Source organism: Pseudomonas putida (assembly GCF_001636055.1).
Taxonomy (GTDB): Bacteria; Pseudomonadota; Gammaproteobacteria; order Pseudomonadales; family Pseudomonadaceae; genus Aquipseudomonas; species Aquipseudomonas machongensis.
This window is the reverse complement of record NZ_CP011789.1, coordinates 2,397,500-2,454,751: the sequence shown is the minus strand read 5'-3', so window position 1 is coordinate 2,454,751 and position 57,252 is coordinate 2,397,500. Positions and strand designations below refer to the sequence as shown.

The following is a 57,252-nucleotide window of genomic DNA, read 5'->3' as shown; positions in this document are numbered from 1 at the left end:
AGCGTGTAGCCCATGACATTGCCAAGCCGCATCAGCCTGCTGACCCTGAGCCTCTGCCTCGCCGCCTGCAACAGCACACCGCCGCCGCAGGCCGACATCACGCCACCGCCCTCCTGGCAAGGCACCACCGACACCCATCAGGCGCTGCCGGACAGCGCCTGGTGGCAGGCGTTCGCCAGCCGCGAACTGGATCGCCTGATCGAGCGCGCCCGCAGCAACAGCCACGACCTGGCGGCCGCTGCCGCACGGGTGCGCCAGGCCCAGGCGCGCGCCGTGATCGCCGGAGCGCCGTTGTTGCCCGAACTGCAGTTCGGGGTGGACGGCAGCCGCCAACGCCTGCTGCGCGGCGACGGTAACGACCAGCTCGACGCCACCAGCAGCGAACGCACCAGTACCGCCTTCGCCACGCGCCTGAGCGCCAGTTACGAAATCGATTTCTGGGGCGGCCTGCGCGCCGCCCGCGACAGTGCATTGCGCAACCTCGACGCCAGCCGATTCGACCGCCAGACGGTCGAGCTCACCTTGTTCAGCGCTGTCGCCGACAGCTACCTGCAAGGGCTGGCATTGCAAGAGCAACGGCGTATCGCCCGGCTCAACCTGGACAACGCGCGCAATGTCCTGCGCCTGGTCGAAGCCCGTGAACGCTCCGGTTCGGCGACCCGCCTGGAACTGGCCCAGCAACGCGGCCTGGTCGCCGCCCAGGAGCGCCAGGTGCCGTTGCTGGAGCAACAGTGGCAGGACAACCGCGTCACACTCGCCACCCTGCTCGGTGATCCGGTGCAGAGCTTGGGTACCAGCCAGGAGTCGATCAGTGCACTGAACTGGCCAGGCATCGGCAGCGGCGTACCCAGCGCACTGCTCAGTCGCCGCCCGGACATCGCCGCCGCCGAGGCACGTCTGGCGGCGGCCAGCGCCGACGTGCAGGTCGCCAGGGCTGCCATGCTGCCGCGCGTGGTACTGGGCGCCGACCTGGGCAGTGGCGCCCGGACCTTCGCCAACGTGCTCGACAGCCCCTTCTATACCCTCACCACCGCCCTCACCGCGCCCATCTTCGACCGAGGCCGACGCGGCGCCGAACGCGACCAGGCCAAGGCGCGCCAGGAAGAATTGCTGGAAAATTATCGCGCCCAGATCGTGGCGGGATTTGCCGACGTGGAGAAGGCGCTCAATGCGATCGACGGCGTCGACCGGCAACGCCAGTGGCAGGATCAGGAAGTGGAACAGGCGCGCATCGCCTTCAGCCTGGCCGAACAGCGCTATGCCTCGGGGGCCGAGACCTTGCTGACGGTACTGGAAACCCAGCGCACCCTGTACCTGGCTGAAGACCAGCAGGCGCAACTGCGCCTGGCCAGGTTGCAGGGGAGCGTGGCGCTGTACAAGGCGTTGGGCGGAGGGTGGAGGCTTTGAGAAGGCGCGGGTTGTCTTCTTCGCGGGCAAGTCGCAGCGGCGAACCGCCGCTGCGACTTGCCCGCGAAAAGCACGACTCGGTGTTACTCAGGAAAGAATATTTTTCATCGACAGGTTACGCGCATACCAAGGCCGACGCGGCACCCGCCGCAGCAGGTCGGCGATGCCGTCCTCTTCGCCGAAGGTGATACGCAGCGCAAGCTTCATCACCTCGACATCCATCTCCACCGTCTTGCCCGGACGAATCCCCGGCGTGGTGCTGCACCCATGCGTGTCCGGCCCCAGCCAAGGGTCTGCGACTTCCACCCAAGGGCCCGGCGCGAACCACTTCACGCCATTGACCTTCAGACGCCGCACCTGGCCCGGGTGATAGCGCTCATGGGCGCGATACCAGTCTTCGATCCGGTCGTCGATCCAGCCGTGGAAACCCCAGAACACCGGGTGTACGTGGGAGGAAAACGGATCGCCCAGGAAGTCGTTCTCGCGGCCGAACCAGCGACCGGCGAAATCCGACGGGTCGCGCGCAAAGGGCACCGGTGCACTGTTGGACGGGTCCCGGGGGACCGAGGCCCAGCACATGTGCAGCCAGTCGTGCAGGTTCATCTCCACTTCCGAGCCGAAGGTGCCCAGGCTCAGCTTCGACAGGTACTGCGGGTCCTGGTATTGCGATTCCCAGACCTGGAAATTGCTGCAGAAGGTCTCCCCGGCCTTGATCGCCGACACCCACTGACCATACTCGTCGTCGCCCGGCGCTTGCCAGGGCGGCGGCACGCAGCAGCCGTCGTGATTGTCGTAATAGCGGGCAAAACCCTGCCGGTCGAACTCGACATTGGGCTGTGGCAGCGGAAAGCGCTGCCAGGAGGGCAGGTCCTGCAGGGCGCGTGCAGCATCGAGCATGTGCCGGTGCATGAACAGAAAGTCCACGCCCGAACCATTGCGGTGCTTGCGCGGCCCGCGGGCATCGCGTTCGCGGTCCCGCGGCCCTGGCTGCCAGCCCAGGCCGCGCAACGCATTGCGCTTGTCTTCGGGAATCTTGTGCCACTGATCGCGGGTCGCATGCCAGAGCTGGTGGAAAAGACGGTGCTCGGGGCTGATGACCCAGGCCTGCATGGCCGGGGTATAGGGCAGGCGCTCACGCGCCTCTGGGAACAGGCGCTTGACGGCAACGAAACGGCTGTCCGCCACCGGCAAGGTCAAGGGCCGATCCAGGCGCTGCAAGCGGCCGCTGAGGGTGCCGCTGCCGGCGTTGGCGAACTCGCCCCACACCTCGTCGAGGCTGGCCACGCACTCATAGCCCGGCCCGCCTTTCTCACTGAGCAGGCGCCAACGCACCTGGGCAGACGACGCGCCGACCAGATCGCCCAGCACCCGGTAGGCGGCGGGCCCATCAGCCCGCAGGCGCTCGCCGGTATCGACGAAACCGCGCAGGCCACGGCCTTTGGTGGCGACGTCGAAGAACACTTCGACCCCCTCACGCGGCAGGCCTTCAAGGCCACCATCGGCGCCTTCGAAACGGATATCCCAGACACCGCGCAAATGGTCGGCCAGCAGTTGCCCGGCAAGGTCGGCAAGCTCGACGCTGGCCTCGCCCGGGGTGACGATGTCGTCTTCAGGGTCGTGGGTCAGCTCCTTGTGCGCATAGTAGGCGGCGGTACCCGCGGCCCCCGCCACTGCCAGGCCTGCGATGAATCCTCGTCGGGAAATGGTCATTGCGCCTCTATCCGTTCCAGCCATGCTGCGGCTTCTATCCAAGCTAGAACGTACGCTGGCGGGCAAAATTTACCGGGTCTAATTCACCGCCGCTGGCGCTCGTTCCTTCAGAAGACTCCTTGCCAGCAGAGGCTGCCGATGACCTCCTTCCTGTCGCGCCTGATACGCCCGAATCGCGCCAGCGCCTACCGGATCTTCGATGTCGAACTCAAGACCATCGTGCCTTTGAGCCCTTCGCTGTGTCGCTTCGTCTTCACCGGCGAAGACATCGGGCAGATGACCACCCTGGCGCCGGACCAGCGCATCAAGCTGTTCTTCCCCTCCCCTGACGGCCAGCCGCCACGACTCCCCCAGCACGAGAAATGGCAGCAGGCACGCCGCGACCTGCCACCGGAGCAGACGCCCCCCATGCGCACCTACACGCTGCGCGCCCTGCGAAGCGCGCAGCGGGAGGTGGAGGTGGATTTCGTCCTGCATGGGATCAATGGCCCCGCCTCGGCCTGGGCGACCCATGCGCGTCCCGGTGATCGGCTGCAGATGGTTGCACCGAACCTCGCCTATGACGGCGACCCCGGCGGTTATGAGTGGAAGCCCCCACGCGAGGCACGGCAAATTCTGCTGGTAGGCGACGAGACCGCGCTGCCGGCGATCGCCGGGGCGCTCGAACAGTTGGCCGACAACCGCCCGCACCTGGCGGTCGAAGCCTTTATCGAGGTTCCCCTGGAACTCGACTGCCTTGATCTGCGCCATGGCCCGGCCACCCGGGTGCACTGGCTGCCCCGCGACGTGCTGGCCTGCGATCACGGCCAAGGCATGCTGCACGCGATACACGAACTTGCCACGCTGCCGAACGCGACAGCGCCCCGCAACGCCGAGCTCGAGGAGGTCGACATCGACCAGCGCCTCTGGGAGCTGGCCAGCGACCAGGCCGCCGCCTTTCACGCCTGGATCGCCGGCGAGTCAGCGACGGTGATGGAGATCCGCCGCTACCTGATCAAAGAGCGTGGCCTGGCACGCGACAGCCTGACGCTGATGGGCTACTGGCGGGCCGGACGCACCCTGGAATAGCGGCGACCGAATAGCGACGACCAGGATCGCACCCGCCCTATTTCCGGGCCCACCCACCAAAACCGCTGTCGCACATCTGTAAATCGATGTCATGACAGCGGATTCCGCCGTCGCTCCGCCGTTAACGACCGAATCCGGTCTCCAGCACCCGCACAAACGACACAAAAAACCCCTCTGCCTCGCGCATCCTGACCCCGACCCCAGAGTCACGGACAGACCTACGCACTTGCGCCGCCCTACAACCAATAACAACACCCAGGGACCACACCTATGCTCTCCATGCGAAAACGCTTCGGCGTCCTGCTGTTCTCGCTGTGTGCCACTGCCGTCCAGGCCAAGGAATGGACCGAAATCCGCTTCGGCGTCTTCCCCGAATACCCACCCTTCGAATCCGTCGCCGCCGATGGCAGCCTGCAAGGCTTCGACATCGAGCTGGGCAATGCCATCTGCGCCAAGCTGCAGGTCAAGTGCACCTGGGTGCACAACGAGTTCGACGGCATGATCCCGGCGCTGCGTGCGCGCAAGTTCGACGCCATCATGTCATCGATGGCGGTCACGCCCGCGCGCCTGAAGCAGATCGATTTCACCGACCGTCTGTTCCTCAGCCCCACTTCGGTGGTGGTGCGTAAGTCCGCCACCTTCGGCGACACCCCCGAGTCGCTCAAGGGCAAGCAGGTCGGCGTACTGCAAGGTTCGCTGCAGGAAGCCTACGCCCGCGCCGTGCTGACCCCGCTCGGCGCGCAGGTCAAGGCCTACCAGTCCCAGGACCAGAACTACGCCGACCTGCAGAACGGTCGTCTCGACGCTACCGTCACCGACCGCCTCGAAGCCCAGCTGAATTTCCTCTCCAAGCCTGAGGGCGCCGATTTCAAGAGCGGCCCGGCGATCAAGGACCCAAGCCTGCCGCTGGACATCGCCATGGGCCTGCGCAAGACCGATCCAGAGCTCAAGGCCCTGCTCGACAAGGGTATCGCGGCGATCCACGCCGATGGCACCTACGCCGAAATCCAGAAGAAGTACGTGGGCGACCTGGACATCTACAACGAGTGATCGTCGCTGCCAGCGCTGGCCCCGACTTGCCCGCGAAGCGGCCAGCGCAGACAGCTTCGATCCCCAAGCCATCCCGTCGCACGAGACCCCTCTCATGAACGACTTGCTTTCTCTGCAAGGCTTCGGCCCGTTGCTGGCCCAAGGCACCTGGATGACCCTGAAGCTGGCATTCCTGTCGTTGCTGCTCAGCCTGCTGCTCGGCCTGGTCGGCGCCAGCGCCAAGCTGTCGCACTCCAAGCTGCTGCGTATCCCGGCCACCCTCTACACCACACTGATCCGCAGCGTCCCGGACCTGGTGCTGATCCTGTTGCTGTTCTACAGCATGCAGATCTGGCTCAACGACCTCACCGAAGCACTGGGTTGGGACTACGTGGAGATCGACCCCTTCGGCGCCGGCGTGCTGACCCTGGGCTTCATCTACGGCGCCTACTTCACCGAGAACTTTCGCGGCGCGATCCTCAGCGTGCCAGCGGGTCAACTGGAGGCAGCCACCGCCTACGGCCTGAGCCGTGCCCAGCGCTTTCGCCTGGTGCTGTTCCCACAACTGATGCGTTTCGCCCTGCCAGGCCTTGGCAACAACTGGCTGGTGTTGCTCAAGTCCACTGCACTGGTGTCGATCATCGGCCTGGCCGACCTGGTCAAGGCCGCGCAGAACGCCGGCAAGACCACCAATGACATGCTGTTCTTCCTGTGCCTGGCCGGGTTGGTCTACCTGCTGATCACCACCCTTTCCAATCGTCTGTTCAAGCACCTTGAGCGGCGCTACAACACCGGCGTGCGGGGGCTGGCACGATGATCGAACTCCTTCAGCAATACGGCATCGCCTATCTGTACAACGATGGCAGTGGTCTGTCGGGCCTGGCCATGACGCTGTGGCTGTTCCTGGCGAGCATGGTCCTGGGGTTCGTACTTTCGCTACCCCTGGCGCTGGCGCGGGTGTCGCGCCACAGCTGGCTGCGCGTGCCGGTGCAGGTGTACACCTTCGTGTTCCGCGGCACACCGCTCTATATCCAGTTGCTGATCTGCTACACAGGCCTCTACAGCCTGGAGGTGGTGCGCGAACACGCGCTGCTCGACCAGTTCTTGCGCAACGCACTCAACTGCACCCTGCTGGCGTTCGTGCTCAACACCTGCGCCTACACCGTGGAGATTTTCGCCGGGGCGATCCGCAACCTGCCCGCTGGCGAACTGGAGGCGGCTCAGGCCTATGGCCTGCGCGGCTGGAAGCTGAACCTGTTCCTGGTACTGCCGGCGGCCCTGCGCCGCTCGCTGCCGGCCTACAGCAACGAGCTGATCCTCATGCTGCATGCCACCTCGCTGGCCTTCACCGCCACCGTCGCCGACATCCTCAAGGTGGCGCGCGACGCCAACGCCGCGACCTTCCTGACCTTCCAGGCTTTCGGCGTGGCTGCGCTGCTGTACATGTTGCTGTCCTTCGCCCTGGTCGGCTTGTTCCGACTCGCCGAGCGCCGCTGGATGCGCTTCCTTGATCCCGTACGAGGCTGACCCCATGACCGCCACCGCACTGCCTTTGAACTTCGAACACGCGCCCTCCACCCAGGCCCATGCGAGCGCGATCAAGCTCAGCGTCGACGGCCTGCACAAGCATTACGGCGAGCACCAGGTGCTCAAGGGCGTATCGCTGCAAGCCCGCAAGGGCGACGTGATCAGCCTGATCGGCGCCAGTGGCTCGGGCAAGAGCACCTTCCTGCGCTGCATCAACTTCCTCGAACAGCCCGATGCCGGCAGCATCACCCTCGACGGCCAGACCCTGCAGATCCGCCCCGGCACCCGCACGCCGCCACCTGCACAACTGCAAAACCTGCGCACACGCCTGGCGATGGTGTTCCAGCATTTCAACCTGTGGAGCCACCTGACCGTGCTGGAAAACATCTGCCTGGCGCCGCGCAAGGTACTGGGCATCAGTGCCGCCGAGGCCCAGGCGCGAGCGCGCACCTATCTGGACAAGGTCGGCCTGCCCGCGCGCGCCGCTGAGCAATACCCTGCCTTCCTCTCCGGCGGCCAACAGCAGCGGGTGGCGATCGCCCGCGCACTGGCCATGGAGCCGGAGATCATCCTGTTCGACGAACCGACCTCGGCACTCGACCCCGAGCTGGTCGGCGAAGTGCTCAAGGTGATACAGACGCTCGCCGAGGAAGGACGTACCATGCTCATGGTCACCCACGAGATGGGCTTTGCCCGCCAGGTGTCCAGCCAGGTGCTGTTCCTGCACCAGGGACTGGTGGAGGAGCACGGCAGTGCCGACATCCTGGACCACCCGCAGAGCCCACGCCTGCAACAGTTTCTCTCAAACCGTTTGAAGTGAAGTCACGCCGTATGGATAGCAAGGCCACCCGCTCCCCCGCCAATCCGCCGCTGGACCGCATCGATGAAGCGATCATCGATGTGCTGCGCCACCACGGCAGGATCACCTACGAGAAGCTCTCGACCCTCGTGCACCTGACGCCCAGGCCTTGCCTTGAGCGGGTGCGCAAGCTGGAGCGCCGAGGTGTGATCCGCGGCTACGGTGCGATCATCGACCTGCAGCAGGTGTCGCCTGGCCTGTCGCTGCTGGTCCTGGTGGCCTTGTCCAACCAGAGCGGACGTTCCGCCCAGCGCGCCTTCGAGGCCACCGTGCGGGCCTGCCCGCAGGTCTATGAATGCCAACTGATCAGCGGCCATTTCGACTACAGCCTGCGCATGCGCTGCCGCGACATGGAGCACTACCGGGTGCTGACCGAAGCCTGGATGAACGACGACGAACTGCATATCGACAAGCTGGTCGCCCACCCGGAACTGGCGTCGGTCAAGAGCCTCGCACCACAAGCTTGACCCCTTCAAAATCCCCATTCGCTGATATCGGGCCGCCCGTCGGCCCGGTATCCAGCGACGCCGCCCCGTCAAAATTTATTTTTCCCCTCCAACACCCTGCGCAGAGCGCCTGCAGTGCACTCGCCTGCAACTGGTCAGACCGGTAAGTCCAAAAGCCCTTGCCAAGCTCGGAAATTCGCGCTTACATTTACCCCGCACTGGACAAACCGGTAAGACCACAATAATTAAGTCCTGCGCTCTTTCGCCCGCCATCCCCTGGCGTGCATCGAAGCAGGGACACCGAATCAGAGATCCCTCCCATGCTCAAATGGTGCTCGCGTTCGATCTTCCTCCAAGTTGTCCTGGGCCTCGCCCTGGGCGTTATCTGCGGTCTCAGCTTTCCCGAAGTTTCCCTGCAGCTCAAACCCCTCGGTGACGGCTTCATCAAGCTGATCAAGATGCTCATCGGCATCATCGTGTTCTGCGTGGTGGTCAGCGGCATCTCCGGCGCGGGCGACCTGAAGAAGGTCGGACGCATCGGCCTGAAGTCGGTGATCTACTTCGAAATCCTCACCACCATCGCCCTGGTCATCGGCCTGGTGCTGGCCTTCTCCACCGGCATTGGTCAAGGTGCCAACATCCACCTCGACCAGCTCTCCAGCGCCGATGCCGGCGCCCTGGCCGATCGCGGTGCGCACATCCACGGCGCCACGGCGTTCTTCATGGAGCTGATCCCGACCTCGGTGATCGGTGCCTTCGCCGACAACAACATCCTCCAGGTCCTGCTGTTCGCCGTGCTGTTCGGCAGTGCACTGAACCTGGTCGGCGAATCGGCCTCGGGCATCTCGCGCCTGATCAACGAACTCAGCCATGTGATCTTCCGCATCATGGGCATGATCGTGCGCCTGGCGCCGATCGGCGTGTTCGGCGCCATCGCCTTCACCACCAGCAAGTACGGCCTGGAATCGCTGCAGCATCTGGGCGGGCTGGTGGCGCTGTTCTACATCACCTGTGCAGGCTTCGTGCTGCTGATCCTGGGCACGGTAATGCGCGTGTCGGGCCTGAAGCTGATCCCGTTCATCAAGTACCTGCGCGAGGAACTGACCATCGTCCTCGGCACCGCCTCCTCCGACGCCGTACTGCCACAGGTGATGCGCAAGCTCGAACACCTGGGGATCGGCAGTTCCACCGTGGGACTGGTGATTCCGACCGGCTACTCGTTCAACCTGGACGGTTTCTCGATCTACCTCACCCTGGCCATCGTGTTCATCGCCAACGCCACCGGCACGCCACTGGCCATGACCGACCTGCTGACCATCCTGCTGGTGTCGCTGGTCACCTCCAAGGGCGCCCACGGCATCCCGGGCTCGGCGCTGGTGATCCTGGCCGCCACCCTGACCGCCGTGCCGGCGATCCCGGTGGTCGGCCTGGTGCTGGTGCTGGCCGTGGACTGGTTCATGGGCATCGGCCGGGCACTGACCAACCTGATCGGCAACTGTGTCGCCACCGTGGCCATCGCCCGTTGGGAGAAGGACATCGACATGGAGCGCGCCAACAACGTGCTGGCCGGCAAGCCCGGCTTCGCACCGGTAGCGCGCAAACCGGGCCAGGCCCATCAGCAGGAATTCTGACCGTGCCAGGGCCGGCGTTCAGCGCCGGCCCACAGGCGCCAAGACTCAGGTTTCAATCAGGGAGCGAACCGTGATCAGCTCATCGACCGTCGTCAACTCCGTGGTGGAAAAGCTGCGCAAGGCCCTGGCCCGCGGCCAGTGGCGCAGCGGCGAAATGCTGCCAGGCCAGCGCGAGCTGGCCGAACAATTGGGCATCAGCCGCCCCAGCCTGCGTGAAGCGGTGACCGTACTGGAAACCCTCGGACTGGTGCGTTCGATGCCTGGCAAAGGTGTGCTGGTGCTGGAGGCCGACGCCACGCTGGTACAAAGCACCGATGGCGTCGGCGCTGCCAGCCTGGCCGATGTGCTGGAGCTGCGCTACACCCTCGAGCCCTTCATCGCCGGGCTGGTCGCGCAATCGGCGGGCAACCAGGACATCGGCCAGCTGCGCCTGACCCTGATGGACCTGCGCGAAGCCGTTGACGCCTGCGACAGCGAGGCAGGCGTAGCCGCCTACATCGCCTTCCACGAGGCGCTGTTCGCGCTGACCACCAACCCGATCTTCCAGAGCGTGGTGCAGCAGACCAGCAACGCGCTCAAGCAGAGCGCGGCCATGCTGCGCGACTCCCCTGAACACCTGGCCGCACGGCTCGACGAGAACGAGGCGGTGGTGCGCGCCATCCGCGCACGCAACAGCGCCCAGGCCAGCGCCCAGATGCGCCGGCACATCCTCGCCGAGGGCCAGCGCATGGGCATCGAACTGAACATCCCGGACGACCATCCGGACCCGCATCTTTGACGTCAGGAGAGCGATCATGACCGCCTTCGCCCACGCCGACCCGTGCCTGCCCCAGTTGATCAAGACCGGCGAAGGCCGCCTGGGAGCCGAACAGATCTACCCGCGCCTGTTCGACGCCATCCTCGAACAGCGCCTGCCACCTGGCAGCGCCCTGCCCGAGCAAGCGCTGGGCAATGCCTTCGGCGTCAGCCGCACAGTGATCCGCCGGGTGCTCGGGCGCCTGGCCGACCAGCAGGTAGTGGTGCAACGCCCCAGCCACACCGCACACCTGGCCGCGCCCGATCCACAGCAGGCGCGCCAGGTGCTCAGTGCACGGCGCCTGGCTGAAACCACACTGATCGGCCTGGCCACCCAGCGCGCGCGTCCGGGGCAGATCCGGCAACTGCGCCAACTGGTCGAGCGCGAGCGCCTGCACCACGAACGCGGCGAGCGCTGCACGGCCATCCGTCTGGGCGGCGAATTCCACCTCAAGCTTGCGCAGATGGCCAATAACGCCCCCTTGGCGCGCTTTCTCAATGGCCTGGTGCCGATGACCTCGCTGATCATCGCCCGCTACGAGTCGCCCTGCTGCGAGCACTGCGCCTGGCAAGAGCACGCGGCAATCATCGACGCGGTGGAAGATGGCGACAGCACCGCGGCGCTGGCGTTGATGCACCAGCACCTGGATCGCCTCGAAGCCAAGCTCGACCTCGATCAGAGCGTGCGCGCGTAACGTTTGCGGTAGTCCGCCGGGGTGACCCCAACATGCCGCACGAAGGCACGGCGCAGGGTGTCGACATTGGCGAAGCCACACAAGGCGGCCACCTGCTTGGGCGGCTCGCGTCCGCCCTCGAGGCGCTCACGGGCGGCATTGACCCGTGCCAGTTCCACCCAGGCCGCCGGGGTCATGCCCACATCGGCCTGGAACAGCCGGGCGAAGTGCCGCGGGCTGAGACCCGCCCGCTGCGCCAGGCTGGCGATGCTGTGATCCTCGGCCGGATTGGCGGCCACATAGCGCTGCAACCCCTGAAGCACCGAGCGCCCGACCGGCGACGAGGCGCCCTGGCGACTGAACTGCAATTGCCCGCCCGGACGCTTGAAGTACATCACCAACTGCCCTGCCACCTGCTTGGCGAGCTCTCGCCCCAGGTCCTCCTCCACCAGGCTCAACGCCAGGTCCAGCCCGGACGTCACCCCCGCCGCAGTGCGCACCTTGCCGTCATGGACCTGGATCGCATCGGCGTCCACCTGCACCTCGGGATAGCGCTCGGCCAAGGCCTCGGCGACCGCCCAGTGCGTGGTGATGCGTCGGCCATCGAGCAGGCCGGCAGCCGCCAGGGCGAAGGCGCCAGTACAGACTGATCCGTAGCGTCGACAACTGGCGGCGCGCCCACGCAGCCAGTCGAGGATGCCGCTGCGCAGGTGCTGGCTGGCCGCCTGCGGCGTACCGGCGATCAGCAGGGTGTCGATGGGCTCGTGGGTGTCGCCGATCCAGCCATCGGGCAGCAGGCGTGCGCCGGACGAACTGACCAGTGGGCCGGGTTCGCAGGCCAGCAGGCGCAGGCGATAGACCTCGCGACCGGCCTGGCGGTTGGCCTCGGCGAAGACATCGAGCGGGCCGCTGGCATCGAGCAACTGGACGCCGGGCATGGCAAGGATGGCGAGGGTCAGCGAGGGCATCTGGAGATCCTGTAGGCGCGCAAAAGGGTGGGTAGCGACAGCATAAAACCCCGGCCGACCCCATGCGCAGGCCATGTCTGTCGCAGACCGACAATGGCAGGATATGGCGCATAACGTCAATTGAGGACAGCCACCCGCCCCGCCACACTGACTCCACCACCACACCACCCCAGGAGTCACCCATGTCCACCTCCATCGCCGGTATCCAGGTGCCTGACAGCGCCATGGCCCGTGAAATCACCGAACTGGTCCGCGACACCGCCTCGCCGCTGCTGTTCCACCACTCCAGCCGGGTGTTCTACTTCGCCGCCCTGGCCGGCAAGCGCCTGGGTCTGAAGTTCGACAGCGAACTGCTGTACTGCGGCTGCATGTTCCACGATATGGGCCTGACCCATCAGCACAGCAGCGACTGCTGCCGCTTCGAGGTCGACGGCGCCAACGCCGCCCGCGACTTCCTCAAGGGCCATGGCATCGCCGAACGCGACATCGAGCGGGTCTGGACCGCCATCGCCCTGCACACCACACCGGGTATTCCCGAGTTCATGCACCCGCTGATCGCACTGGTGACCGCCGGTGTCGAGACCGACGTCCTCGGCCTGCACCACGAGGGGCTGAGCACTACCGAGCGCGACGCCGTGGTCCAGGCCCACCCTCGCGGCGAGCAGTTCAAGGAAGCGATCATCCAGGCCTTCTACGATGGCATCCGCCACAAGCCGCAGACCACCTTCGGCAACGTCAAGGGCGATGTCATCGCCGACAAGGAACCGGGTTTCCATCCCGGCAACTTCTGCAGCGTGATCCGCCAGTCCTGCTGGCCGAGCTGAGGCCTCGCTGGCCAAGGCTTGCCGGGCGCCTTACCATGCGCCCGGCAATTACACGCCAGGAGGTCTTATGCAACACACCATCGCGCCAGTCGGCGCAGAGCAGTTCGAGCGACTGACCGAACTGTGGGAAGCCTCGGTGCGGGCCACGCACGATTTTCTTCCCGAAGGCTACATCGAACGCCTGCGCCCGCTGGTACGCGACCAGTACCTGGGCTTCGTCCAGCTGCGCGCCGCGTATGATGAACAGGGGCAGATCCTCGGCTTCGCCGGGATACACGAGGGCAAGCTGGAGATGCTCTTCGTCGATCCGATCTACCGCGGCCAGGGCATCGGCAAGACGCTGTTGGCTGACGTCGTCGCCGAACTGGGCGTACGCGAGGTCGATGTCAACGAACAGAACCCGCAGGCCGTGGGTTTCTACCTCAGCCAGGGCTTCGTCCAGACCGGACGCAGCGAAGTCGATGGGCAGGGCGATCCGTATCCGCTGCTGCATCTGAAACGCGAGGGCTGAACATGGCTTTCGCACTGCAAAAAGGGGCCGCTCTGCGGCCCTTCCCGCTCCTATAATCAGAAGACCTCATCCAGCCTCTACCCAGGGAGGCTACCCGCGTGAACCCGCGCATTCCCCTCTTGCTGCTGTGCCTGCTGCTGGCCCTGGCTGGCTGTGCCGGCAAACGCTCCCCACCCGCCCCGCCCCCGGCCACGCTCACCCCCGCCCTCTGGCAACAGATCGACCAGGACCTGATTAGCGCCTCGGTTGCCGCCACCGGCTCGGCCAGCGACTATGCCCGTCGCTCGATGCGGGTCTGGCGCGAACAGGTGCAGCAACGCACCGAAAGCGACTTCATCCCCTGGTTCACCGGCTACTGGACCCAGCAGTGGCTGACCCTCAAGGTTGCCTGGTACAAGATGAACAGCGGCAACGGCAGTGACCCGCCAGAAAAACGCCTGGCGCTGTACCTGCAGGCGCAGTACCACGACCGGGTGATCGAACCGGTCGCCGAGCAGATCAACCCCGAAGGCATCCGCGACCGCGCCAGCGCGCTGTACCTGGAACTGTTCGCCAAGCAGTTGCCGACAATCATCCAACGCTACAACGCCCCGCCCGATCAGGTCAGCCAGCGTCTGAATCAGCTTGCGGCCATCGCCCTGGGCCCGCCCGCGGCCAGGGATGCGACGCTCTACCAACTGCTGCGCGCCCAGTCACTGGACCAGCAGCCCGCCTGGCAGGCGCTGCGCCAGCACCTGCACGACCAGGCTGCCAAGGCTCCCGGGCAAACCGAGGTGGGGCTGTCGTCGGTAGCCACCCGCGCCAGCGAAAAACTCGGCGCCACCCTGGCCCCGCGCGGCATCGCCAGCGCAGTGGCAGCCGCAGTAGGCAAGGCCGCCGGGGCGATGATCTCGGTGACGGTGGCCGGTTTCGGCATGATGACCCATGACCGCGAACAGCCGCAGATGGTCGAGCAACTGCGGGTGATCCTCAACGTGGCGCTGAACGAGGAATGGCGCGAGCTGATGGAAAACCGCCAGAGCGGTGCCCTTTCGGGGGTGTACTACCTGTCGGGGCAGATCGAGGATGGCCTGTTGTCGGGTGCTGGCCGGCCCTGACGCCTCAGGCCACTGCCATGGCCGAGGTCGGCAGGCCGAATATGCGGTCGAACGCCCAGTTGTAGGCGAAGGTGTAGCACGGCACCAGCACGATGAACGCCAGGTCCACCACGAATGCCTCGACCAGGCTCATGTCCAGCCACCAGGCAATCAGCGGAATCAGGTACAGCACCAGCGTCAGCTGGAAGCCCACCGCGTGCGCCACACGACGTGCCAGGCTGCGCCCACGCTTGGCCTGACGGCTCTCCCAGTGTTCGAACAGGCTGTTGTAGACCAGATTCCAGAACATGGCGATGGTGGTGATCATTACCGCCAGGGGGCCGGTATGCGAGGCCGGGGTATCGGAGAGATAGGCCAGCCCCAGAGTCGACATGCCCAGGCCGGTCAGTTCATAGAAGGTCACGTAGACCAGTTTGCGCTTGACGCCTTGCACCGTGATTACCTCGGAATGCAGGAAATGAAGGCGACGAGAATGAGTCAATATTCTTGACAGAAAAAGTCAGCACCTTTCAGATTGACTGAAAGGAGAATCGCATGAATTTTTCCAGCGACAACATCCAACTGTTCCTCGCCGTGCTCGACCGCGGCTCGTTCTCCGCTGCCGCACGGGTGCTGGGGCGGGTGCCGTCGGCGGTGAGCATGGCCATCGGCAATCTCGAGGCCGAACTCGGCTACGCGCTGTTCGAGCGCGGAGCACGCGAGGTCCGCGCCACAGACCGCGCCCGCGCTCTGGAGCCGCACGCACGGCTGATCGCCGAGCAACTGGGGTTACTGCAAGTGCATGCGCTTGAACTGTCGCGAGGGCTCGAAAGCAGCCTGGCGATCGCCGTGGTGCCGGACATCGACCCGCGTCCGCTGCTGGCCGCCATTGCGCGGCTGGGCGAACGCTATCCGTTGCTGGACATCGAGCTGCTCAGCGCACCGCAGGAGGACGCCCTGCACCTGCTGGACAGCGGCCGCGTCGGGCTGTGCCTGGCCTTTGCCGGGTTGCAGGTCGATCCGCAGCGCAGCTTCCAGCACCTGGGCAGCGAGTCGCTGGTGGCAGCCTTGTCGCCCAACCATCCAGCACTGCGCCAGGGGCGCATCCGCGACCTCGAAGACCTGGTCAGCCTCCGTCAGATCCTGGTACACAGCCGCGACCTGCCGCTGCGCGACACCCGCTCGCTGATCGGCACCACGCACTGGCGTACCGACAGCGTCGACCTGGCCCTGCAGATGGTCGAAGCAGGCCTCGGCTGGGGCGACCTGCCGGCAACGCGGGTCGCCCCCTTGGTGGAAGCCGGGCGGCTGGTGCGCCTGGCGTTTCGCAACACCCGCAACGAACTGCAGTTGCCGGTGCATGCGCTGTGGCTCAAGCAACAGCCCCTCGGGCAGGCCGCGCGGGCGCTGGTGGAGCTGCTGGCTGGCGGTTGACCGCACATGGCCGCTCGTCGGCCAGAACAACGTCTAACTCAACCTTTTGACCGGCAGGCCGATACCGATCCCGACAGGCGCCGCTACGCGCCAAAAGTGCATGGCGGCCTCCCCAGCATCGGCTCAAGGTCTCGAAACATGAACCTGAAGTTCCGCCACAAGATCCTCCTCAGCGCCTGCGGTGTCGTGGTACTGGCATTCGCATTGTTCACCCTCTACAACGACTACCTGCAACGCAACACCATCCGCCAGAACATCGAATCCTCGGTCCAGCAGGCCGGCGCGCTCACCGCCAGCAGCGTGCAGAACTGGATGGGCGGACGCATCCTGATCCTGGAGAACCTCGCCCAGGACATCGCCCAGCAAGGCACCGGCAATCAGGTCGCCGGGCTGGTCGACCAACCCTCTTACACCAGCAACTTCCAGTTCACCTACTTCGGCCAGAACACCGGGCTGTTCACCCAGCGCCCCGACGCACAGATGCCCGAAGGCTACGACCCGCGCAAACGCCCTTGGTACACCGCTGCGGTGAGCGCCAACCAGACCCTGCTGACACCGCCCTACCAGGCATCGGTGGGCGGCCTGGTGGTGACCATCGCCATACCGGTCAAGGCCCGCAACAATGGTGAGCTGCTCGGGGTTGTCGGTGGTGACCTGAGCCTGGACAGCCTGGTCGACATCATCAACGCGGTGGACTTCGGCGGTATCGGCCACGCCTTCCTGGTCGACCGTGAAGGCCAGGTAATCGTCAGCCCCGACAAGGACCAGCTGATGAAGAACCTCAAGGACATCTACCCCGGCAGCGGCCTGCGGGTCGAGCCGGGCATGCAGGACGTGACCCTCGGCGGCGAAGAGCGGATCGTCTCCTTCACCCAGGTCAAGGGGCTACCCTCGGCGCAGTGGTACATCGGCCTGTCCATCGACAAAGACAAGGCCTACGCCGCCCTCGGCCAGTTCCGCAGTTCGGCCATCATCGCCATGATCATTGCCGTGGCCGCCATCGCTGCCGTGCTCGGCCTGCTGATCCCCCTGCTGATGCGCCCGCTGACCACCATGGGCCGCGCCATGCACGATATCGCCGAAGGCGAAGGCGACCTCACCCGTCGCTTGCAGGTGCAGCACAAGGACGAGTTCGGCGAGCTGGCCATGGCCTTCAACCGCTTCGTCGAGCGTATCCACGCCTCGATCAGTGAAGTGGCCTCGGCCACGCGGCAGGTGCACGACCTGTCCGAACAGGTGATGAGTGCTTCCAACGCCTCGATCAACGGCTCCGAGGAACAAAGCCTGCGTACCAACAGCGTGGCGGCAGCGATCAATCAGCTCGGCGCCGCCACCCAGGAAATCGCACGCAATGCCGCCGATGCCTCGCAGCACGCCAGCGGCGCCAGCGATCAGGCCAACGACGGGCGCCAGGTGGTGGAGGATGCGATCAACGCCATGACCGCGCTGTCGCACAAGATCAGCGAGTCGTGCGAGCAGATCGAAACCCTCAACGCCAGCACCGACGAGATCGGCAAGATCCTCGACGTGATCAAGGGCATCTCCCAGCAGACCAACCTGCTGGCGCTCAACGCCGCCATCGAAGCCGCGCGCGCCGGGGAAGCGGGCCGAGGCTTCGCCGTGGTCGCCGACGAGGTGCGCAACCTGGCACACCGCACCCAGGAGTCGGCCGAAGAGATCCACCGCATGATCACCAGCCTGCAGGTTGGCTCGCGCGAGGCGGTGCACACCATGAACGCCAGCCAGGTCTCCAGCGAGCAGACCGTGCAGGTGGCCAACCAGGCGGGCGAGCGCCTGGCCAGCGTGACCCTGCGCATCGGCGAGATCGATGGCATGAACCAGTCGGTGGCCACAGCGACCGAGGAGCAGAGCGCGGTGGTCGAGAGCTTGAACCTGGATATCACCCAGATCAACGCACTCAACCAGCAAGGGGTGCAGAACCTCAACGAAACCCTGCGCCACTGCGATGCGCTGACCCAGCAGGCGGGACGCTTGAAGCAGTTGGTGGGCAGTTTCAGGATCTGAAACTGCTTCACTGCACTTGGAGGAGCAGCTGTCTTATTCAAAATCTGACAGCCAGCTCAATCCCTGTGGGAGTCACTGTCTTACTCAAAATCTAAAGGTCAGCCCAATCCCCTGTGGGAGCGGGCTTGCCCCGCGATCACCGGCGCAGCCGGTGCCATGCTCCGCGGTGTTCTTTTCGCGGGCAAGCCCGCTCCTACAGGAGACCTGTGGCGCTGCCGCGTTATAACCTAATAACGAACAATTCTATTTGGCTATAAAGAACAATCTATATCCTTCTGCCATCCGACAACGGGCTAGCGGGCAGATTGAGTAGCGTATGGATGTAGGTTCTTTCGGTTTCACCATTGCCGGGCTGGTCGTGGGTTTCATCGTTGGCATGACCGGCGTCGGCGGCGGATCGCTGATGACGCCGATCCTGCTGTGGTTCGGTATCAATCCCGCCACCGCCGTGGGCACCGACCTGCTCTACGCGGCAATCACCAAGGCCAGTGGCGTCTGGGTGCATGCACGCAACAAGAACATCGACTGGAAGATCACCGGCTGGCTGAGCCTGGGCAGCGTGCCCGCGGCAGCGCTGACCCTGTGGTTCCTCAGCACCCTGCATGCCGATACCTCGGCACTCAACGCCATCATCAAGCAGGGCCTGGCGGTGGTGCTGATCCTTACCGCCCTGGCGATCCTGTTCAAGTCGCGCCTGCAGGCCTTCGCCAGCAAGCATGCAGGCGATCACTACCATCTCAGCGACCGCAGCCTGAACCTCCTCACCGTGATCACCGGTGTAGTGCTCGGGGTCATGGTCACCCTGACCTCGATCGGTGCCGGCGCCCTGGGCACCGTGGCGCTGTTCCTGCTCTACCCGTTCCTGGTGACACGGCGCCTGGTCGGCACCGAAATCGCCCACGCCGTGCCACTGACCCTGGTCGCGGGGCTGGGCCATGCCGGCATGGGCAATATGGACTGGTCGCTGCTCGGCTACCTGCTGCTCGGCTCGCTGCCGGGCATCTACCTGGGCAGCCACCTCACAGGCCGCATCTCCGATCGTGTGCTGCGTCCCTGCCTGGCGGGCATGCTGCTGCTGATCGGCTACAAGCTGGCCTTCTGATCCCGCCCCTCAGGCCGGGCCCAGGCGCATGCGCCAGACCTCGGTTCGGCTGAGTTCGAGCCGTGAGCACGGCGGGATATCGATACGCTGGTAGGCCCCGAGCGAACTGCCGAGCACTTCGACCATCGCGGCGCGCATCACCATCGGGTGCGTGACCGCCCACCAGTCGCCCGGCGTGTCGAATGCCTCCAGCCACTGCGCCACGCGCTTGTGCAACGCGGCGAAGGACTCTCCACCATGGGGCGCCGCGTCCACGTCGACCTGCCACCACGCCAGGGCTTCGCTCTGCTCGCGCTGCAACTGCTTGAGCGCAACGCCCTGCCAATGCCCCATGCCACAGTCGGCCAGCGCCGTCTCGATACGCACCTCGGGGCCGAGCCAGGCGGCGGTTTCTCGGGCGCGCAGTTCGGGTGCGCTGAGTACTTGCACTCCGTCGGGCACAGCCTTCAACAGCGGGGCATCGCCCAGTACGGGATCGTCGGCCAGCGCAAATCGCCCGGTTTTCTGGGCGTGGGTCAGGGCATGGCAGACCAGGGTCAGACGGACGGCTTTCACCTTGGAGTTTCTCTGGCAAATGAGGATTAGGGCATCGAGGAACGCTGCGCTAGGATCGTCAGTCTAACCCAGGCAATTAGCCATCAGAGTCGATTCGATGACCATCACCTCCCGCCCCCCTCCCGGTCCTGTCCTGCTCGCTCTGCGTGAAGGTACGCAGGCCTGTCACAAGGCCCTGGAGGCGCGCCTGCCGTTTTTCAGCGAAGGTTTCGACCACGACGCTTATCGCCGCCTCATCGAGGCGTACTACGGCTTTCACGCACCGCTCGAAGCATTGCTGGCAACGCACCAGGGCAGTGAGCGCAACAAGGCTGGGGCGCTGTGCCGCGACCTGCAGGCGCTCAAGCTGAGCGCCGAGCAGATAGACGCGCTGCCGCTGTGCCGGGACTTGCCAGCCATCACCGATGAGGCCAGCGCGCTGGGTGTGATGTACGTAGTGGAGGGCTCCACCCTCGGTGGTCAGGTGCTCAGGCGTGCCATGGCGCAGCGCCTGGGTATCGACGCCGACAGCGGCGGTGGTTTTCTCGATGTGTATGGCAGCGCCACCGCCAGCCACTGGCGCGGCTTTCTCGAACGCCTGGATCGGCACCCCCTGTCACCCGAAAACCAGGCCCGCACCGTGGCTGCGGCGGTCGCGACCTTCACCTGCTTCGAGCGCTGGCTGGAGCAGCGCGCGGTGTTGTTGCACCCAATTGAGTGCTAAGCGCCACCGTTGATCGACCTGAAAAACTTCACATACCCTGTAGGAGCGGGCTCGTCCCGCGATCGGGCGCGAAGCGGCCTTAAAACCGGGCTTCGAGGTGTTTCAGGAATACCCCGGTTGCCTGATCTACGGCCGCTACGCGCCCGATCGCGGGACGAGCCCGCTCCTACAGGGGGGCGCCTGTGTTTTGATATCAGAACGAAATATTCAACGCCGCAAACAGCGCCCGGCCCGGCTGGTTGTAGGTGTTGGCACCGGCGCTGCTCGCGTTGCCGCCGCGCAGGATCTGCTTGTCGAACACGTTGTTTAGCCCCACCCGCACATCGTAGTTGGCGTTGAACTTGTACCCGGCACTCACATCCACCAGCCCATAGGCTTCGACATCCTTCTGCGCCGACTCGTCATAGCGCTCCTGGGTGCGGTAGTTCCAGGTCGGCGACTTCTGCTTGCCGAACCAGGTACCGGCCAGCTGCAGCGACAACTTGTCGGTCGCACGCCAATCCAGGGTGGTGTTGACCGTGTACTCGGGGATCACCGACAGCGGCTCGCCGGTCTCGCGGTTGTCGTTGTCGAGCATCCAGGTCAGGTTGGTGTTCCAGTCCAGGCTCGGGGTGAGCTCGACGAACAGGTTGCCCTCGAGGCCCTCTACCCGTGCCTTGCCGGCGTTTTCCCACTGGGTCACACGACTGCCGCCATTGATCGCGTAGACCACGTCGGTGCCGCCAATGATCTTGTTCTGGTAGTCGTTGCGGAAATAGGTCGCACTGGTGCGCCAGGTGCCGCGGTCATACAGCAGGCCGATCTCCTTATTGACGCTGATCTCAGGCTTGAGGTCGGCGTTGCCCTGCAGGTAGCAGCCGCCGGAGTTGGTCTGCTGCACGCTGCAGCCATTGCCGCGGCTGTAGAGCAGGTAGCTGGGGTTGGACTGGTACAGGTTTGGCGTCTTGTAGGCACGGGCGATGCCGCCCTTGAAGGTCAGTTCGTCGGTGATCTTGTGCGACAGGTTCAAGCTAGGGCTGAAGTTGTCGCCGAAGGTCTCGTGGTGATCGAAACGCAGGCCCGGCGTGACGGTGGTCGCGCCGATGATGATGTTGTCCTCGACGAACAAGGCATGGCTGCGCGCCTGCATCTTCGAATCGCTACGGTCGAAGCCTGCGATCACGTCGTTGCCAACGCCTGTCGGGTCGGAGCTTTGCGGACGGAACGAGCCCTGGTCGTTGAGGGTTTCATAGAGGTACTCGCCGCCAACGGTCAGCACGTGCTCCGTGGCGCCCACGGCGAACGGCAAGTTGACCTCGCTCGACAGGCGCGTGTTGCGCAAGCGCGAGAATGCCGCATCGTTGCCGTCGATCGCCCCTTCGGTACGCCCGGCCATGCCCTCGTTCAAGCGCCAGTTGCGCACGTACTCATAAGCCAGCACGGTCTTGCTGGTGCCCCAGGTGAAGTCGCCCAGGTGCGTCAGGTCGTAGGTGTTGCGTTGCATCACGTTGGTCTCGTGGCCATACAGGCTGGAGATCAGCTGCGCGTTGCCACCGCCGTTGCTGTTCATGGTGTCGCCAGCGTAGATATTGCCCTGGCGGCTGTAGCCTGCGCTCATCTCCAGGCGATGCTCGTCGTTGAGCTTCCAGCTCAGCAGGCCGTTGATATCCTTGTTGCGCACACCCTCGCGCCCGGCCACGGTCGAGCTGCCAGCGTGTGCGGCGTTGATGTCCAGGTCGTCGGCGTCGGTCTTGGCCAGGCCGCCATACAGACGGAACCCCAGGGTGTCGGTCAGGCCACCACCGAGGTTGAAGTTGGTCCGGTGGCTGGCGCCCTCGGCGCTGTCCTCCGGCATCAGGGTGTACAGGCTGACGCTGCCCTTGAGTGCGTCGCTGGGGCGCTTGGTGATGATGTTGACCACCCCGCCCATGGCGCCCGAGCCATAGCGCGCGGCTGCGGGGCCACGCAGGATTTCGATGCGCTCGACCGCTTCGGCCGGCACCCAGTTGGTCTCGCCGCGGGTATCGCGGTCGCCGTTCCAGCCATAGCGCACCGAGTTGCGTGCACTCGATGGCTTGCCATCGATCAGGATCAGGGTGTTTTCCGGGCCCATGCCGCGCAGGTCGATCTGCCGGTTGTTGCCACGGGCGCCGCTGGCACTGTTGCCGGTGAGGTTGACCCCGGGTTCGCGGCGGATGATGTCGGACAGGTCATTGGCCGGCGGGCGGCGCTTGATGTCCTCTTCGGTGATGACCGACGATCCCAGCGCCTGGCGCGCCTCACGCTCGGCGGTCACCAGCGTGTCTTCGATGACCAGCGCCTGCTCGGCGAATGCTGAAGTCGTTGCCACGGGCGCGGCCAGGGCAACGATGGCCAGCGCCAGGCGGTGCGGGGAAGGTCGGGTGTGCATCGGTACATCTCCTGAAATCGTGTGCGAGAAGCAAGCCGCGCCCCGGTCGGCAGGCCCCTCGCCCACCGGCCCGGCAAAAAGGCGGGTCCGTCAGGGATGGCGAATATAACGATTCTCAAATAGGTTTAAATCTTATTTACGAAATTTACAGATTGCCCGTAAACCCGCCTGGCAGACACCCGCACCCGACGCGGGCTAGACCAGCACCGCGCCCAGAGCATTGATGGCCTGCACCAGCTGTGGCGCGTCACCCTGTACCCGTACCGCCAGCCCTTCGATCTCGCGACGGACCGGATACTGCTTGCGCAGCAGGTCGAATGCCGCACGTTGCTCGGTAGGATCCTCGCTCAGGCTGCGACGAAAATCCGCATCGTCGCGACGCGGGTCGTAGACCGCACGGCACAGGGTTGCCAGCGCCCAGGCCGGGTCGGCGTTGGCATCGAAGTCCAGGCGTGCCAGCGCTGGCGACGGCAGCAAGTCGGCCAGGTGCACCTGCTCCGGCAAACCTTGCGAACGGCAGAAGGCCTGGTAGATCTGCGCGGTCCCGCGCTGCTTGCCATCGAGGCTGTAGCCGGCGATATGCGGCGTGGCCAGGGTGCACAGGTCGGCCAGCGCCAGGTCGACCTGCGGCTCGCCCTCCCAGACATCCAGCACCGCGTGGACATCCTCGCGGTCCAGCAGCAGCTCGCGCAGGGCGTCGTTGTCCACTACCGGCCCGCGGCTGGCATTGATCAGCCAGGCCCCTGGGCGCAGGCGGGCCAGTTGCCGCGCACCGAGCAGATGCCAGGTCGGATGTTCGCCGCCGCGTTGCAGCGGGGTATGCAGGCTGATGGTGTCACATTGCTCAAGCAACGTGTCCAGGCTGACGAAATCGCCCTCTTCGCTGGCCGCGCGCAGCGGATCGCACACCAGCACCCGCCAGCCCAGGCCTCGCAGTACACGGACCAGACGCCCGCCCACCTCACCGGCTCCGACCACGCCATACACCCGCTTGGGCAGCTCCACGCCATCGAGCTCGGCCAGGGTCAGCAGGCTGCCCAGCACGTAGTCCACCACGCCGCGGGCGTTGCAGCCAGGCGCGCTGCTCCAGTGGATGTCGGCCTGAGCGAAGTATTCGAGATCAAGGTGGTCGGTGCCGATGGTGCAGGTGCCGACGAAGCGCACCTTGCTGCCTTCGAGCAGTTGCCGGTCGACGCGGGTGACCGAGCGCACCAGCAGCAGATCGGCATCCCTGACACAGGCTGCATCGATGGCCCGGCCAGGGTAACGGCGGATTTCGCCGAATCCGGCGAAGAAGGCATCGAGCAGCGGGATATTTTCGTCGGCAACGATCAGCATGGGCGCTCTCCTTTCAGGGGAGCGCAGTGTAGGCGCTGTGGCCTGTGCGATCCAGCTCAGTCGGCCTTCTTGCGAATCCAGTACAGGTAGGTGCCGGCGTCTTCCTGCTGTTGCACCAGCTCATGGCCGAGGAAGGTGCAGAACTTGGGGATGTCGCGACGGGTCGAGGGGTCGGTGGCGATGACCTTGAGCAGGCCGCCGGCAGCGAGGTTGCGCACGTGTTGGTGCAGCATCATCACCGGCTCCGGACAGTTCAGGCCGGTGGCGTCGAGGGTCGCGTCTGGAGTGAAGTCGGTCATGGTGGGCTCCGCAAATTGTGGGGTATTGTCGCGCAAACCGCGTGCAGGTCAAACAGGGGCCGCAGCACGGCCCCGATCGTCTCAGCGCGGCTTGAGGTCGAGCCGGCGAAGGTGGCAAGTGACCTCTTCGCGGTCGTGGTACAGCTGTTTGCAGGCTATCGACACCTTGACCTTGCGCGCCTTGAACGAGGCCTCGATGCGATCGAGCAGCTTGCGCACCTCGGCGTGACGCTGCTTCATCGGCAGCTTGAGGTTGACCACGGCCTCGCGGCACAACCCCTCGCCCAGCCAGGTTTCGATCAGCGAGGCCGTGCGTGCGGGCTTCTCGACGATGTCGCAGACCATCCAGTCAACGGTCTGCTTGGGCTTCCAGGTAAAGCCGTCGGCCATCAAATGCTGCACCAGCCCCGTATCCATCAGGCTTTCAGCCATCGGGCCGTTGTCGATGGCGGTGACCAGCATGCCACGCTTGACCAGCTGGTAGGTCCAGCCGCCCGGTGAAGCGCCCAGGTCGACGCCGGTCATGTCGTCGTTCAGGCGTTGGTCCCATTGATCGCGCGGGATGAACTGGTGCCAGGCTTCCTCAAGCTTGAGGGTCGAGCGGCTCGGCGCCTCGCGCGGGAACTTCAGGCGCGGGATGCCCATCGGCCACAGTGCCGAATTGCCCGCTTCGGCCAGGCCGAGAAACACCCGTCGGCCACTGATGAACGTCAGCAGCAGGCGTGGCTTGCTGGCATCCTCGACCAGACGCCCGGCCTTCTCCAGCGCCTTGCGCAGCGGCACCTCGAATTTGCGGCAGAAGGTCGACAGCTCCTTGCCTTCGTTGCTGTCGAGCACCTCCAGCCACAGGCTGCCACACACCGGCAGGCCCGCCAGGTGCTCGAGCAGCACACTGATCCGGTCAGTCTCCGGCAGCTCGACGAAGTCGCCGCGCGCCCATTGGCGCGGGAAGATCAGCCGGTCGAAGCGCAGCTCACGCATCAGGCGTTCGGCACCGCCTTCGTCGAGGCAAACGAATTCGGCGCTGGCGCTCTGCGGCTTGCCCTTGGCATAGCCGGCCACGCCCAGGTGCGCGGCGTGTTCGCTGATTTCGGCGCAGACCTCGCCCTCGAAGCCGGGCCGGCAATGCATGAACAGGGTATTCATCTCTTACTCCACATCACTGGCGCAGACAGCGCCAGGGCGGCGAATGATAAAGGAAGTTCGGAACCTGCGACATGCCCCGCAGGTCCAGAACAACGTCAGGCCCGCCAAAGCGGTCTAACCTGATTGTTCAGCCTGGCCCGTGCCGTGCGGGCCGATACAGAGCGGTGATACCGGTAACCACGACTGCCGGGCACCGGAGCACAAGGAGTTGGCAATGCCCTCGCTCGATAGCCTGAAAACCCTCAAGACCCTCCAGGTGGCCGACCGCGCCTACCACTATTTCAGCCTCACCGAGGCCGCCAGCCAGTTGGGCGACCTGCAACGCCTGCCCATGTCGCTCAAGGTCCTGCTGGAAAACCTGCTGCGCTGGGAGGACGGTGAAACCGTCACCGGCGACGACTTGCGAGCCCTGGCCGGCTGGCTGCAAGAGCGACGCTCCGACCGCGAGATCCAGTATCGACCTGCGCGGGTACTGATGCAGGACTTCACCGGCGTGCCCGCCGTGGTCGACCTCGCCGCCATGCGCGCGGCCATGGCCAAGGCGGGCGGCGATCCCCAGCGGATCAACCCGCTGTCGCCGGTTGACCTGGTGATCGACCACTCGGTGATGGTCGACCGCTACGCCACCGCCGAAGCCTTCGAACAGAACGTCGACATCGAGATGCAGCGCAACGGCGAACGCTACGCCTTCCTGCGCTGGGGCCAGAGTGCCTTCGACAACTTCCGGGTGGTGCCACCGGGCACGGGGATCTGCCACCAGGTCAACCTGGAATACCTTGGCCGCACCGTGTGGACCCGCGAGGAAGACGGGCGCACCTACGCCTTCCCCGACACCCTGGTCGGCACCGACTCGCACACCACCATGATCAACGGCCTGGGCGTGCTCGGCTGGGGTGTCGGTGGCATCGAGGCGGAGGCGGCGATGCTAGGCCAGCCGGTGTCGATGCTGATCCCAGAGGTGATCGGTTTCAAGCTCACCGGCAAGCTGCGCGAAGGCATCACCGCCACCGACCTGGTGCTGACGGTCACGCAGATGCTGCGCAAGAAGGGCGTGGTCGGCAAGTTCGTCGAATTCTATGGCGACGGCCTGGCCGACCTGCCGCTGGCCGACCGCGCCACCATCGCCAACATGGCGCCGGAATATGGCGCCACCTGCGGCTTCTTCCCGGTCGATGACGTCACCCTCGACTACCTGCGCTTGTCCGGTCGCCCCGACGAGACCGTGCAACTGGTCGAGGCCTACTGCAAGGCCCAGGGCCTGTGGCGCCTGCCTGGCCAGGAACCGCTGTTCAGCGACAGCCTGGCGCTGGACATGCATGAGGTCGAAGCCAGCCTCGCCGGGCCCAAGCGCCCGCAGGACCGAGTGGCGCTGTCCAAGGTCAGCCAGGCCTTCGACGGCTTCATCGAACTGCAGCCCAAGCCCTTGGCCAAGGAGGTCGGACGCCTGGAAAGCGAAGGGGGTGGCGGTGTTGCCGTGGGTAACGCCGACCAGGCCGGCGAGATCGACTACACGCACAACGGCCAGACCCACAAGCTGCGCGACGGCGCCGTGGTGATCGCGGCCATCACCTCCTGTACCAACACCTCCAACCCCAGCGTGATGATGGCCGCCGGGCTGGTCGCCAAGAAAGCCATCGAGAAAGGCCTGGCTCGCAAACCCTGGGTCAAGAGTTCACTGGCCCCAGGTTCGAAAGTGGTCACTGACTACTTCAAGGCGGCCGGCCTTACCCCCTACCTCGATCAGTTGGGCTTCGACCTGGTCGGCTATGGCTGCACCACCTGCATCGGCAACTCGGGGCCGCTGGACGAGGCCATCGAGAAAGCGATCGGCAGTGCCGACCTGACCGTGGCGTCGGTGCTGTCGGGTAACCGCAACTTCGAAGGCCGGGTGCACCCGCTGGTCAAGACCAACTGGCTGGCCTCGCCACCGCTGGTGGTGGCCTATGCCCTGGCCGGCAGCGTGCGCGTGGATCTCACCCAGGATGCCCTGGGCACTGGCAAGGACGGCCAGCCGGTATACCTGCGCGATATCTGGCCCAGCCAACAGGAAATCGCCGACGCAGTGGCCAAGGTCGATACCGCCATGTTCCACAAGGAGTATGCCGAGGTGTTTGCCGGTGACGCCCAATGGCAGGCCATCGAAGTACCCCAGGCCGCTACCTATGTCTGGCAGGACGACTCCACCTACATCCAGCACCCGCCGTTCTTCGACGATATCGGCGGCCCGCTGCCGGAAATAGCCGACGTGCACGGGGCGCGCATTCTCGCGCTGCTCGGCGACTCGGTGACCACCGACCACATCTCTCCAGCCGGCAACATCAAGGCCGACAGCCCTGCCGGTCGCTACCTGCGCGACAAGGGCGTGGAGCCGCGCGACTTCAACTCCTATGGTTCACGTCGCGGCAACCACGAAGTGATGATGCGCGGCACCTTTGCCAATATCCGCATACGCAACGAAATGCTCGGCGGCGAGGAAGGCGGCAATACGCTGCATGTGCCCAGCGGCGAAAAACTGTCGATCTACGATGCCGCCATGCGCTATCAGGCGGAAGGCACGCCGCTGGTGGTGATCGCCGGGCAGGAATACGGCACCGGCTCCAGCCGCGACTGGGCCGCCAAGGGCACCAACCTGCTGGGGGTCAAGGCAGTGTTGGCCGAGAGCTTCGAGCGTATCCACCGCTCCAACCTGGTAGGCATGGGCGTTCTGCCCCTGCAGTTCAAGGCTGGCGACGATCGCAAGCGCCTGGGCCTGACCGGCAAGGAGCGCATCGATGTGCTGGGGCTCAGTGGCGCGCAGATCCGCCCGGGCATGAACCTGCAGTTGCGCATCCTGCGCGAGGATGGCCAGCAACAGGAGATCGAGGTGCTGTGCCGGATCGACACACTCAATGAAGTCGAGTACTTCAAGTCGGGCGGGATTCTGCACTACGTGCTGCGACAACTGATCGCCGGTTGAAGGGAAGGCATCGCGGGTTCGCCCGCGATGCCTCCGCGACGTGTCCTGGCGCCTTCGGGGTGAGTCAAAGCATCATATCGATTTGCCACCCACCGGATTTCCGATGTCGCCTGCCCACTGGATCGTCCTCGCCCTGCTTGGTCTGGGCTATGCCCTGGCCCTGTTCCACGGCCACCTGGGACTCGCCGCCCTGCCCGCCTTGCTCGCCCTGTGTTGTACCGCACTGCTGGTGCGACGACCCGCAGGTTGGCAAAGAGTGCTCGGGCATGGCTTGTTCATCGTCCTGGCCCTTGCCCTGGCGCTGCACTGGTTGCCCGGTTTCCAGGGGGCAAAGGTCATCGACAAGGTGGTGTTCAGCGAGGGCGCGCTGCCGTTCTCCATGTACCTGAACCTGGACAAGCCGCTGATCGGCCTCTGGATTCTGCTGGCTTGCCCCTGGATCCTGAGCCTGCGCGGGCACGGTCTACTGCCAAGCCTCGGGCTGGTCTTGCCGCTGACACTGCTGGCTTGCCTGGGTGGCGCCTGGTTGCTTGGAATGGTGGGTTGGGCACCGAAATGGCCGGAACAGACCTGGATCTGGGCCCTGAACAACCTGCTGCTGGTCAGCCTGACCGAAGAGCTGCTGTTCCGCGGCTATATCCAAGGTGGGCTGCAACGCCTGTTCAGGCACCAGGGGCTTGCATTGATCGTGGCCGCGCTGTTGTTCGGCCTGGCGCATCTGGGGAGCGGATGGCAGTGGTTCTACCTGGCAAGCCTTGCGGGTATCGGCTACGGCCTGGCGTATCGACTCGGCGGCTTGAGCGCTGCGGTCGTGTGCCATTTCGCTGTCAACCTGACACATTTCGCCCTGTTTACCTATCCGATGCTGGCCCCAGGCTGAACACCGAGTCATGATCGGACCATAACGTCATAAATCGTTAAAAATGCTGACATCTTGAGTGCAAATGCAACCAACGAGCCGCTTCCCTAGCTGATGGCTCATGGCCACTTATTGCTCCAGATCAAGCAAGTTAAATATTCATTCAATAAAACCATGGGCTTGCCGATACCTGTCGAAAGCCTTGCGGATTGAACAGCCAATGCGTAACAACCAGCCGATTACCCAGAGAGAACGGACTTTCCCTGCCCAGCAGCGGTTGATTTCCACCACCAACGCCAAAGGCGTGATCACCTACTGCAACGATGCTTTCATCGAAATCAGCGGTTTCTCACGCGAAGAGCTCACGGGAGCGCCACACAATCTGGTACGCCACCCTGACGTGCCCCCAGCAGTGTTCGCCCACATGTGGCAGACCCTCAAGCAGGGCCTGCCGTGGATGGGGATCGTCAAGAACCGCTGCAAGTCGGGCGACCATTACTGGGTCAATGCCTACGTCACGCCGATCTTCGACAACAACCAGGTAATCGGTTTCGAGTCGGTGCGGGTCAAGCCCACGGCCGAACAGATCCGTCGCGCCGAAGCGCTTTACCAGCGTCTGAACCAGGGCAAGCCGGCGGTGCCGCGTCGTGACAAGTGGTTGCCGGTACTGCAGGACTGGCTGCCGTTCATTCTCATCAGCCAGATCGGCTTCCTCATCGGCAACTGGCTCGGCCACTCCTGGGGCTTTGCCCTGGCTGCTGCCGTTTCCGTCCCCCTCGGCCTGCTTGGCCTCACCTGGCAGCAGCGCGGCCTCAAGCGCCTGTTGCGCCTGGCCGAACAGACCACTTCCGATCCGCTGATCGCGCAGATGTTCACCGACAGCCGTGGCGTGCAGGCACGCCTGGAAATGGCCATGCTCAGCCAGGAATCCCGCCTGAAAACCTGCCTCACCCGGCTGCAGGACAGTGCCGAGCACCTGAGCGAGCAGGCGCGCCAGTCCGATGTGCTGGCGCACAAGAGTTCTTCGGGGCTGGAGCGCCAGCGCGTGGAGACCGAGCAAGTCGCCGCTGCCGTCAACCAGATGGCTGCTACCACGCAAGAAGTGGCCAACCACGTGCAGCGCACCGCCGACGCTACCCAGGAAGCCAATCGCCTGACCAGCGAGGGCCGTCAGATCGCCGGGGAAACCCGCGAAGCCATCGAACGCCTCTCCGCAGCGGTGGGTGAAACCGGCCAGACCGTCACCCAGTTGGCCAAGGACAGCGACGAGATCGGTGGTGTGGTCGATGTGATCAAGGGCATCGCCGACCAGACCAACCTGCTGGCGCTCAATGCTGCCATCGAAGCGGCCCGCGCCGGCGAAATGGGCCGGGGCTTCGCTGTGGTTGCCGACGAAGTGCGCCAGTTGGCGCAACGTACCGCCGAATCCACCGGACAGATCCACGGCCTGATCGCCAAGCTGCAGCAGACTGCCAGCAATGCCGTGCAAACCATGGAGACCGGCCACCGTCAGGCCGAGGAAGGCGTCGAGCGAGTGATGCAAGCCGACCAGGCGCTGGTAGGGATCAGCGAAGCGGTGGCCAACATCACCGACATGGCTACCCAGATCGCTGCTGCCACCGAAGAGCAGACTGCAGTGGCGGACGAGATCAGCCGTAACATCAGCACCATAGCCGATCTGGCCGACCAGACGGCAGAGCAGGCGCAGCATTCGGCACTGCTCAGTGAAGAACTGACCAGTACGGCTGGAACGCAGTACTCGCTAGTGGAGCGGTTCAACCGCTGAGTGACAAAAAAGGGGCTGCGTGAGGCAGCCCCTTTTTTTACCAGTCCAGACTCAAACGGCTCTGGAAATACCGCTTTTCACCCGTCAGCGGATCGTCGAACTCGAGACTTTGCGCCAGCAGTTTCAATGGCCGCTCGTAGTCGTCCTCGCCCTCGAGCAATGTCGGGTAGAACGGGTCGTTGCTGATCGCGGCGCCCAGTGCCGCCATGTGCACTCTCAACTGATGGGTCTTGCCGGTCACGGGCGAGAGCCCGTAACGCCACAGGTTACCGTTCTTCTCCAGGACTTCGGCCAGGGTCTCGCTGTTCGCCACCCCTTCGACCTCACGCATGCGAAAGAACGGCTCACCATGCTCCAGCCGACTACGGTGCACCAACGGAAATTCCCGCGTCGGCAGCGGTGCAGCGATGGCCTGGTAGCGTTTGTCGATGCGTCGCTCGGGAAACAGCCGCTGATAGGCGCTGCGCGACTGCGGATTGGACGAGAACAGCACCAACCCCGCCGTATGCCGGTCGATGCGGTGCAGCGGCACCAGATGGGGATTGTCCAGACGACGGATCAGGCGTCGAAGCAGGGTGTGCTCGACATATTCGCCCGTGGGTGTGACTGGCAGGAAATGCGGCTTGTCCGCCACCACCAGGTGCTCATCGCAATGCAGGATCGTTTCCTGCGCCGCAATGGGCTTTTCATTGGGGACTTCACGAAAGTAATGCAGACGCATGCCACGTCGATAAGGCAGATCGGCCGCCACTGCCCTGCCCTCGGCATCCAGCACTCGCCCTCGACTGAAGCGATCGAGCCATTGGTCACGACCAATCGCCTTGAAGTGATCGCACAGGCAATCGAGGACCGTGCTCCAATCGCCAGGCGGCAAACAAACGGTACTGGCTTGCTGGTGAGCGGGGTCGAACGGCGTGGACATGGCAGGCTCTGTAATCAATGAGCGGGCATTATCGCCAATGCCCGCTCACTCAACCAGCCTCGCCAACTTGCTCACAACGCGACTTGAGCCAGCGCAACACCTGCACCGCCTCCCAGCGTCCGGCATCATAAAGGGCGTAGACCACCCCCTCGTAGCCAACGACATCCAGCGGGCGATGAAACCCTGCGCGCTGGAACAGTGCCTCGATCTCGGCAAAGCAGGTATTGAAATGGACCTTGCCGAACGGAGTACGGTCGTCGGTCACCAAGCCCTCCATGCGCAGCTCGAGCACCGCATCGCACACCGCTTCCGGGGGCATGCGGTTGACGCTGTACTTCAGTTGCTCGACATTGTGCATCGCCTCACCCCAAATACTGTATCTTTATACAGCATACGAATACCGTGGCCATTCCGTCAATTCGCAACAGCTCATTGCAAGCCTGGCAGGTGGCCGGTCCCCTTGCGAACAGTCATTACCTGGCGCCTGGGGTTGTCGCGTGAAATGGCCAGGTGAACCCAGGTGTCGAACTCCAGGATCAGTTGATCGAACACAATGGAACTGTCGCGAATGCATTCGGCCAGTTGCCGGGGCGTCATCGTTTTCACGCACATGTCGGCCGCCAGGCCGAGGCAATGCGCACTGTTGCGCACGCCGCCCACAAGCTGGTTGACGGTTTCATTGCGAAAACCGCTGGTGATCTGGATCGGGGAGTCGATCAAGGCTCGCACCTCTTCGAGCACCCCGCACAGCAAGCGCAGATTGGCCAAAGCCTCGGGACCGGGATCGTTGGGTATAGCGTTGTGCGCGGCGGCCAGCGAAAACGTCATCTCTTCGAGCGTGAAGTTCGGCGTAAGAAACATGATGTGTCCCCGGGTGATCGACTGTATCGGGCCAGTATCATCGACCAGGACCACACCGGACGGGATGAAGGAAACGCTCCCCCCTACCTGTCACTTGAGGAACGCCGCCACCTGCTGCGCGTCGAACGGCCAGAGCAGTTCGGTGCCGCTGTCGCAGCGACGCAAGACAGGGATGATCAAGCCGTAACGCTCGAACATGGCTTCATCATCGGCGATATCAACCAATTCGACCCACAGCCCGTGCTCGACGAACGGCATCAACACAGCCTCGGCGACTTCACACAAATGGCACCCCAAGGTGCCGAACAATTGGCATTCAGGCAGCATTATCAGTTCCCGGGCCCAGTGAAGAGACGCTCATTCTAGGCCCGCCGGGAGCCGCCTGCATCTGCTGCTCAATCCTGACTGGTAGCGCCGATACGGTGCAGGGACAGGTCCGCCCCCTGGAACTCCTGCTCATGGCTCAAGCGCAAACCATGTACCGCCCTGACTAGACCGTACACGGCAAAGCCACCAGCCAAGGCCACCAGTACGCCTGCCAGGCTGCCAAACAACTGGCTCGCCAGGCTGACACCGCCCAGCCCTCCGAGCGCCGACTGGCCGAAGATACCGCACGCCAAACCGCCCCAAACGCCGCATACACCATGTAGCGGCCATACGCCAAGTACATCGTCGACTTTCCAGCGATTCTGCGAGGCAGTGAAGCACCACACGAACAGTGCTCCCGCCACCAGCCCGGTCACCAGCGCGCCAACCGGGTGCATGAGATCGGAACCGGCACACACCGCCACCAATCCGGCCAGCGGGCCATTGTGCAGGAAGCCCGGGTCATTGCGCCCGACCAGCAAGGCCGAGAGCGTGCCGCCCACCATCGCCATCAGCGAATTGATCGCCACCAGGCCGCTGACACCCTCCAGGGTTTGTGCACTCATGACGTTGAAGCCGAACCAGCCGATGATCAGGATCCACGACCCCAGCGCGAGGAACGGAATACTGGAAGGAGCGAAAGCCACCAGCCGTCCATCACGGTACCGTCCGCGACGGGCACCGAGCAGGATGACGGCAGCCAGCGCGAGCCAGCCGCCCATGGCATGCACCACCACCGAACCGGCAAAGTCATGGAATGGTGCGCCAAACCGGGCTTGCAACCAGGCCTGGACGCCCAGGTTGCCGTTCCACACCGCCCCTTCGAAGAAGGGGTAGACGAAGGCCACGATCAGCGCGGTGGCACATAACTGCGGGGCAAAACGCGCACGCTCGGCGATGCCTCCGGAGATGATTGCCGGAATCGCCGCAGCGAAGGTCAGCAGGAAGAAGCACTTGACCAAGGCATAGCCATGATCGCTGGCCAACTGCGCAGCCGGCTGGAAGAAGCTGACGCCATAGGCGATCCAGTAGCCGATGAAGAAATACACCAGCGCCGAGACGGCGAAGTCGCTGAGAATCTTGCACAGGGCATTGACCTGGTTCTTGTGCCGCACGGTACCGACCTCGAGAAAGGCGAAACCCGCGTGCATGGCCAGGACCAGAATGGCCCCCATGAGGATGAACAGGGTGTTGGAGCCATGGACCAGTGAGTCCATCGCGCTATGCATGTTTTCCATGGAATGGGCAGACCTGCTGAAAAGTGCACCAGGACAGTTCAGAAACCTTGCTCGCGCACCTGATCGGTGCCTGCCGTGCGCCCCGTTTTGGGGGAGCGGCTACACAGGGAGTGGTTTTTTCTTGGGTTTGTCGTGGATTGGGTTAAGGTTTATCGGTGTCGGCCAGGGCCTTGCACGCAGACGGGGCAGCGCCCGGCATCGACGCCCCGCGACACGGCAGAACAAAGCAAACGCCGTACCAGCGACAAGTGGTGAACCTTCCGCCACACTCATCACTCGAAATAGCCACACACATCGACAGGGAGAGACCCCATGGCCAGCAAATCGGCAAAGACTGCACAAGAGATCTTGATGGCTGACTTCCAGGCACTGGTGCGCGACACCGAGAAATTGCTCGCCGACACCGCCAATCTGGCGGGCGACCAGGCCGACGAGCTGCGTGGCCAGATCCACGACCGCCTGCAGCAGGCCCGCGAAAGCCTGCAACTGACCCAGGACTCGGTCCGCGAGCGCGGTCAGGCAGCGCTGGGCAGTGCCGAGGAGTACGTACAGGAAAACCCATGGCAGGCCATCGGCATCGCAGCCGGTGTCGGGCTGCTGGTCGGCCTGCTCGCCAGCCGCCGCTGAGGAGGACGCATGGACAACGATGCCATCGGCGCCGGCGTTTCCGGCAGACGCCTCGGCGCGGCCATCCTGGGGCTGCTGCACAGCCACATCGAACTGTTCGGCATCGAATTGCAAGAGCAGAAAGGCCGAACCCTTCGCCTGCTGCTGTTCGCCGGCCTGGCACTGGTATTCGCCCTGCTCCTGCTGACCGCGCTGTCCGGGCTGATCCTGGTACTGCTGTGGGACAGCTACCGATTGGCCGGCATCGTCGGCCTTTGCGTGTTCTACAGCGCCGCGGCACTCTTTTGCGGCTTGCGCCTGAAGGCCGCTGTGTTCGATGAATCTTCACCGTTCAACAGCACCCTCGAAGAACTCGCCAAGGACCGGGAGCGCCTGTTGCCATGAGCCTGCCTGAACTGCCTAATACCCGTAATCCTCGCGAACTGCGCAAGGCGCTGCTACGCCTGCGTCTGGAAATGCACCGCCAGGAGATCCGCCACGAGTCCCGTCAACTGCTCGAGCCGGTCCAGCGCCTGCGCGGCATGGGCGCATCAGTCCAAAACGGCCTCGGCATCAAGCACGCTCCGCTGTGGGGCCTGGGTGTCGTGGTCGCCATGGGCTTTCTGACCGGAAAGGGCGTGCGCAGCGGCAACCTGGCGCGCCTGGTGCGCCTGGGTGGCAGCCTGGCCCCTCTGGTGCGCCTGTTCCTGCAGAACGGCCGTCATCGCTGAAACGAGGCGCCCGCCGCTTGCGCGGGCGCCCGTGACACGGGAAGCTATGGCCACCATCTGACGGGAGATCGAGCCTTGGACTGGCATACCCTGCTCAACCGCGAACGCCTCGGCAAAGCCTTGTACAGCCCCGAAGAACTGGGCCGCAGCCCATTCCACAAGGACCATGACCGCATCATCTTCTCCGGCGCCTTCCGCCGCCTGGGGCGCAAGACCCAGGTCCACCCGGTGTCCAGCAACGACCACATCCACACCCGCCTCACCCACTCCCTCGAAGTCAGTTGCGTAGGCCGCTCGCTGGGCATGAGGGTCGGCGAGACCTTGCGCGCCAACCTGCCCGACTGGTGTGCACCAAGCGACCTGGGCATGATCGTGCAATCGGCCTGCCTGGCTCACGACATCGGCAATCCACCGTTCGGCCACTCCGGTGAAGACGCCATCCGCCACTGGTTTCAGCAGGCAGCGGGCCGTGGGTGGCTCGACGACATGAGCGACGACCAACGTGCCGACTTCCTCAACTTCGAAGGAAACGCCCAGGGTTTTCGCGTGCTCACCCAGCTGGAATACCACCAGTTCGACGGCGGCACCCGCCTGACCTACGCCACCCTCGGCACCTACCTCAAGTACCCATGGAGCGCCCGTCATGCCGACGCGCTGGGGTACAAGAAACACAAGTTCGGCTGCTACCAGAGCGAACTGCCGCTGCTGCAGCAGATCGCTCACAAGCTGGGCCTGCCACAGCTCGAGGAACAACGCTGGGCTCGTCACCCGCTGGTGTACCTGATGGAGGCCGCGGACGACATCTGCTACGCGCTGATCGACCTGGAGGACGGCCTGGAGATGGAGCTGCTGCAGTACGCCGAGGTCGAGGCGCTGCTGCTGGACCTGGTCGGTGACGACCTGCCCGACACCTATCGGCAACTGGGCCCGGCGGATTCTCGTCGGCGCAAGCTGGCCATTCTGCGCGGCAAGGCCATCGAGCACTTGACCAACGCCGCCGCCGAGGCCTTCGTCGAACAGCAACAGGCACTGCTGGCCGGGCATCTGGCAGGGGACCTGGTCGAGCACATGCACGGACCGGCCAAGCACTGTGTGCTGCAGGCCAAGGATATCGCGCGCAAGAAGATCTTCCAGGACAAGCGCAAGACCCTGCACGAGATCGGCGCCTATACCACGCTGGAGATCCTCCTCAATGCCTTCTGCGGCGCAGCGCTGGAGCAACACGGCGGGCGCGCGCCGTCATTCAAGAGTCGGCGTGTGCTGGACCTGATCGGCAACCACGCCCCCGATCCACACGGCACCTTGCACAACGCCTTCCTGCGCATGATCGACTTCATCGCTGGCATGACCGACAGCTACGCCAGTGAAATGGCTGGAGAAATGACAGGACGCTCCAGCCCTCATTGACAGACAACGAGGGACGGTCAGCCGCAGCTTGCCGTCCCTCTTGAGAGAAACTTCCTACGCAACCACTGCGCCATTAAATGCTCAGAAGAATAATTTGAGATTTAGTGACTTTCTCGTCTTGACTCCTTACAAAACTCATACAAATCCAAGCTGCGTGTAGTACTTGGACGTAGGTCTTTTCCCATATATGGCGTTACGCCTAGCCTCTCATACGCGAAGGCGGTCAACTGCGATAAGGTTTTGTTTGCATCTGACAATCGCCGACTGGGAAGTTGATATGAGCTCCATATTTATTGTTGATGACCACCCCGTGATTCGCCTGGCCATTCGCATGTTGCTGGAAAATCAGAGCTACAAGGTCATTGGCGAGTCTGACAACGGCGTCGAGGCCATGCAGATGATCCGTGAGACCCAGCCTGACCTGGTCATCCTCGACATCAGCATCCCCAAGCTCGACGGTTTGGAAGTCCTGGCACGTTTTCAGACCATGGGGCTGCCACTGAAAGTGCTGGTATTGACGGCACAGTCGCCTGCGTTGTTCGCGATCCGTTGCATGCACTCAGGCGCTGCCGGATTCGTATGCAAGCAGGAAGATCTGAGTGAATTGCTCAGCGCAGTCAAGGCCGTACTTTCTGGTTACAACTACTTCCCCAGCCAGGCAATGAACCCCCACCAGGAAATATCCGCTCGTGACATGGATCTTTTCCGACAAGTTAACGACAGAGAGTTGATGGTTCTTCAACTTTTCGCACAGGGGCGCAGCAACAAGGAAATAGCCAAAGGCATGTTCCTCAGCAACAAGACGGTCAGCACCTACAAAAAACGCCTGATGCAGAAGTTAAGGGTCGATACCTTGGTCGACCTGATCGAAGTGGCCAAGCGCAACGCGCTGGTCTGAGGTGGATCATGCCGAGGTACATCGTCTGCGTGCTGCTGACCCTGCTCAGCCTGGGTTGCCAGGCTCAAACGAAGCAGGAGCCCGCCCCCAGGAAACTCAACCTGCTGGTCCGCTCCACCTCCGAAGCAACCGTGCCAGCTTTTTCGACCGCGCAGCAGCAATGGCTGCAATGCCGCACCAGCCTGACACTGGGAACCTCAACGCCCAACAATCCGCCCTTCGACGTCACCAATGGCAACGAATATCAAGGCTTGACAGCGGAGTATGCCGGCCTGATCGGCAGGGCACTGGGGCTGGAAATAAAGGTGCTGCGCTTTAATCACCGCCAGGACGCAGTGGAAGCACTCAAGGCCGGGCGCATCGATCTGCTTGGCAGTGCAAACGGCTATGAGGCCGCGGTCGAGGGGGTGGCGCTGTCCAAACCCTACGCTGTAGATCGCCCCGTTCTGGTCACCCGCGAAGACGAGACACGCCCCCTCGACCTGGGGCTCGCCGACTTGCGCCTGAGCACGCTCTATCATTACCTGCCGCTCGAGGATATACATGCGCTTTACCCGCAAGCCCAGCTGAAAACCTTCGGTTCCACCTCCGAAGCGCTGAACGCTGTCGCATTTGGCCAGGCCGACGTCTTTCTCGGCGATACCATTTCGACTCACTTCCAGCTTACCCGCGGTCATCTGCCACAACTGCGCATGAGCAATTTCGGCAAGCACGAAGCCGTGGGCTTCAGCTTTGCCGTGCGTGCCCAGGATCAGCTGTTGATGAGCCTGATCAACACCATCCTGGACAGCCAGCCGGCCAGCGTCAGGAATTCGATCTTCAAGCGCTGGAGCGCGGGCAGCGACCTGCTGCTTACCGATCGTCGGCTGCAACTGACGCCGCGCGAGCAGCAATGGCTACTTGATCATCCGAGCATGCGCGTGGTGGTAAACGATACCTCGGCTCCCCTGTCATTCTTCGACGGCAACGGCCATTTCCGCGGCATCACTGCCGACCTGCTGGAGCTGGTTCGACTGCGCACCGGCTTGCGTTTCGAGATCCAACGCGCTACCGGGATAAAGGAAATGATCCAGTCACTCGCGCAGGGCAGTGCTGACCTGATTGCCGCACTTGCCATCGCATCGCCTGCCCGAACAGACCTGCAACTCAGTCGCCCGTATCTCGAGAGCCCCTATGTACTGGTTACCCGCAGCGGCCGACCGTACACGTCGCTGGAACATCTGAATGGCCGCCGGGTCGCCGTTACACGACATACCTCCCCCTCCGTCCTGCTGGCGACGGCACACCCGAAGATCCGACTGATCGAGACCGAAAGCACTTCCTACTCCATGGCCCTGCTGGGCAGCGGCGCCGTGGACGCAGCCATCACCACGCTGCTGGATGCCAATCACGCCATCGCCGCCAACAACGATCTGGTGATCCGCAGCACCGTCGGCAACGACCCGGCCACCTTCTCCATGGCCAGCGTCAAGGACGCCAGCCCCCTGGCCTCCATCCTCGACAAAGCCTTGCTGAGCATCACGCCTGAAGAGCTGGGTGTCATCAACAGTCGCTGGCGCGGTTATGCATTGCACGATGGTGGCCAATGGCGCGAGTACCAGCGTCTGGTGCTGCAGGTCGTGCTGGGGATCGGCATCCTGCTGTTACTGGCGCTGGCCTGGAACGCCTACTTGCGACGCCAGATACGGCAGCGTCGCCGGGCAGAACGCGCCTTGAACGACCAGCTCGAGTTCATGCGCGCCCTGCTCAATGGAACCCCTCACCCGATGTACGTACGCGATCGCGAAGGACGGTTGCAAAGCTGTAACGACAGCTATCTGGAGGCCGTCGACGCGAGTGCCGACGCGGTCATGGGCAAACTGCTCCATGAAAGCCTGTTCAGCAACTGCGACTATACCCGGCAGATCCAAACCGACTATCTGCAGGTAATGGAAGCAGGCACGCCGCTGATCATCGACCGCCCCCTGCGCCTTAAAGACCGCGAACTGACCATCTACCACTGGATCCTTCCCTACCGCGACTCGCTGGGCGAAGTGCAAGGCATCATCGGCGGCTGGATCGACATCAGCGAACGCCGCAAGCTGATCCAGGACCTACGCCTCGCGAAACAGCAGGCCGACGATGCCAACCGGGCCAAGAGCACCTTCCTGGCGACCATCAGCCATGAAATCCGCACGCCGATGAACGCCGTCATCGGCATGCTCGAACTCGCGGCCAGACGCGCCGATCAGGGACAGTTGGACAAAGCGTCGATCGAGGTCGCCTATCATTCGGCCAGGGACCTGCTCGGGCTGATCGGCGATATTCTCGACATCGTCAGAATAGAGTCCGGGCATATGTCCCTGAGCCCTGAACCGATCGATCTGGCATCCCTGATCGAATCGGTGCGACGGGTATTCGAAGGTCAGGCACGAGAAAAAGGCCTGCTGCTGGAAGTGGTCATAGATCCCTCGGCACGTTGCCACGCCCTGCTCGATCCACTGCGCTTCAAGCAGGTGCTCTCCAACCTGGTGAGCAACTCGATCAAATTCACCAACGACGGCCATGTACGCATCAAAGCCTCGGTACAGAAGAGCGAGCGCGACATGCTCGAGCTGGAAGTGCGCGACAGCGGGATCGGCATTCACGATGACGACCTGCGACGGTTGTTCACCCCCTTCGTACAGGTCGACCCTCAGAGCGAAAGCGCCCGTGCCGGCACCGGGCTGGGCCTGGCGATCTGTCGCACCCTGTGCGAAATGATGGGCGGCCAACTGGCGATCAAGAGCCTGCAGGGCGTGGGTACCCAGGTGCGACTACTGATGCCGCTGCAGCGCGTGGCACCGCCCCCGGACAGCGTCGTGCAGCCCCCGCACATAGAGGCACCCGACACGCGGCTCAGGGTTCTTGTCATCGACGACCATCCCGCCAACCTGCTGTTGATGGCCCAGCAACTGACCTACCTGGGGCTCTGGCATGACAGCGCCCGCGACGGTCAGGAAGGGCTGGAAAAATGGCGGCACACAGATTTCGACGTGCTGATCCTGGACTGCAATATGCCGCGCATGAATGGCTACCAGCTGGCAGAAGTCCTGCGCAGTGAAGAACGCCAACGGGGCAAGACGCCTTGCACCATTCTCGGCTACACCGCCAACGCCCAACCGGAAGTGCGCCAGCGCTGCCTGAACGCCGGCATGAACGACTGCCTGCTCAAGCCCATCAGCCTGCAAACCCTCGGCTTGCATCTGGCCAGCGTGAGCCCCTCGCAACGGCGGCAAGCACAAGAACCTTTCGACCTCGACGCACTGGCGAAGATCGTCGGTGACCGCTGCGAAGACCGGGCAAGAATGCTGGCTACTCTGCAACTGAGTCTCGAGCAGGACTTCACTCTACTGATGGCCCTGGACCCCGAGCACGACGCACAGGCCATCGTCGACCAAGCGCACAAGATTCTTGGCGTGGCACGCATGTTGGATGCAAAGGGATTGATGGAGGCTTGTCAGGCGCTGGAAACAGAGGGTCTGTCGTCGACGCAACTGAAACTGCGTCGCCAGGCACTGGCGCGGCAGATGCGCCGCATAGAGAAGGCCTTGGCCGGTCAGCGTTGCCGACCAGCCAAGGCACAGTGACGCGGGATCAGGAAGCCGAGTTGATCGGCTTGTCCGGATACCAGGCATCCAGCAGCGGGCTGACTTCGATCTTGGTGAGCTCGCTGCGGCCCTTGAGCCACGCCTCGACAGTGGCGCGCTGCTCTTCGCTGACCGAGCCACGCTTGGCCAGGCAGACCAGGCCGAAGTCATCACCACCGACATAGTCCAGGCCGTTGGCGTCCATGGCTTCTGCCAGGAAGGCGTCGAGGAAGGCATCGATGGCTTCGTCGGACAGGTCTTCCTTGAAGTCCAGGTTCAGTTCGAAACCCAATTCCTGGAATTCATCCACGCACAGCTTCTTGCGCAGACGACGGGAACGGTTGGTAGCCATTGAAACAATCCTCTTGAGTAATTACGCGCGGCACTTTACCAGTTTCCGCGCCAGAGCGGCGCTTTTGTGTCGAACCTGCCCACAAACTGCACGCTTGGGGCATAATGCGCACTATATTTCGCCAAGGGGCCATCATCTCTTACAGCCCCATCGTCCCTTTCCCTCGCCCGCAGGGTTACAGCACTCATGATCAAGACGCTTCGCCCACTGCTTTTCGCCGGCCTACTCCTTCCCATCGCCTTGCCCAGCCAGGCTGCCGCCGTCAACACCAGCTTGCCACCGAAGGTGCAGCAGGCACTCAAGACCAACAAGCTGCAGGACAATGCCCTGTCGCTGGTGATGCTGCCACTCGATGGACCGGGCACGCCGACCGTCTTCAATGCCGATGTCTCGGTCAACCCGGCCTCGACCATGAAGCTGGTGACCACCTACGCCGCCCTCGAATTGCTCGGCCCGACCTTTCAGTGGAAGACCGAGTTCTACACCGATGGCACCCTGAACAACGGCGTGCTCAACGGTAACCTCTACCTCAAGGGTGGCGGCGATCCGAAACTGAACATGGAAAAGCTCTGGTTACTGATGCGTGACCTGCGTGCCAACGGTGTGCGCACCGTCACCGGGGACCTGGTACTGGACCGCAGCCATTTCGTTCAACCCACCCTGCCGCATTTCGACGATGATGGTGGCGACGTCAACAAGCCCTTCCTGGTCAAGCCGGACTCGCTGCTGGTCAACCTCAAGGCCCTGCGCTTCGTGGCCCGCAACGATGGCGGCAAGGTCGTGGTTTCGGTCGAGCCGCCCATCGCCAGCATCCGCATCGACAATCAGGTCAAGGCCGTGGCCTCGAAGCAATGCACCGGCGATGTACGCTACAACCCCGTGGTGCAGCCCGATGGCGTGAGCGTCACGGTCAGTGGGCAGCTCGGCGACGGCTGCAACTCGCAAACTTATCTGGCCCTGCTCGACCACCCCGCCTATGCGGCCGGTGCAGTCAGGGCGATCTGGAACGAGCTCGGCGGCAGCATCCAGGGCCGTGACCGCATCGAAAACGTGCCCAAGAGCGCACGCCTGCTGGCCCGGGCCTTCTCGCCAGACCTGGTCGAGGTGATCCGCGATATCAACAAATACAGCAACAACACCATGGCCCAGCAACTGTTCCTCAGCCTGGGCGCGCAATTTCGCACCGATGCCGACGGCGACGATGCCCGCGCGGCACAGCGTGTCGTGCGCCAGTGGCTGGCCAAGAAAGGCATCACCGCACCGCACCTCGTGATGGAGAACGGCTCTGGCCTTTCACGCGCCGAGCGTGTCAGCACACGTGAAATGGCGGCTTTGCTACAAGCCGCGTGGAAGAGCCCCTATGCGGCCGAATTCATCAGCTCGATGCCATTGGTGGGCATGGATGGCACCATGCGCAAGCGCCTGAAGCGCACCGCCATGACCGGCGAGGCGCACATCAAGACCGGCACCCTCAACACCGTACGCGCGATCGCAGGCTTCAGTCGCGACAGCAACGGTCATACCTGGGCCGTGTCGGCGATTCTCAATGATCCAAAGCCGTGGGGCGCCTCCCAGGTCCTGGATCAGGTGTTGCTGGAGCTCTACCGCCAGCCCAAGGTCGGCACCGGGACTGTCGGCGTAGTGCCCTGACAGAAACGGACAAACCGGGGCTGTCACCCAGCCCCGGCCACCTCAAGGCAACTCCGCTTCCACGCGATCGCGCCCGGCCTGCTTGGCCGCATAGACCCCCGCATCCGCTCGCAGCAACAAGGCATCAGCCCCTTCACCGACACGCCATCCCGCCACGCCGAAACTGGCCGTCACCCGGCCGACCCCCTCGACCGGCACACCGCGTACTCCCTGCCACAGCTCCAACGCAAGCTTGCGGGCCTGCTCGGCATTGCTGCCCGGGCACAGCACCATGAACTCCTCGCCTCCCAGCCGGCAGAACACATCGGTCCGCCGCAAGCGATGGCCAATGCGCTGGCAAAGGCTGCGCAACACGCGATCGCCGACAGCATGGCCAAACTGGTCGTTTATGCATTTGAAGTGGTCGATATCGAGCATGATCACTGCCAGGTCCAGATCATCACGCTGGGCCCGCTCCAGCTCGACCTTGAGTCGCTCCTGGAAGTAACGCCGATTGTGGATGCCGGTAAGGACATCAGTCACCGACAATGCACGCAACTCCTCCTCCACCCGCTTGAGATCGGAGATGTCCGTCAGATAGCCATGCCAAAGGGTACAGCCCTCCTCCCCGATCTCCGGCGTTGCCTCCCCCCGCACCCAACGCAGACCGGCGCGGGGCAGGCAGACGCGGTACTCCTCGCGCCAGGGCGTCATACGCTCGGCCGACTGGCGCACCGAACGGCGCACCCGATCAAGATCGTCCGGATGAATGCGCTCGAACACCGTCGATGCGTCTTGGCGCAGCAGCTGCAGATCCACTTCATAAATGTCCAGCAGCCCGGCGCTGGCGTAGGGAAAACACGAATGGCCGTCGGCATCCAGACGATATTGGTAGATGCCGCCCGGCACCTCGGCACTGAGCTTCTCCAGCAGCCGATCACGGGCGGCCAACGCTTCATGAACACGACGACGCTCGGTGACATCGATGCAAATGGCCAGGTAACCCACCCACAAGCCTTGCTCGTCGAGCACCGCCGTCACCAGCATGTTGGCCAGCAAATGACTGCCGTCCTTGCGCATCAGGGTCCACTCCGCGGGCTCCCCTGCACCACCCTGCACGGTTTCGGCGAACATCGCCTGGCCTGCCGTGATCTCGCGCCCATAGCGCAGACTCAAGGCATGGGCACGCTGGCGCAGTTCGTCCGGCTGGACCAGATCCTCCAGCGTCAGGTGACCGAGCGCTTCGTCGGCCGAGTACCCCAGCATGCGCTGGGCTCCGGCATTGAAGGTGCTGATCACGCCCCGCAGGCTGGTGGCAATGATCGCTACCTGGGTCGCGGCATCCAGCACGCTGCGTAGCTGGTTGTGAGTCTCACGCAGCGACTGCTCGCTCACGCGCAGTGCCGCCGTGCGCTGCTCTACCAGGGTCAAAGCACGTTGACGCTGGCTGAACAGGCTGTAGAGCAAGGCGCTGAGCAACAGGCTCAACAAGCCACCGAGCAGCGTCACGGTGAACACCGCCGAGGAACGGTTGGCCTGGAGGAAGGCTTCGCTGGGGCGAATATCGAGCTGATAGTGGTGGTCGGCCAGATGCAGCAATTGGCTGCTGGTCAAAGGCAATGGCGCGCTTAGGTTGCCCGAATCGTACAACGTCTCATGGCCCTGGCTGCCCGACAGATCGAGGATACGTACCACCAGGTTATCGTCCGACGCGGTCGGCAGCCCCTCGCCAATCAGCTGACGCATGCTCAACAAGGCCATGACATAACCGGCAGGCGGCCCGCTCGGCGCCGACGCGGTGAACACCGGTGCGACGATCAGCAGGCCACGGGTGTAGGCCGGCTCGACATCGATCATGTCCAGTGGGGAGGAAACCGCCAGGCTGCCGGGCGTGGTGGCGCGGTCCAACGCATCCTGGCGCTGAGGCTGGCTACGCAGGTCGAGCCCGTAAGGCTGGTCGTGCTGGCGGGTGGCCTGGGTGTAGAGCACCGGATAATAGAAGGCCCGTGACGGCGATGCCTGCCAAAGGCCTTGGGCATCGAAATCACGAATCTGATAGGGGCGCCCCAGCCAGGTGCTGGCGCGGCGCTCGAAGGCATCGCGCTCGTCGGCTTCGACCCGCGGCGCCCAGGAATATGCCTGGGTACGGTGCAACAAGGGGCGGGCGTAACCGTCGAACTCCTCGGGGAGAATGTCACTGGAATAGGTGAAGAAGCGCCGCAGACCGTCCAGGCGCTGTTCCTGCTCCTCGAAGCGTTCGGCGATACGGCTATAGCGCTCACTGGCCAGCAGTTCGAAGCGCTGACGCAACTGCTGCTTGTAGAAGGCGTGGGCGGCGAAGGCCAGCGCAGCAGTGAGCAACCCGCCGGCCACCAGCGCGACCAGCGCAACGGCCCAGGCCGAGAGCGCCTCGCTGATCAGGCCGAACATCTTCGCACGCACCCTCGACATAGAGCATTCTCACCACGTCAGCGTCCTGCGAATTGTTCGGCCCTGAGCTGATTTATAGCCATTAGCCATCAGCGCTGCAATGCACTTCTTCTCTTCAGCGTAGCTGCAGGCGCCAGGCCCGGTGGATGCGGTTATTGCGGGCAAAATCCGGATCCAGGGTCTGTGCGCTGATCTCTTCCACCGCATAGCGCTCGAGCAGGTGCTCGTCGAGCTGGAACTTGCGGAAGTTGTTGGAGAAGTACAACACGCCCCCCGGCGCCAGACGCGCCATCGCCAGGTCCAGCAGACGCACGTGGTCACGCTGCACGTCGAACACCCCCTCCATGCGCTTGGAGTTGGAGAAGGTCGGTGGGTCGATGAAGATCAGGTCGTAGCTGTCCTGGGCATTCTCCAGCCAGGCCATCACATCGCTCTGTTCCAGGCGGTTGCGCTCGGAGAAGCCATTGAGCGACAGGTTGCGCCGCGCCCAATCCAGGTAGGTTTTCGACAGGTCGACGCTGGTGGTACTGCGCGCCCCCCCCTTGGCCGCATGCACGGTGGCGGTAGCGGTGTAGCAGAACAGGTTGAGGAAGCGCTTGCCCGATGCTTCGCGCTGGATACGCAGACGAATCGGACGGTGATCGAGGAACAGGCCGGTGTCCAGGTAGTCGGTCAGGTTGACCAGCAGCTTGACGCCGCCTTCGCTGACTTCCTGGAAGCGCCCTTCCGTGGCCTGACGCTCATACTGGCGTGTACCGCCCTGACGCTCGCGGCGCTTGAGCACCACGCGCTGAGGATCGACACCCAGGGCCTGGGGAATCGCAGCCAAGGCATCGAGCAGGCGCGCCTGGGCCTTGTCCGGGTCGACCGAACGCGGCGCTGCGTATTCCTGAACGTGCACCCAATCATGATACAGATCGACCGCCAGGGCATATTCGGGCATGTCGGCATCGTACAGACGGTAGCAGTCGACCTGCTCGCGGCGGGCCCACTTGCCCAGCTGCTTCAGATTCTTCTGCAAGCGGTTGGCGAACATCTGCGCGCCTTCGGAAAGGCGTGCCGGTTCATGGGCCACGGCCGGTGCCGCACGCGAGTCGCCGGCCTGATCATCGGTGGGGCGACGCTCACCCGTCACGAACTGGTCGGGCTGGACCTTGAACAGCAACAGCTTGCACGGCAGCGCACCGTTCCAGAACGCATACTGCTTGTGGCTGCGGATGCCCATGCGCTTGCCCAGTTCGGGTGCGCCGGTGAACACCGCCGCTTCCCAGCCCATGCAGGCCTGGCGCAGGCGCTCGCCGAGGTTCTGGTAGAGGTACAGCAGGCTCGCCTCGTCCCCCAGACGCTCGCCATAGGGCGGGTTGCTGATGACCAGGCCTTTCTGGTTCTGGTCCGGGCGCGGCTCGAAGCTGGCGACTTCGCCCTGGTAGATCTTCACCCAGTCACCCAGGCCTGCACGCTCGACGTTGTTGCGTCCGGGCTGAATCAACCGGGGATCGGCCTCGTAGCCGCGAATCCACAATGGCGGCTTGGCCAGGCCCGCCTGGGCACGGGCCTGGGCCTCGTCATGCACCTTGCGCCACAGCGCTGGGACATGGCCCTGCCAGGCACTGAAGCCCCAACGCTCGCGCTTGAGGTTCGGTGCAATATCGGCGGCAATCATCGCAGCTTCGACGAGGAAGGTCCCGACACCGCACATGGGGTCGGCCAACGCGCCGCCCTCGGCGGCAATACGCGGCCAACCGGCGCGGATCAACACCGCGGCAGCCAGGTTTTCCTTGAGCGGTGCAGCACCCTGCTGCAGGCGATAGCCGCGTTGGTGCAGGCTGTGGCCGGAAAGGTCGATGGACAGGATGGCTTCGCCGCGGTCCAGGCGCAGGTGGACACGCAGGTCAGGGTCGATCTTGTCCACGGATGGTCGCTGGCCTTCACGGTTGCGCAGCTTGTCGACAATGGCGTCCTTGACCTTGAGCGCACCGAAGTGGGTGTTGTCGATGCCCGATCCATGGCCACTGAACTCCACCGCCAGGGTGCCGTCGGCGGCCAGGTGGTCCTGCCAGTCGACACCGTGCACGCCATCATAGAGGTCGTCGGCGTTTTTCATGGCGAAGCGCTTGACCACCAACAGCACGCGGTTGGCCAGGCGCGACCAGAGGCACAGCCGGTAGGCAGTTTCCATGTCGGCCGCGCCGCGGATCGCCGAGGTGTGCTCGCGCACGTCGGCCAGGCCCAGGCCGCGGGCTTCTTCCGCAAGCAGCCCTTCCAGGCCTTTGGGACAGGTGAGATAGAGTTCGAGTGAGTCCGACATGTAGATTCCAGAGCCTCTGGGCTGTGTGCTGGCAACGCGACGCATCGCTGTTGCCTGAGTTTGCCGGATACCCTTCCAGCAGGTATCCGGGTGGCGTGCCGATCATTCGGCAAACCGGGCCACCCGATCGACATCCAGCGCCAGGTGGCGCAAGGCGGTTTGATCGTCGGGCAGTGTGAAAATTTCGTCTAACGAAGGCATCGATGTGACCCTTCGTCGCATTACCAGATGTTGCGTCAGTTCGATGGCGCCAATGGCCAAATGATTTCAATCATCGGCAAACCCTCATCATAGCGGGACAAAACCTAAACAAGGTTGAGTCGCATTTATTTACTTATCCCCTCACCCCTGGAAAGGTTACGTCCTTATGACAAATTGATCATTCACACTGTGACCCGCATTGGTTAGAACTGACCTCAGGCCGCTTCGCAACGAGGCGGCACTTTCAGCTCGCCACGCCGGCAGCGAGCGCAAAACCGGCAGAAAGATTCTGCCCGGCCTCGGAGAGGCCGACGGGACATTACAGTCAACAAGTGAGGGCAACACCCTATGAGAAGACTTAAGCGTGATCCGTTGGAAAGAGCATATTCACGTGGCTACCAATACGGGGTAACCGGCAAATCCCGCGAACTTTGCCCCTTCAATCTGCCATCCGTTCGCCAGGCATGGATCAACGGTTGGCGTGAAGGTCGCGGCGACAACTGGGACGGCATGACCGGCACCGCTGGCATCCAGAGACTCAACGAAAATCACGCCGTTGGCTGAACGAGGACACTGAATTCGAGTCACCATGCACGCCCCATCCGGGCGGCGGGCTGCGGCCCAGGGGCCCCTTGAAGGGGCCCTTTTTATTGGGCCGCGTCTTTGTTAGCGGGGCAGCGCCGCAATTGCATCCACCGCTTCGCGAATCAGTGCAGGGCCCTTGTAGATGAAGCCCGAATAGATCTGCACCAGGCTCGCACCGGCTGCGATTTTCTCGGCGGCATGGCGACCTTCGGTGATCCCGCCCGCAGCGATGATCGGCAACTTGCCGCCCAGTTCAGCAGCCAGCACCTTGACGATGTGAGTGCTCTTCTCCAGCACCGGCGCGCCGGACAACCCACCCGCCTCGCCCCCGAACGGCAGCCCTTCGACCCCTTCGCGCCCCAAAGTGGTATTGGTCGCGATTACCGCATCCATGCCCGACTCGACCAGGGCTGCCGCCACCAGCGCGGTTTCCTCATCGCTCATGTCCGGTGCGATCTTGATCGCCAGCGGCACGCGTTTGCCGTGCTCGCTCGCCAGCTGCTCACGACGCTCGGCCAGCGCGTCGAGCAGTTGCTTGAGCGAATCACCGAATTGCAGGCTGCGCAGGCCGGGAGTGTTGGGCGAGCTGACGTTGACCGTGATGTAGCTGGCCTGGGTGTAGACTTTTTCGAGGCAGATCAGGTAGTCGTCCTGGGCACGCTCGACTGGCGTGTCGAAATTCTTGCCGATGTTGATGCCCAGCACGCCGTCATAACGCGCCGCGCGCACCCGTTCCAGCAGGTGATCCACACCCAGGTTGTTGAAGCCCATGCGGTTGATGATCGCAGTCGCTTCCGGCAGGCGGAACAACCGTGGCTTCGGATTGCCAGGCTGTGGCCGCGGGGTGACAGTGCCGATCTCGACGAAGCCGAAGCCCAGCTGGGCGAAGCCATCGATGGCCGCGCCGTTCTTGTCCAGGCCTGCGGCAAGGCCCACGGGGTTCGCGAAGTTCAAGCCCATGACGGTCACCGGCACCGAGGCCGGGCGCTTGCACAGCAGGCCATTGAGGCCAAGGCGGCCACCGGCGCCGATGAGGTCGAGCGACAGGTCGTGGGAGGTTTCCGGGGAGAGCTTGAACAGCAGCTGGCGGGCCAGGGTATACATGGGCAGGCAGGACTCGGGGGTGAGTGAGGGATGCGATTATAGCCAGCGCGCCGTCCGCGCGACAGGGCCTTGGCACATGGGTTGCTTCGAAGCGCTGGCAACCCGATCGGTACGGGTGAGGATATTTCGTGAACACAGCCCCTCCGACAACACCCTTGGCCTGGGTCAACGGCAGCGATGCACCCGAGAAACCCAGCCTGAACATCGGCTTCATGGCCCTGACCGACTGCGCCTCGGTGGTGGTCGCGGCCACGCAGGGCTTCGCCCAACTCCAGGGTCTGACCCTCAATCTGCAGCGTCAGGCCTCCTGGGCCGGGACCCGAGACAAACTCGCCAGCGGCGAACTGGATGCTGCCCACTGCCTGTACGGGCTGGTCTACGCCATGCACCTGGGCATGGGCGGTGCCGTGGCCAACGATATGGCGGTGCTCATGGGCCTGAACCAGAATGCCCAGGCCATCAACCTTTCCCCGGAACTGCAGCGCAAGGGCGTGACCAGCCCTGAAGCACTGGCACGGCTGGTGCACCAGCGTGGCGCACGCCTGACCTTCGCCCAGACGTTTCCCACCGGCACTCACGCCATGTGGCTGTACTACTGGCTGGCCAGCCAGGGTATCCACCCGCTGCACGATGTCGACAGCGTGGTGGTGCCACCGGCACAGATGGTCGCACACCTGCAGGCCGGGCGTATCGACGGCTTCTGTGCCGGCGAGCCCTGGTCGGCAGACGCCGTGGGGCAGAACCAGGGTTTCACCCTGGCAACCAGTCAATCGATCTGGCCGGACCATCCAGAAAAGGTCCTGGCCAGCACCCGCGCTTTCGTCGAGCACTACCCCAACAGCGCCCGCGCGCTGGTCAAGGCGATACTCGCCGCCAGCCGCTTCATCGAGCAAAGCGCGGAAAATCGCCGAGGCACGGCGCAGCTGCTCAGCGGCAGGGCCTACCTGGATACGCCAGTCAGCAACATCGAACCGCGCCTGCTGGGCGACTACCACGACGGGCTGGGCAACCGGTGGCAGGATCGTCACGCCCTGCGCGTGCATGATCAAGGTCGGGCGAACCTGCCCTATCTGTCCGACGGCATGTGGTTCATGACCCAGTTCCGACGCTGGGGCCTGCTGCGCGAGGATCCGGACTACCTGGCGGTGGCCACGCGTGTGCAACAACTGGCGCTGTACCGTGAAGCAGCCCAGGCCGTGGGCGTGCCCTGCGCAGATGAACCGATGCGCAGCAGCCTGCTGATCGACGGCATCCGCTGGGACGGCAGCGACCCCCATGCCTATGCCCGCAGTTTCCGCCTGCACGCCCTGGATGACGCCCCGCACATGCGGGTTGGTTCGTGAAGGTGGCCACCATGCTGCGTATTCTGCTGATCGATGATACCGAGAAGAAGGTCGGTCGCCTCAAGGCTGCTCTGATCGAAACTGGCTTCGATGTGATCGAGGCGCCGGGGCTGACCATCGACCTGCCCACCTGCGTCGAAACGGTGCGCCCGGATGTCGTGCTGATCGATACCGAGTCACCGGGTCGCGATGTGATGGAACAGGTGGTGCTGGTCAGTCGCGACCAGCCACGGCCCATCGTGCTGTTCACCGACGAGCATGATCCGGGGGTGATGCGCCAGGCGATCCAGGCCGGCGTCAGCGCCTACATCGTCGAAGGCATCCATGCAGCGCGCCTGCAGCCGATACTGGACGTGGCCATGGTCCGCTTCGAGAGCGACCAGGCGCTCAAGGCGCAGCTGCTGGCTCGCGACCAGCAATTGGCCGAACGCAAGCGCATCGAACAGGCCAAGGGCCTGCTGATGAAGATGAAGGACTGCAATGAAGAGCAGGCCTACACCCTGATGCGTCGCCAGGCCATGAGCCGTCAGCAGAAGCTGATTCAGGTGGCCGAGCAGATCATCGCCATGTCCGAGATGCTTGGCTGAGTCGATGTTGGCCCGGCTCTTGCTCAGCCAATAGCTCAGGCAGCCAACGGCGGTTGCCACATCATCCCGACAAAGACGTCGCTCTCCCCTCCACGCTGATGGACCGGGTAGCGACGTCTTTTTCATTTGCGCCCTGCGCAGGCAGGGCATGACAACCGTTGCAAGCCGCGCGAGGTGTTCAATGAATACGAGCTTCTGGAAATCCGGGCATGTGCCTACGCTGTTTGCCGCCTTCCTCTACTTCGACCTGAGCTTCATGGTCTGGTACCTGCTCGGTCCCTTGGCAGTGCAGATCTCCGCCGACCTGCAGCTGACTGCCCAGCAACGGGGCCTGATGGTGGCAACACCGATCCTGGCCGGTGCCATATTGCGCTTTATCATGGGCATGCTGGTCGACCGACTGTCTCCCAAGACTGCCGGGCTGATCGGCCAGGTCGTGGTGATCGTCGCCCTGGCCTGTGCCTGGTTCATGGGCATCCACAGTTACGAACAGGCGCTGCTGCTGGGCGTGTTCCTCGGCGTTGCAGGTGCCTCGTTCGCCGTGTCGCTGCCGTTGGCGTCGCAGTGGTATCCACCTCAGCACCAGGGCAAGGCCATGGGCATCGCCGGTGCGGGTAATTCCGGAACGGTGTTCGCAGCCCTGCTCGCCCCGGTGCTGGCCGCAGGTTTCGGCTGGAACAACGTGTTCGGTTTCGCCGTCATCCCGCTGGTGATCACTCTCGTGGCCTTTGCCCTGCTGGCACGCAATGCCCCACAGCGCCCCAAGCCCAAGGCGATGGCCGACTATTTCAAGGCCCTGGGCGACCGAGACAGCTGGTGGTTCATGTTCTTCTACAGCGTCACCTTCGGTGGCTTCATCGGCCTGGCCAGCGCCCTGCCGGGCTACTTCAGCGACCAGTATGGCCTGAGCCCGATCACCGCCGGCTACTACACGGCGGCCTGCGTATTCGCCGGTAGCCTCATGCGCCCGCTGGGCGGGGCCCTCGCCGACCGTTTCGGTGGCATCCGCACGTTGCTCGGGATGTACAGTGTGGCGGCGGTGTGCATCGCCGCGGTCGGCTTCAACCTGTCCAGCGCCGCGGCAGCCCTGGCCCTGTTCGTCAGCGCCATGCTTGGCCTGGGCGCTGGCAACGGTGCGGTGTTCCAATTGGTGCCGCAACGCTTCCGCCAGGAAATCGGGGTCATGACCGGCCTGATCGGCATGGCCGGTGGTATCGGCGGCTTCCTGCTGGCGGCAGGCCTGGGTGCAATCAAGCAGCACAGCGGCGACTATCAGCTTGGCCTGTGGCTGTTCGCCAGCCTGGGGTTGCTCGCCTGGTTCGGCCTGTATGGGGTCAAGCGTCGCTGGCGCACCACATGGGGTTCGGCTGCCGTAACGGCGGCGCGGGTCTGACCGCATGAGCTTGCAACTGGCGTTCGCCCAGGCCAGCGCCACCGGCCCGCGCCCGGAAAACCAGGATGCCCTGCGCCTGGTCACCCCGGCCGCAGAGCTGGCCGCCAGCAAGGGCTACCTGTTCGCCCTCGCCGACGGCGTCAGCCAGTGCGCCGATGGTGGCCTGGCCGCCAGGGCCAGCCTGCAAGCCTTGGCACTGGACTACTATTCCACTCCCGCCACTTGGGGGGTGGCCCAGGCCTTGGATCGGCTGCTGCTGGCGCAGAACCGCTGGCTGCGCGCCCAGGGCAACGGTCAACCGCTGATGACCACGCTGACCGCCCTGGTGCTGCGCGGCAAGCGGTTCACCCTCGCCCATGTCGGCGACTGCCGCGCCTACCACTGGCACAACGGTCGCCTGTCGTGCCTGAGCGATGACCATGTCTGGGACCAGCCTGGGATGCATCATGTGCTCAAGCGCGCCTTGGGTCTGGACCAACACCTGCTGGTCGATTACCGGGAGGGTGAACTGCAGCCAGGCGAGTGCTTCGTGCTGCTCAGCGATGGTGTCTGGTCAAGCCTGAGCGATCAGCAGATCCTCTCGATCCTGCGTGAGCAGCCTGACTTGCAGGTGGCCGCCGATACCCTGGTCGCCACCGCGCACCTGTGTGGCAGCCAGGACAACGCCAGCGCATTGCTGGTCAGGGTCGAACAACCGGGCTCGGCGAATCTGGGCGATACCCTTGCGCAGTTGCAGGAATGGCCGATACCAACCGCCCTGCGTACGGGCCAGCGCATCGATGGCTGGTGTGTTGAGGCGCTGCTCGCCCAGAGCCGACAATCCTTGCTCTACCAGGTCAAGGATACCCAGGGCCAGACATGGCTGCTCAAGACCCTCCCACCGGCCCGCGAAACCGATCAAGGCGCCGCCCAACGGCTGCTGCTCGAAGAATGGTTTCTGCGCCGGGTTGCTGGCCGACACTTCCCCGAGGTGAATGCCGCCAGCCAGCGCCAGCACCTGTACTACCTCATGCGCCAATATCCCGGCCAGACGCTTGCCAGCTTGTTCGCCGAGCATGGGCCCTTGCCACTACCGCAATGGCTGGAACTGACGCGCCAGTTGCTGCAGGCGGTGGGTGTGCTGCACCGGCGCAACCTGCTGCACCGCGATATCAAGCCGGAAAACCTGCACCTGGGTGGAGATGGTCAACTGCGCCTGCTGGATTTCGGCCTGGCGTATTGCCCAGGGCTATCAGAGGATCAGCCGCACGATCTGCCCGGCACGCCTTCGTTCATTGCCCCGGAAGCCTTCGATGGTGAGCCACCGACACCCCGCCAGGATCTCTATGCCGTTGGCGTGACCCTGTACTACCTGCTGACCGGGCACTATCCGTACGGCGAAGTCGAGGCGTTCCAGCGCCCACGCTTCGCAACGCCAGTCAACGCTGCGCGCTATCGTCCCGACCTGCCGGAATGGTTGCAGCGCAGCCTGGAAAAAGCCGTCTCGGTGGACCCTGCACAACGTTTCGAAACTGCCGAACAATGGCTGCTGCTGCTCGAACGCGGTGACCGCCAGGAGTTGGCCATGCGCCCTCGCCCCCTGCTGGAGCGCGAGCCGCTGAAGGTCTGGCGAACCTTGGCGCTGTTGTCGATGGTGTTGAACCTGGTGCTGCTGTACATCCTGCTTAAAAGGTAAGCCTGAGCGAACCTCTTCGCGGGCAAGCCCGCTCCCACAGATGCACGCCCGTGCGGCACACCCAAATCACAGGCAAAGAAAAACCCGGCCGAGGCCGGGTTTTTCGTGAAGCTTCAAACCAATTACTTGGCCTGGGCTTCTACCTGAGCTTCTACGCGACGGTTAACGGCGCGGCCAGCTTCGGTGGCGTTGTCAGCAACTGGACGGGTCTCACCGTAGCCAACCGAGTCAACACGGTTGGATTCGATGCCGTACTGCTGGGTCAGAACCTGCTTGACAGCATTGGCACGACGCTCGGACAGCTTCTGGTTGTAAGCGTCTGGACCTACGGAGTCAGTGTGACCTTCAACCACGGTGGTGGTTTGTGGGTACTGCTTCATGAAGTCAGCCAGGTTCTTGATGTCGCCGTAGCTGTTAGGCTTGACGACCGACTTGTCGAAGTCGAACTTCACGTCCAGCTCAACGCGGACGTTTTCAGCGGCAGCCGGGCAGCCGTCGGCGTCAACGGTAACGTTGGCCGGGGTGTCAGGGCACTTGTCGACGTTGTCGCAGACGCCGTCGTTGTCGCTGTCGGTGCAGACTTCGGCAACCGGAGCAGGAGCAGGAGCTGCGGACTGCTTCGGGCTACCGCCGAAGTTCAGGCCAACGCCGACGCTCGGTGCCCACTCGGTGTCACCTTTGTCGATGTTGTACTGGGCTTCAACGCCGGCACGGGCGTAGAACATGTCGGTGATGTACCACTTGGCACCAGCGCCCAGGTTGGCGAAGGTGGAGTGGTCACGACCGCCACGGCCGGTCTGGCCCAGCGACTGGTGGGAGAAACCAGCCGAAACGTACGGACGGATAGCGTCGTACGGGTTGTTGAAGTGGTAAACGGCATCCAGGGCGGTGTTCGAGCCCTTGATGTTCTTGCCGTCGTCGCCACGAGCGTTGTGAACTTCGTCGTAGCCCAGACGCAGTTCAACGTCGTCGGTCAGGAAGTAACCGATCGAGCCGCCGAACAGGTTGCCGTCGTTCTTGAAGTCGCGCTGGCTGTCGAAGAACTCCTTCTTGTAGAAGATCTCGGTTTCGACGGCGCCTTGGCCTTGTGCCATAGCGCCAATCGAGGTGGCGGCTACGAGCGAACCAATGGCCAAGCCCAAGGTATTTTTCAATTTCATCCGTTAAATCCCCATCTGGTGATAGTTAAGCAGCCCCACCAAAATCCGGGGGGACAACTCGACGGCAAGTCTAGCAGACCTTGCCGATTCGTTTGAGCCATTTGCATAAGACTAAGTTTCAACCGAGTCCGCAAATTTCTCACGAAGCTTGTCGAGCGCACGCTTGTAACGCATTTTCGTGGCGCTCAGGCCCATGTGCATGATGTCGGCGATCTCCTGAAACTCCAGCTCTGCGACAAAACGTAGCACCAGAATCTCCCGGTCGATCGGGTTCACATACACCAGCCATTTATCCAGCCCGCCTTTTTCTTCAGCTTTCGGAGCCTTGTCCTCGGACGCCTCTTCGACGGGGTCCAGGCTCAGGGCATCCATCAACCTTCTCTTGCGACGCTCCTTGCGGTACTGGGTGATACATTCGTTGTAGGTGATGCTGTAGAGCCAGGTCTTGAACTTCGATTTGCCCTCGAAATTCTTCAGGCCGTACAACACTTTCAGCATGACCTCCTGACAGACATCGTCAGCATCCCGATCGTTCCCCAGATAACGTGCACAGACGTTGAACAGGGTCCGTTGGTAGCGCCGCATGAGCTCCTCATAGGCGCGGGTAACATGAAACAGCTCCTCATGCGAACGCGCCACCAACTCCTCGTCGGTGAGCTCGCGGGGGTCGTAACGCATGGGCGGCGAATAGACTTTATTCAAAACGGATCTGGCCGACAGTCAGGTCAATG

At 63.8% G+C, this 57,252-nt stretch carries 52 protein-coding genes and 1 pseudogene (1 of these 53 running past the window's edge); 34 read left to right on the top strand and 19 right to left on the bottom strand.

Translation table 11 applies throughout. From position 1 onward, the window contains the following. On the top strand, positions 1-9 hold the final stretch of the coding sequence (locus tag AB688_RS11110) for a MacB family efflux pump subunit (RefSeq protein WP_063544058.1). 1,956 nt of this gene lie to the left of the window's left edge; 9 of the gene's 1,965 nt are visible here — the last part of the coding sequence; the start codon falls outside the window, past its left edge; its stop codon occupies positions 7-9. 3 nt (positions 10-12) lie between these two features. Beyond that, complete coding sequence (locus tag AB688_RS11105; protein ID WP_063544056.1) at positions 13-1,407, top strand: efflux transporter outer membrane subunit; 1,395 nt, start codon at positions 13-15, stop codon at positions 1,405-1,407. Positions 1,408-1,494: 87 nt separating this feature from the next. Here the strand turns inward: AB688_RS11105 and AB688_RS11100 are convergent, their stop codons facing one another. Then, positions 1,495-3,117, bottom strand: a complete 1,623-nt coding sequence (locus AB688_RS11100) for a twin-arginine translocation signal domain-containing protein (RefSeq protein ID WP_063544054.1) — start codon at positions 3,115-3,117, stop codon at positions 1,495-1,497. Positions 3,118-3,255: 138 nt separating this feature from the next. Here AB688_RS11100 and AB688_RS11095 point away from each other — a divergent pair, with 138 nt between their 5' ends. The 9 genes from AB688_RS11095 (at position 3,256) to AB688_RS11055 (ending at position 11,167) form a co-directional block, all read left to right on the top strand. Next, complete coding sequence (locus tag AB688_RS11095; protein ID WP_063544052.1) at positions 3,256-4,185, top strand: siderophore-interacting protein; 930 nt, start codon at positions 3,256-3,258, stop codon at positions 4,183-4,185. A gap of 270 nt (positions 4,186-4,455) precedes the next feature. Continuing rightward, a complete protein-coding gene (locus tag AB688_RS11090; protein WP_063544050.1) occupies positions 4,456-5,235 on the top strand; it encodes an ABC transporter substrate-binding protein in 780 nt (259 codons plus the stop codon). Between the two features lie 94 nt (positions 5,236-5,329). Beyond that, on the top strand, positions 5,330-6,031 hold the full coding sequence (locus AB688_RS11085; protein ID WP_054892427.1) for an ABC transporter permease: 702 nt from the start codon (positions 5,330-5,332) through the stop codon (positions 6,029-6,031). Next, on the top strand, positions 6,028-6,741 hold the full coding sequence (locus tag AB688_RS11080) for an ABC transporter permease (RefSeq protein WP_054892428.1): 714 nt from the start codon (positions 6,028-6,030) through the stop codon (positions 6,739-6,741). Before AB688_RS11085 ends, AB688_RS11080 begins: the two co-directional genes overlap by 4 nt. Positions 6,742-6,745: 4 nt before the next feature. Next, on the top strand, positions 6,746-7,561 hold the full coding sequence (locus AB688_RS11075; protein WP_226938276.1) for an ABC transporter ATP-binding protein: 816 nt from the start codon (positions 6,746-6,748) through the stop codon (positions 7,559-7,561). 11 nt (positions 7,562-7,572) lie between these two features. Next, positions 7,573-8,067, top strand: coding sequence for an Lrp/AsnC family transcriptional regulator (locus AB688_RS11070; RefSeq protein WP_054892429.1), 495 nt, complete (start codon positions 7,573-7,575; stop codon positions 8,065-8,067). Between the two features lie 299 nt (positions 8,068-8,366). Beyond that, a complete protein-coding gene (locus tag AB688_RS11065) occupies positions 8,367-9,677 on the top strand; it encodes a C4-dicarboxylate transporter DctA (protein ID WP_054892430.1) in 1,311 nt (436 codons plus the stop codon). Between the two features lie 70 nt (positions 9,678-9,747). Beyond that, a complete protein-coding gene (locus tag AB688_RS11060; RefSeq protein WP_063544048.1) occupies positions 9,748-10,455 on the top strand; it encodes a FadR/GntR family transcriptional regulator in 708 nt (235 codons plus the stop codon). Between the two features lie 16 nt (positions 10,456-10,471). After that, entirely contained in the window at positions 10,472-11,167 is a 696-nt protein-coding gene (locus AB688_RS11055; protein WP_063544046.1) for a GntR family transcriptional regulator, read from the top strand. Here AB688_RS11055 and AB688_RS11050 read toward each other — a convergent pair. Further along, entirely contained in the window at positions 11,149-12,114 is a 966-nt protein-coding gene (locus tag AB688_RS11050; protein ID WP_054892433.1) for a GlxA family transcriptional regulator, read from the bottom strand. The genes AB688_RS11055 and AB688_RS11050 overlap by 19 nt on opposite strands. A 182-nt stretch (positions 12,115-12,296) precedes the next feature. On the opposite strand from AB688_RS11050, the gene AB688_RS11045 reads away from it, so the two are divergent. From AB688_RS11045 to AB688_RS11035, 3 genes are all read left to right on the top strand, one after another. Beyond that, complete coding sequence (locus AB688_RS11045) at positions 12,297-12,938, top strand: HD domain-containing protein (protein ID WP_063544044.1); 642 nt, start codon at positions 12,297-12,299, stop codon at positions 12,936-12,938. Between the two features lie 67 nt (positions 12,939-13,005). Then, positions 13,006-13,449 (top strand): GNAT family N-acetyltransferase, encoded by a 444-nt coding sequence (locus tag AB688_RS11040; RefSeq protein ID WP_063544042.1) that lies wholly within the window; start codon positions 13,006-13,008, stop codon positions 13,447-13,449. Positions 13,450-13,547: 98 nt separating this feature from the next. Then, a complete protein-coding gene (locus tag AB688_RS11035) occupies positions 13,548-14,546 on the top strand; it encodes a hypothetical protein (protein WP_063544040.1) in 999 nt (332 codons plus the stop codon). A gap of 4 nt (positions 14,547-14,550) precedes the next feature. On the opposite strand, the gene AB688_RS11030 is transcribed toward AB688_RS11035, so the two are convergent. Then, complete coding sequence (locus AB688_RS11030; RefSeq protein WP_063544038.1) at positions 14,551-14,979, bottom strand: PACE efflux transporter; 429 nt, start codon at positions 14,977-14,979, stop codon at positions 14,551-14,553. A gap of 101 nt (positions 14,980-15,080) precedes the next feature. Between AB688_RS11030 and AB688_RS11025 the strand changes: the two genes are divergently transcribed. The 4 genes and pseudogenes from AB688_RS11025 to AB688_RS11015 all read left to right on the top strand — a co-directional run bounded on the left by AB688_RS11025 (position 15,081) and on the right by AB688_RS11015 (position 19,086). Next, complete coding sequence (locus tag AB688_RS11025; protein ID WP_063544036.1) at positions 15,081-15,959, top strand: LysR family transcriptional regulator; 879 nt, start codon at positions 15,081-15,083, stop codon at positions 15,957-15,959. Between the two features lie 6 nt (positions 15,960-15,965). Further along, a pseudogene (locus AB688_RS27490) lies at positions 15,966-17,081 on the top strand (cache domain-containing protein); the annotation flags it as partial. A gap of 24 nt (positions 17,082-17,105) precedes the next feature. After that, positions 17,106-17,984 (top strand): methyl-accepting chemotaxis protein, encoded by an 879-nt coding sequence (locus AB688_RS27485; protein ID WP_371926246.1) that lies wholly within the window; start codon positions 17,106-17,108, stop codon positions 17,982-17,984. Between the two features lie 316 nt (positions 17,985-18,300). Continuing rightward, the gene (locus AB688_RS11015) at positions 18,301-19,086 is read left to right on the top strand and encodes a sulfite exporter TauE/SafE family protein (RefSeq protein WP_054892440.1); all 786 of its coding nucleotides are present in this window, start codon (positions 18,301-18,303) and stop codon (positions 19,084-19,086) included. A gap of 9 nt (positions 19,087-19,095) precedes the next feature. Here AB688_RS11015 and AB688_RS11010 read toward each other — a convergent pair whose 3' ends face one another. Beyond that, positions 19,096-19,641: a histidine phosphatase family protein gene (locus AB688_RS11010; protein WP_063544032.1), complete on the bottom strand. Its 546-nt coding sequence runs from the start codon at positions 19,639-19,641 to the stop codon at positions 19,096-19,098. A gap of 97 nt (positions 19,642-19,738) precedes the next feature. Here AB688_RS11010 and AB688_RS11005 point away from each other — a divergent pair, with 97 nt between their 5' ends. Then, a complete protein-coding gene (locus AB688_RS11005) occupies positions 19,739-20,344 on the top strand; it encodes a biliverdin-producing heme oxygenase (RefSeq protein WP_063544030.1) in 606 nt (201 codons plus the stop codon). Between the two features lie 193 nt (positions 20,345-20,537). On the opposite strand, the gene AB688_RS11000 is transcribed toward AB688_RS11005, so the two are convergent. The 4 genes from AB688_RS11000 to rlmM form a co-directional block, all read right to left on the bottom strand. Next, positions 20,538-22,733 (bottom strand): TonB-dependent siderophore receptor, encoded by a 2,196-nt coding sequence (locus AB688_RS11000; RefSeq protein ID WP_063544028.1) that lies wholly within the window; start codon positions 22,731-22,733, stop codon positions 20,538-20,540. A gap of 195 nt (positions 22,734-22,928) precedes the next feature. Beyond that, positions 22,929-24,071, bottom strand: coding sequence for a 4-phosphoerythronate dehydrogenase PdxB (pdxB, locus tag AB688_RS10995; RefSeq protein WP_063544026.1), 1,143 nt, complete (start codon positions 24,069-24,071; stop codon positions 22,929-22,931). Between the two features lie 56 nt (positions 24,072-24,127). Then, positions 24,128-24,370, bottom strand: coding sequence for a sulfurtransferase TusA (gene tusA / locus AB688_RS10990; RefSeq protein ID WP_054892445.1), 243 nt, complete (start codon positions 24,368-24,370; stop codon positions 24,128-24,130). Positions 24,371-24,451: 81 nt separating this feature from the next. Further along, positions 24,452-25,516 (bottom strand): 23S rRNA (cytidine(2498)-2'-O)-methyltransferase RlmM, encoded by a 1,065-nt coding sequence (gene rlmM, locus AB688_RS10985; RefSeq protein ID WP_063544024.1) that lies wholly within the window; start codon positions 25,514-25,516, stop codon positions 24,452-24,454. A 214-nt stretch (positions 25,517-25,730) separates the two neighbouring features. Here rlmM and acnA point away from each other — a divergent pair, with 214 nt between their 5' ends. The 3 genes from acnA (at position 25,731) to AB688_RS10970 (ending at position 31,117) form a co-directional block, all read left to right on the top strand. Next, positions 25,731-28,472, top strand: a complete 2,742-nt coding sequence (gene acnA, locus AB688_RS10980) for an aconitate hydratase AcnA (protein ID WP_063544022.1) — start codon at positions 25,731-25,733, stop codon at positions 28,470-28,472. A 103-nt stretch (positions 28,473-28,575) separates the two neighbouring features. Further along, positions 28,576-29,352: a CPBP family intramembrane glutamic endopeptidase gene (locus AB688_RS10975; RefSeq protein WP_063544020.1), complete on the top strand. Its 777-nt coding sequence runs from the start codon at positions 28,576-28,578 to the stop codon at positions 29,350-29,352. Between the two features lie 199 nt (positions 29,353-29,551). Then, positions 29,552-31,117, top strand: a complete 1,566-nt coding sequence (locus tag AB688_RS10970) for a methyl-accepting chemotaxis protein (RefSeq protein WP_063544018.1) — start codon at positions 29,552-29,554, stop codon at positions 31,115-31,117. 37 nt (positions 31,118-31,154) lie between these two features. On the opposite strand, the gene AB688_RS10965 is transcribed toward AB688_RS10970, so the two are convergent. The 5 genes from AB688_RS10965 to AB688_RS10945 all read right to left on the bottom strand — a co-directional run bounded on the left by AB688_RS10965 (position 31,155) and on the right by AB688_RS10945 (position 34,504). Continuing rightward, positions 31,155-32,039: a pseudouridine synthase gene (locus tag AB688_RS10965; RefSeq protein ID WP_063544016.1), complete on the bottom strand. Its 885-nt coding sequence runs from the start codon at positions 32,037-32,039 to the stop codon at positions 31,155-31,157. Between the two features lie 49 nt (positions 32,040-32,088). Continuing rightward, positions 32,089-32,397 carry a hypothetical protein gene (locus AB688_RS10960; protein ID WP_054892451.1) on the bottom strand — a complete coding sequence of 103 codons (309 nt, stop codon included), beginning with the start codon at positions 32,395-32,397 and terminating at the stop codon, positions 32,089-32,091. Between the two features lie 71 nt (positions 32,398-32,468). Further along, positions 32,469-32,900 carry a D-Ala-D-Ala carboxypeptidase family metallohydrolase gene (locus AB688_RS10955; protein WP_063546693.1) on the bottom strand — a complete coding sequence of 144 codons (432 nt, stop codon included), beginning with the start codon at positions 32,898-32,900 and terminating at the stop codon, positions 32,469-32,471. A gap of 90 nt (positions 32,901-32,990) precedes the next feature. After that, positions 32,991-33,227, bottom strand: a complete 237-nt coding sequence (locus AB688_RS10950) for a glutaredoxin family protein (protein ID WP_063544014.1) — start codon at positions 33,225-33,227, stop codon at positions 32,991-32,993. Positions 33,228-33,295: 68 nt separating this feature from the next. Then, complete coding sequence (locus AB688_RS10945) at positions 33,296-34,504, bottom strand: ammonium transporter (protein ID WP_063544012.1); 1,209 nt, start codon at positions 34,502-34,504, stop codon at positions 33,296-33,298. A 312-nt stretch (positions 34,505-34,816) separates the two neighbouring features. On the opposite strand from AB688_RS10945, the gene AB688_RS10940 reads away from it, so the two are divergent. The 6 genes from AB688_RS10940 (at position 34,817) to AB688_RS10915 (ending at position 41,754) form a co-directional block, all read left to right on the top strand. Next, positions 34,817-35,131, top strand: coding sequence for a DUF883 family protein (locus AB688_RS10940; protein WP_054892453.1), 315 nt, complete (start codon positions 34,817-34,819; stop codon positions 35,129-35,131). Positions 35,132-35,140: 9 nt separating this feature from the next. Further along, entirely contained in the window at positions 35,141-35,515 is a 375-nt protein-coding gene (locus AB688_RS10935; RefSeq protein WP_063544010.1) for a phage holin family protein, read from the top strand. Continuing rightward, a complete protein-coding gene (locus AB688_RS10930; RefSeq protein WP_063544008.1) occupies positions 35,512-35,841 on the top strand; it encodes a hypothetical protein in 330 nt (109 codons plus the stop codon). The genes AB688_RS10935 and AB688_RS10930 overlap by 4 nt, the downstream gene beginning before the upstream one ends. A gap of 75 nt (positions 35,842-35,916) precedes the next feature. After that, complete coding sequence (locus tag AB688_RS10925) at positions 35,917-37,248, top strand: deoxyguanosinetriphosphate triphosphohydrolase (protein ID WP_054892456.1); 1,332 nt, start codon at positions 35,917-35,919, stop codon at positions 37,246-37,248. A gap of 277 nt (positions 37,249-37,525) precedes the next feature. After that, the gene (locus tag AB688_RS10920) at positions 37,526-38,146 is read left to right on the top strand and encodes a response regulator transcription factor (RefSeq protein WP_063544006.1); all 621 of its coding nucleotides are present in this window, start codon (positions 37,526-37,528) and stop codon (positions 38,144-38,146) included. An 8-nt stretch (positions 38,147-38,154) separates the two neighbouring features. Next, positions 38,155-41,754 carry an ATP-binding protein gene (locus AB688_RS10915; RefSeq protein ID WP_063544004.1) on the top strand — a complete coding sequence of 1,200 codons (3,600 nt, stop codon included), beginning with the start codon at positions 38,155-38,157 and terminating at the stop codon, positions 41,752-41,754. 7 nt (positions 41,755-41,761) lie between these two features. Here AB688_RS10915 and AB688_RS10910 read toward each other — a convergent pair whose 3' ends face one another. Then, positions 41,762-42,106 carry a YggL family protein gene (locus AB688_RS10910; protein ID WP_054892459.1) on the bottom strand — a complete coding sequence of 115 codons (345 nt, stop codon included), beginning with the start codon at positions 42,104-42,106 and terminating at the stop codon, positions 41,762-41,764. 186 nt (positions 42,107-42,292) lie between these two features. Between AB688_RS10910 and dacB the strand changes: the two genes are divergently transcribed. Then, on the top strand, positions 42,293-43,756 hold the full coding sequence (dacB, locus tag AB688_RS10905; protein ID WP_063544002.1) for a D-alanyl-D-alanine carboxypeptidase/D-alanyl-D-alanine-endopeptidase: 1,464 nt from the start codon (positions 42,293-42,295) through the stop codon (positions 43,754-43,756). 42 nt (positions 43,757-43,798) lie between these two features. Here the strand turns inward: dacB and AB688_RS10900 are convergent, their stop codons facing one another. Both AB688_RS10900 and rlmKL read right to left on the bottom strand, forming a co-directional pair. Continuing rightward, positions 43,799-46,186 (bottom strand): diguanylate cyclase, encoded by a 2,388-nt coding sequence (locus AB688_RS10900; RefSeq protein ID WP_063543999.1) that lies wholly within the window; start codon positions 46,184-46,186, stop codon positions 43,799-43,801. A 94-nt stretch (positions 46,187-46,280) separates the two neighbouring features. Beyond that, entirely contained in the window at positions 46,281-48,473 is a 2,193-nt protein-coding gene (gene rlmKL, locus AB688_RS10895) for a bifunctional 23S rRNA (guanine(2069)-N(7))-methyltransferase RlmK/23S rRNA (guanine(2445)-N(2))-methyltransferase RlmL (RefSeq protein ID WP_063543997.1), read from the bottom strand. Positions 48,474-49,022: 549 nt separating this feature from the next. Between rlmKL and rmf the strand changes: the two genes are divergently transcribed. Then, positions 49,023-49,238 carry a ribosome modulation factor gene (gene rmf, locus AB688_RS26245; protein WP_080642046.1) on the top strand — a complete coding sequence of 72 codons (216 nt, stop codon included), beginning with the start codon at positions 49,023-49,025 and terminating at the stop codon, positions 49,236-49,238. Positions 49,239-49,340: 102 nt separating this feature from the next. Here rmf and AB688_RS10890 read toward each other — a convergent pair whose 3' ends face one another. After that, complete coding sequence (locus AB688_RS10890; RefSeq protein WP_063543995.1) at positions 49,341-50,363, bottom strand: quinone-dependent dihydroorotate dehydrogenase; 1,023 nt, start codon at positions 50,361-50,363, stop codon at positions 49,341-49,343. A gap of 128 nt (positions 50,364-50,491) precedes the next feature. Here AB688_RS10890 and AB688_RS10885 point away from each other — a divergent pair, with 128 nt between their 5' ends. From AB688_RS10885 to AB688_RS10870, 4 genes are all read left to right on the top strand, one after another. Then, positions 50,492-51,706 carry a CmpA/NrtA family ABC transporter substrate-binding protein gene (locus AB688_RS10885; RefSeq protein WP_063543993.1) on the top strand — a complete coding sequence of 405 codons (1,215 nt, stop codon included), beginning with the start codon at positions 50,492-50,494 and terminating at the stop codon, positions 51,704-51,706. 11 nt (positions 51,707-51,717) lie between these two features. Then, entirely contained in the window at positions 51,718-52,293 is a 576-nt protein-coding gene (locus AB688_RS10880; RefSeq protein WP_063546691.1) for an ANTAR domain-containing response regulator, read from the top strand. 181 nt (positions 52,294-52,474) lie between these two features. Then, on the top strand, positions 52,475-53,686 hold the full coding sequence (locus AB688_RS10875) for a nitrate/nitrite transporter (RefSeq protein ID WP_054892465.1): 1,212 nt from the start codon (positions 52,475-52,477) through the stop codon (positions 53,684-53,686). 4 nt (positions 53,687-53,690) lie between these two features. Continuing rightward, positions 53,691-55,361 carry a bifunctional protein-serine/threonine kinase/phosphatase gene (locus AB688_RS10870; RefSeq protein ID WP_063543991.1) on the top strand — a complete coding sequence of 557 codons (1,671 nt, stop codon included), beginning with the start codon at positions 53,691-53,693 and terminating at the stop codon, positions 55,359-55,361. A gap of 122 nt (positions 55,362-55,483) precedes the next feature. On the opposite strand, the gene AB688_RS10865 is transcribed toward AB688_RS10870, so the two are convergent. Together AB688_RS10865 and sigX are read right to left on the bottom strand one after the other, a co-directional pair. Next, positions 55,484-56,521: an OmpA family protein gene (locus AB688_RS10865; protein ID WP_054892467.1), complete on the bottom strand. Its 1,038-nt coding sequence runs from the start codon at positions 56,519-56,521 to the stop codon at positions 55,484-55,486. Between the two features lie 111 nt (positions 56,522-56,632). After that, positions 56,633-57,223 (bottom strand): RNA polymerase sigma factor SigX, encoded by a 591-nt coding sequence (gene sigX, locus AB688_RS10860; RefSeq protein WP_172964783.1) that lies wholly within the window; start codon positions 57,221-57,223, stop codon positions 56,633-56,635. Positions 57,224-57,252 lie beyond the last annotated feature (29 nt).

Coding starts and splice junctions, on each gene's coding strand:
- AB688_RS11090 (WP_063544050.1), top strand. CDS start 4,456: ATGCTCTCCATGCGAAAACGCTTCGGCGTCCTGCTGTTCTCGCTGTGT.
- AB688_RS10950 (WP_063544014.1), bottom strand. CDS start 33,227: ATGCTGCCTGAATGCCAATTGTTCGGCACCTTGGGGTGCCATTTGTGT.
- AB688_RS11075 (WP_226938276.1), top strand. CDS start 6,746: ATGACCGCCACCGCACTGCCTTTGAACTTCGAACACGCGCCCTCCACC.
- tusA (WP_054892445.1), bottom strand. CDS start 24,370: ATGACCGACTTCACTCCAGACGCGACCCTCGACGCCACCGGCCTGAAC.
- AB688_RS11050 (WP_054892433.1), bottom strand. CDS start 12,114: ATGCCCTCGCTGACCCTCGCCATCCTTGCCATGCCCGGCGTCCAGTTG.
- AB688_RS11005 (WP_063544030.1), top strand. CDS start 19,739: ATGACCATCACCTCCCGCCCCCCTCCCGGTCCTGTCCTGCTCGCTCTG.
- AB688_RS10870 (WP_063543991.1), top strand. CDS start 53,691: ATGAGCTTGCAACTGGCGTTCGCCCAGGCCAGCGCCACCGGCCCGCGC.
- AB688_RS27485 (WP_371926246.1), top strand. CDS start 17,106: ATGGCCTTCAACCGCTTCGTCGAGCGTATCCACGCCTCGATCAGTGAA.
- AB688_RS10935 (WP_063544010.1), top strand. CDS start 35,141: ATGGACAACGATGCCATCGGCGCCGGCGTTTCCGGCAGACGCCTCGGC.
- AB688_RS11045 (WP_063544044.1), top strand. CDS start 12,297: ATGTCCACCTCCATCGCCGGTATCCAGGTGCCTGACAGCGCCATGGCC.
- AB688_RS10940 (WP_054892453.1), top strand. CDS start 34,817: ATGGCCAGCAAATCGGCAAAGACTGCACAAGAGATCTTGATGGCTGAC.
- AB688_RS10960 (WP_054892451.1), bottom strand. CDS start 32,397: ATGCACAATGTCGAGCAACTGAAGTACAGCGTCAACCGCATGCCCCCG.
- AB688_RS11095 (WP_063544052.1), top strand. CDS start 3,256: ATGACCTCCTTCCTGTCGCGCCTGATACGCCCGAATCGCGCCAGCGCC.
- AB688_RS10875 (WP_054892465.1), top strand. CDS start 52,475: ATGAATACGAGCTTCTGGAAATCCGGGCATGTGCCTACGCTGTTTGCC.
- pdxB (WP_063544026.1), bottom strand. CDS start 24,071: ATGCTGATCGTTGCCGACGAAAATATCCCGCTGCTCGATGCCTTCTTC.
- AB688_RS10900 (WP_063543999.1), bottom strand. CDS start 46,186: ATGTCGAGGGTGCGTGCGAAGATGTTCGGCCTGATCAGCGAGGCGCTC.
- AB688_RS11065 (WP_054892430.1), top strand. CDS start 8,367: ATGCTCAAATGGTGCTCGCGTTCGATCTTCCTCCAAGTTGTCCTGGGC.
- rmf (WP_080642046.1), top strand. CDS start 49,023: ATGAGAAGACTTAAGCGTGATCCGTTGGAAAGAGCATATTCACGTGGC.
- AB688_RS10880 (WP_063546691.1), top strand. CDS start 51,718: ATGCTGCGTATTCTGCTGATCGATGATACCGAGAAGAAGGTCGGTCGC.
- AB688_RS10915 (WP_063544004.1), top strand. CDS start 38,155: ATGCCGAGGTACATCGTCTGCGTGCTGCTGACCCTGCTCAGCCTGGGT.
- acnA (WP_063544022.1), top strand. CDS start 25,731: ATGCCCTCGCTCGATAGCCTGAAAACCCTCAAGACCCTCCAGGTGGCC.
- AB688_RS11025 (WP_063544036.1), top strand. CDS start 15,081: ATGAATTTTTCCAGCGACAACATCCAACTGTTCCTCGCCGTGCTCGAC.
- AB688_RS10890 (WP_063543995.1), bottom strand. CDS start 50,363: ATGTATACCCTGGCCCGCCAGCTGCTGTTCAAGCTCTCCCCGGAAACC.
- rlmM (WP_063544024.1), bottom strand. CDS start 25,516: ATGAATACCCTGTTCATGCATTGCCGGCCCGGCTTCGAGGGCGAGGTC.
- AB688_RS10965 (WP_063544016.1), bottom strand. CDS start 32,039: ATGTCCACGCCGTTCGACCCCGCTCACCAGCAAGCCAGTACCGTTTGT.
- AB688_RS11100 (WP_063544054.1), bottom strand. CDS start 3,117: ATGACCATTTCCCGACGAGGATTCATCGCAGGCCTGGCAGTGGCGGGG.
- AB688_RS10970 (WP_063544018.1), top strand. CDS start 29,552: ATGCGTAACAACCAGCCGATTACCCAGAGAGAACGGACTTTCCCTGCC.
- AB688_RS11085 (WP_054892427.1), top strand. CDS start 5,330: ATGAACGACTTGCTTTCTCTGCAAGGCTTCGGCCCGTTGCTGGCCCAA.
- dacB (WP_063544002.1), top strand. CDS start 42,293: ATGATCAAGACGCTTCGCCCACTGCTTTTCGCCGGCCTACTCCTTCCC.
- AB688_RS10930 (WP_063544008.1), top strand. CDS start 35,512: ATGAGCCTGCCTGAACTGCCTAATACCCGTAATCCTCGCGAACTGCGC.
- AB688_RS10865 (WP_054892467.1), bottom strand. CDS start 56,521: ATGAAATTGAAAAATACCTTGGGCTTGGCCATTGGTTCGCTCGTAGCC.
- AB688_RS11015 (WP_054892440.1), top strand. CDS start 18,301: ATGGATGTAGGTTCTTTCGGTTTCACCATTGCCGGGCTGGTCGTGGGT.
- AB688_RS10945 (WP_063544012.1), bottom strand. CDS start 34,504: ATGGAAAACATGCATAGCGCGATGGACTCACTGGTCCATGGCTCCAAC.
- AB688_RS10975 (WP_063544020.1), top strand. CDS start 28,576: ATGTCGCCTGCCCACTGGATCGTCCTCGCCCTGCTTGGTCTGGGCTAT.
- AB688_RS11055 (WP_063544046.1), top strand. CDS start 10,472: ATGACCGCCTTCGCCCACGCCGACCCGTGCCTGCCCCAGTTGATCAAG.
- AB688_RS11105 (WP_063544056.1), top strand. CDS start 13: ATGACATTGCCAAGCCGCATCAGCCTGCTGACCCTGAGCCTCTGCCTC.
- AB688_RS11040 (WP_063544042.1), top strand. CDS start 13,006: ATGCAACACACCATCGCGCCAGTCGGCGCAGAGCAGTTCGAGCGACTG.
- rlmKL (WP_063543997.1), bottom strand. CDS start 48,473: ATGTCGGACTCACTCGAACTCTATCTCACCTGTCCCAAAGGCCTGGAA.
- AB688_RS11070 (WP_054892429.1), top strand. CDS start 7,573: ATGGATAGCAAGGCCACCCGCTCCCCCGCCAATCCGCCGCTGGACCGC.
- AB688_RS10920 (WP_063544006.1), top strand. CDS start 37,526: ATGAGCTCCATATTTATTGTTGATGACCACCCCGTGATTCGCCTGGCC.
- AB688_RS11000 (WP_063544028.1), bottom strand. CDS start 22,733: ATGCACACCCGACCTTCCCCGCACCGCCTGGCGCTGGCCATCGTTGCC.
- AB688_RS10910 (WP_054892459.1), bottom strand. CDS start 42,106: ATGGCTACCAACCGTTCCCGTCGTCTGCGCAAGAAGCTGTGCGTGGAT.
- AB688_RS10955 (WP_063546693.1), bottom strand. CDS start 32,900: ATGTTTCTTACGCCGAACTTCACGCTCGAAGAGATGACGTTTTCGCTG.
- AB688_RS11080 (WP_054892428.1), top strand. CDS start 6,028: ATGATCGAACTCCTTCAGCAATACGGCATCGCCTATCTGTACAACGAT.